General features: G+C 69.5%; 50 protein-coding genes (2 of these 50 running past the window's edge). 29 read left to right on the top strand and 21 right to left on the bottom strand.

The annotated features are described in order from the left end of the window. Together ACZ5KV_RS08065 and ACZ5KV_RS08060 are read left to right on the top strand one after the other, a co-directional pair. Positions 1–721 carry the 3' portion of a DUF116 domain-containing protein gene (locus ACZ5KV_RS08065; RefSeq protein ID WP_464238791.1) on the top strand. The gene continues 176 nt to the left of window position 1, outside the view, so only the last 721 of its 897 coding nucleotides appear in the window; the start codon falls outside the window, past its left edge; it ends in the stop codon at positions 719–721. Positions 722–724: 3 nt separating this feature from the next. Next, positions 725–2,137, top strand: coding sequence for an RsmB/NOP family class I SAM-dependent RNA methyltransferase (locus tag ACZ5KV_RS08060; RefSeq protein ID WP_464238790.1), 1,413 nt, complete (start codon positions 725–727; stop codon positions 2,135–2,137). Between the two features lie 386 nt (positions 2,138–2,523). Here ACZ5KV_RS08060 and ACZ5KV_RS08055 read toward each other — a convergent pair whose 3' ends face one another. The 3 genes from ACZ5KV_RS08055 to ACZ5KV_RS08045 are packed head-to-tail and all read right to left on the bottom strand — an operon-like array spanning position 2,524 to position 5,003. Further along, entirely contained in the window at positions 2,524–2,928 is a 405-nt protein-coding gene (locus ACZ5KV_RS08055; RefSeq protein ID WP_464238789.1) for a DnaJ family domain-containing protein, read from the bottom strand. A 57-nt stretch (positions 2,929–2,985) separates the two neighbouring features. Continuing rightward, the gene (gene rfaE1 / locus ACZ5KV_RS08050) at positions 2,986–4,011 is read right to left on the bottom strand and encodes a D-glycero-beta-D-manno-heptose-7-phosphate kinase (protein ID WP_464238788.1); all 1,026 of its coding nucleotides are present in this window, start codon (positions 4,009–4,011) and stop codon (positions 2,986–2,988) included. A 41-nt stretch (positions 4,012–4,052) separates the two neighbouring features. Further along, a complete protein-coding gene (locus ACZ5KV_RS08045; RefSeq protein WP_464238787.1) occupies positions 4,053–5,003 on the bottom strand; it encodes a ParB/RepB/Spo0J family partition protein in 951 nt (316 codons plus the stop codon). Positions 5,004–5,089: 86 nt separating this feature from the next. On the opposite strand from ACZ5KV_RS08045, the gene ACZ5KV_RS08040 reads away from it, so the two are divergent. After that, positions 5,090–5,500 carry a hypothetical protein gene (locus ACZ5KV_RS08040; RefSeq protein ID WP_464238786.1) on the top strand — a complete coding sequence of 137 codons (411 nt, stop codon included), beginning with the start codon at positions 5,090–5,092 and terminating at the stop codon, positions 5,498–5,500. Positions 5,501–6,006: 506 nt separating this feature from the next. Here ACZ5KV_RS08040 and ACZ5KV_RS08035 read toward each other — a convergent pair. The 10 genes from ACZ5KV_RS08035 to queA all read right to left on the bottom strand — a co-directional run bounded on the left by ACZ5KV_RS08035 (position 6,007) and on the right by queA (position 15,905). Further along, positions 6,007–6,774, bottom strand: a complete 768-nt coding sequence (locus ACZ5KV_RS08035) for a ParA family protein (protein WP_464238785.1) — start codon at positions 6,772–6,774, stop codon at positions 6,007–6,009. A 359-nt stretch (positions 6,775–7,133) separates the two neighbouring features. Continuing rightward, on the bottom strand, positions 7,134–8,141 hold the full coding sequence (locus ACZ5KV_RS08030) for an NAD-dependent epimerase (protein ID WP_464238784.1): 1,008 nt from the start codon (positions 8,139–8,141) through the stop codon (positions 7,134–7,136). A gap of 53 nt (positions 8,142–8,194) precedes the next feature. Further along, complete coding sequence (locus ACZ5KV_RS08025; RefSeq protein WP_464238783.1) at positions 8,195–8,995, bottom strand: slipin family protein; 801 nt, start codon at positions 8,993–8,995, stop codon at positions 8,195–8,197. Positions 8,996–9,234: 239 nt separating this feature from the next. Further along, positions 9,235–10,476 carry an NfeD family protein gene (locus ACZ5KV_RS08020; protein WP_464238782.1) on the bottom strand — a complete coding sequence of 414 codons (1,242 nt, stop codon included), beginning with the start codon at positions 10,474–10,476 and terminating at the stop codon, positions 9,235–9,237. 621 nt (positions 10,477–11,097) lie between these two features. Beyond that, positions 11,098–11,931: a shikimate dehydrogenase gene (gene aroE / locus ACZ5KV_RS08015; protein ID WP_464238781.1), complete on the bottom strand. Its 834-nt coding sequence runs from the start codon at positions 11,929–11,931 to the stop codon at positions 11,098–11,100. Positions 11,932–12,148: 217 nt separating this feature from the next. After that, positions 12,149–12,697 (bottom strand): 2-oxoacid:acceptor oxidoreductase family protein, encoded by a 549-nt coding sequence (locus ACZ5KV_RS08010; protein WP_464238780.1) that lies wholly within the window; start codon positions 12,695–12,697, stop codon positions 12,149–12,151. Further along, positions 12,698–13,465, bottom strand: a complete 768-nt coding sequence (locus ACZ5KV_RS08005; protein WP_464238779.1) for a thiamine pyrophosphate-dependent enzyme — start codon at positions 13,463–13,465, stop codon at positions 12,698–12,700. 2 nt (positions 13,466–13,467) lie between these two features. Continuing rightward, entirely contained in the window at positions 13,468–14,523 is a 1,056-nt protein-coding gene (locus ACZ5KV_RS08000) for a 3-methyl-2-oxobutanoate dehydrogenase subunit VorB (RefSeq protein ID WP_464238778.1), read from the bottom strand. 3 nt (positions 14,524–14,526) lie between these two features. Next, positions 14,527–14,751, bottom strand: coding sequence for a 4Fe-4S binding protein (locus ACZ5KV_RS07995; protein WP_464238777.1), 225 nt, complete (start codon positions 14,749–14,751; stop codon positions 14,527–14,529). 56 nt (positions 14,752–14,807) lie between these two features. Continuing rightward, positions 14,808–15,905 carry a tRNA preQ1(34) S-adenosylmethionine ribosyltransferase-isomerase QueA gene (gene queA / locus ACZ5KV_RS07990; RefSeq protein ID WP_464241821.1) on the bottom strand — a complete coding sequence of 366 codons (1,098 nt, stop codon included), beginning with the start codon at positions 15,903–15,905 and terminating at the stop codon, positions 14,808–14,810. A 197-nt stretch (positions 15,906–16,102) separates the two neighbouring features. Here queA and ACZ5KV_RS07985 point away from each other — a divergent pair, with 197 nt between their 5' ends. From ACZ5KV_RS07985 to ACZ5KV_RS07960, 6 genes are all read left to right on the top strand, one after another. After that, on the top strand, positions 16,103–16,630 hold the full coding sequence (locus ACZ5KV_RS07985) for a hypothetical protein (protein ID WP_464238776.1): 528 nt from the start codon (positions 16,103–16,105) through the stop codon (positions 16,628–16,630). A gap of 21 nt (positions 16,631–16,651) precedes the next feature. Beyond that, positions 16,652–17,875 (top strand): bifunctional phosphopantothenoylcysteine decarboxylase/phosphopantothenate--cysteine ligase CoaBC, encoded by a 1,224-nt coding sequence (gene coaBC, locus ACZ5KV_RS07980; RefSeq protein ID WP_464238775.1) that lies wholly within the window; start codon positions 16,652–16,654, stop codon positions 17,873–17,875. Continuing rightward, on the top strand, positions 17,851–18,615 hold the full coding sequence (locus ACZ5KV_RS07975; RefSeq protein ID WP_464238774.1) for a hypothetical protein: 765 nt from the start codon (positions 17,851–17,853) through the stop codon (positions 18,613–18,615). The genes coaBC and ACZ5KV_RS07975 overlap by 25 nt, the downstream gene beginning before the upstream one ends. 338 nt (positions 18,616–18,953) lie before the next feature. Then, positions 18,954–19,454, top strand: coding sequence for an Lrp/AsnC family transcriptional regulator (locus ACZ5KV_RS07970; protein WP_464238773.1), 501 nt, complete (start codon positions 18,954–18,956; stop codon positions 19,452–19,454). A 66-nt stretch (positions 19,455–19,520) separates the two neighbouring features. Further along, positions 19,521–20,624: an alanine dehydrogenase gene (gene ald, locus ACZ5KV_RS07965; protein WP_464238772.1), complete on the top strand. Its 1,104-nt coding sequence runs from the start codon at positions 19,521–19,523 to the stop codon at positions 20,622–20,624. Between the two features lie 404 nt (positions 20,625–21,028). After that, positions 21,029–21,703, top strand: coding sequence for a hypothetical protein (locus ACZ5KV_RS07960; protein WP_464238771.1), 675 nt, complete (start codon positions 21,029–21,031; stop codon positions 21,701–21,703). Positions 21,704–21,816: 113 nt separating this feature from the next. Here the strand turns inward: ACZ5KV_RS07960 and ACZ5KV_RS07955 are convergent, their stop codons facing one another. Next, on the bottom strand, positions 21,817–23,520 hold the full coding sequence (locus ACZ5KV_RS07955; protein WP_464238770.1) for a LysM peptidoglycan-binding domain-containing protein: 1,704 nt from the start codon (positions 23,518–23,520) through the stop codon (positions 21,817–21,819). Between the two features lie 173 nt (positions 23,521–23,693). Here ACZ5KV_RS07955 and ACZ5KV_RS07950 point away from each other — a divergent pair, with 173 nt between their 5' ends. The 10 genes from ACZ5KV_RS07950 (at position 23,694) to ACZ5KV_RS07905 (ending at position 33,795) form a co-directional block, all read left to right on the top strand. Next, positions 23,694–24,467 carry a TrmH family RNA methyltransferase gene (locus ACZ5KV_RS07950; protein ID WP_464238769.1) on the top strand — a complete coding sequence of 258 codons (774 nt, stop codon included), beginning with the start codon at positions 23,694–23,696 and terminating at the stop codon, positions 24,465–24,467. Between the two features lie 213 nt (positions 24,468–24,680). Then, a complete protein-coding gene (locus ACZ5KV_RS07945; RefSeq protein ID WP_464238768.1) occupies positions 24,681–25,355 on the top strand; it encodes a COG3650 family protein in 675 nt (224 codons plus the stop codon). Next, entirely contained in the window at positions 25,352–26,839 is a 1,488-nt protein-coding gene (locus ACZ5KV_RS07940) for an MltF family protein (protein WP_464238767.1), read from the top strand. Before ACZ5KV_RS07945 ends, ACZ5KV_RS07940 begins: the two co-directional genes overlap by 4 nt. A 353-nt stretch (positions 26,840–27,192) precedes the next feature. Next, positions 27,193–27,561 (top strand): FmdB family zinc ribbon protein, encoded by a 369-nt coding sequence (locus ACZ5KV_RS07935; RefSeq protein WP_464238766.1) that lies wholly within the window; start codon positions 27,193–27,195, stop codon positions 27,559–27,561. An 83-nt stretch (positions 27,562–27,644) separates the two neighbouring features. Next, a complete protein-coding gene (gene purB / locus ACZ5KV_RS07930) occupies positions 27,645–28,943 on the top strand; it encodes an adenylosuccinate lyase (protein ID WP_464238765.1) in 1,299 nt (432 codons plus the stop codon). A gap of 1 nt (position 28,944) precedes the next feature. After that, entirely contained in the window at positions 28,945–29,505 is a 561-nt protein-coding gene (pyrE, locus tag ACZ5KV_RS07925) for an orotate phosphoribosyltransferase (protein WP_464238764.1), read from the top strand. Next, entirely contained in the window at positions 29,489–30,103 is a 615-nt protein-coding gene (locus ACZ5KV_RS07920) for a hypothetical protein (protein WP_464238763.1), read from the top strand. Before pyrE ends, ACZ5KV_RS07920 begins: the two co-directional genes overlap by 17 nt. A gap of 7 nt (positions 30,104–30,110) precedes the next feature. Then, positions 30,111–31,382, top strand: coding sequence for a L,D-transpeptidase family protein (locus ACZ5KV_RS07915; RefSeq protein WP_464238762.1), 1,272 nt, complete (start codon positions 30,111–30,113; stop codon positions 31,380–31,382). Then, the gene (locus tag ACZ5KV_RS07910; RefSeq protein WP_464238761.1) at positions 31,383–32,093 is read left to right on the top strand and encodes a hypothetical protein; all 711 of its coding nucleotides are present in this window, start codon (positions 31,383–31,385) and stop codon (positions 32,091–32,093) included. Continuing rightward, on the top strand, positions 32,059–33,795 hold the full coding sequence (locus ACZ5KV_RS07905) for a M14/M99 family metallopeptidase (RefSeq protein ID WP_464238760.1): 1,737 nt from the start codon (positions 32,059–32,061) through the stop codon (positions 33,793–33,795). Before ACZ5KV_RS07910 ends, ACZ5KV_RS07905 begins: the two co-directional genes overlap by 35 nt. Before the next feature lie 256 nt (positions 33,796–34,051). Here ACZ5KV_RS07905 and sfsA read toward each other — a convergent pair whose 3' ends face one another. Continuing rightward, entirely contained in the window at positions 34,052–34,762 is a 711-nt protein-coding gene (gene sfsA / locus ACZ5KV_RS07900; RefSeq protein WP_464238759.1) for a DNA/RNA nuclease SfsA, read from the bottom strand. Next, the gene (locus tag ACZ5KV_RS07895; RefSeq protein ID WP_464238758.1) at positions 34,759–35,931 is read right to left on the bottom strand and encodes a sensor histidine kinase; all 1,173 of its coding nucleotides are present in this window, start codon (positions 35,929–35,931) and stop codon (positions 34,759–34,761) included. Before ACZ5KV_RS07895 ends, sfsA begins: the two co-directional genes overlap by 4 nt. A gap of 194 nt (positions 35,932–36,125) precedes the next feature. On the opposite strand from ACZ5KV_RS07895, the gene ACZ5KV_RS07890 reads away from it, so the two are divergent. The 5 genes from ACZ5KV_RS07890 to ACZ5KV_RS07870 all read left to right on the top strand — a co-directional run bounded on the left by ACZ5KV_RS07890 (position 36,126) and on the right by ACZ5KV_RS07870 (position 43,042). Then, positions 36,126–37,298 carry a pyridoxal phosphate-dependent aminotransferase gene (locus tag ACZ5KV_RS07890; RefSeq protein WP_464238757.1) on the top strand — a complete coding sequence of 391 codons (1,173 nt, stop codon included), beginning with the start codon at positions 36,126–36,128 and terminating at the stop codon, positions 37,296–37,298. Positions 37,299–37,322: 24 nt separating this feature from the next. Next, a complete protein-coding gene (locus ACZ5KV_RS07885; protein ID WP_464238756.1) occupies positions 37,323–38,804 on the top strand; it encodes a sensor histidine kinase in 1,482 nt (493 codons plus the stop codon). Beyond that, the gene (locus tag ACZ5KV_RS07880; RefSeq protein ID WP_464238755.1) at positions 38,779–40,143 is read left to right on the top strand and encodes a sigma-54-dependent transcriptional regulator; all 1,365 of its coding nucleotides are present in this window, start codon (positions 38,779–38,781) and stop codon (positions 40,141–40,143) included. Before ACZ5KV_RS07885 ends, ACZ5KV_RS07880 begins: the two co-directional genes overlap by 26 nt. A gap of 119 nt (positions 40,144–40,262) precedes the next feature. Beyond that, positions 40,263–41,885: a DUF342 domain-containing protein gene (locus ACZ5KV_RS07875; RefSeq protein WP_464238754.1), complete on the top strand. Its 1,623-nt coding sequence runs from the start codon at positions 40,263–40,265 to the stop codon at positions 41,883–41,885. A 20-nt stretch (positions 41,886–41,905) separates the two neighbouring features. Beyond that, complete coding sequence (locus ACZ5KV_RS07870) at positions 41,906–43,042, top strand: HD domain-containing phosphohydrolase (RefSeq protein ID WP_464238753.1); 1,137 nt, start codon at positions 41,906–41,908, stop codon at positions 43,040–43,042. A 76-nt stretch (positions 43,043–43,118) separates the two neighbouring features. Here ACZ5KV_RS07870 and ACZ5KV_RS07865 read toward each other — a convergent pair whose 3' ends face one another. Continuing rightward, positions 43,119–44,960 (bottom strand): lysophospholipid acyltransferase family protein, encoded by a 1,842-nt coding sequence (locus ACZ5KV_RS07865; RefSeq protein ID WP_464238752.1) that lies wholly within the window; start codon positions 44,958–44,960, stop codon positions 43,119–43,121. A 186-nt stretch (positions 44,961–45,146) separates the two neighbouring features. Beyond that, complete coding sequence (locus ACZ5KV_RS07860; RefSeq protein WP_464238751.1) at positions 45,147–47,603, bottom strand: glycosyltransferase; 2,457 nt, start codon at positions 47,601–47,603, stop codon at positions 45,147–45,149. 225 nt (positions 47,604–47,828) lie between these two features. Between ACZ5KV_RS07860 and ACZ5KV_RS07855 the strand changes: the two genes are divergently transcribed. Beyond that, positions 47,829–50,240: a Lon protease family protein gene (locus ACZ5KV_RS07855; protein WP_464238750.1), complete on the top strand. Its 2,412-nt coding sequence runs from the start codon at positions 47,829–47,831 to the stop codon at positions 50,238–50,240. A 228-nt stretch (positions 50,241–50,468) separates the two neighbouring features. On the opposite strand, the gene hflX is transcribed toward ACZ5KV_RS07855, so the two are convergent. The 3 genes from hflX to ACZ5KV_RS07840 all read right to left on the bottom strand — a co-directional run bounded on the left by hflX (position 50,469) and on the right by ACZ5KV_RS07840 (position 53,595). Beyond that, a complete protein-coding gene (gene hflX, locus ACZ5KV_RS07850; RefSeq protein ID WP_464238749.1) occupies positions 50,469–52,061 on the bottom strand; it encodes a GTPase HflX in 1,593 nt (530 codons plus the stop codon). Positions 52,062–52,212: 151 nt separating this feature from the next. Then, positions 52,213–52,812 carry an IMP cyclohydrolase gene (locus ACZ5KV_RS07845; protein ID WP_464238748.1) on the bottom strand — a complete coding sequence of 200 codons (600 nt, stop codon included), beginning with the start codon at positions 52,810–52,812 and terminating at the stop codon, positions 52,213–52,215. 219 nt (positions 52,813–53,031) lie between these two features. Next, positions 53,032–53,595: a tetratricopeptide repeat protein gene (locus tag ACZ5KV_RS07840; protein WP_464238747.1), complete on the bottom strand. Its 564-nt coding sequence runs from the start codon at positions 53,593–53,595 to the stop codon at positions 53,032–53,034. A 499-nt stretch (positions 53,596–54,094) separates the two neighbouring features. Here ACZ5KV_RS07840 and flgB point away from each other — a divergent pair, with 499 nt between their 5' ends. The 4 genes in view from flgB to fliF are tightly spaced (at most 43 nt apart) and all read left to right on the top strand, a layout consistent with a single transcriptional unit that may run on beyond the window. Continuing rightward, positions 54,095–54,505, top strand: coding sequence for a flagellar basal body rod protein FlgB (gene flgB / locus ACZ5KV_RS07835; protein WP_464241785.1), 411 nt, complete (start codon positions 54,095–54,097; stop codon positions 54,503–54,505). Further along, a complete protein-coding gene (gene flgC / locus ACZ5KV_RS07830) occupies positions 54,506–54,943 on the top strand; it encodes a flagellar basal body rod protein FlgC (protein ID WP_464241784.1) in 438 nt (145 codons plus the stop codon). Between the two features lie 26 nt (positions 54,944–54,969). Next, positions 54,970–55,362 (top strand): flagellar hook-basal body complex protein FliE, encoded by a 393-nt coding sequence (gene fliE / locus ACZ5KV_RS07825; protein ID WP_464241783.1) that lies wholly within the window; start codon positions 54,970–54,972, stop codon positions 55,360–55,362. Between the two features lie 43 nt (positions 55,363–55,405). Then, positions 55,406–56,557 carry the 5' portion of a flagellar basal-body MS-ring/collar protein FliF gene (gene fliF / locus ACZ5KV_RS07820; RefSeq protein ID WP_464241782.1) on the top strand. 465 nt of this gene lie beyond the right edge of the window, so 1,152 of the gene's 1,617 nt are visible here — the first part of the coding sequence; the start codon lies at positions 55,406–55,408; its stop codon lies off the right edge, out of view.

The following is a 56,557-nucleotide window of genomic DNA, read 5'->3' as shown; positions in this document are numbered from 1 at the left end:
GCCGTGGGTTTTCGGGCTGCTGGTGGCGGCGGCCATCGCCGTGGTCGGCTGGGCCAGCCTGGGGCTGGTGCTCAATATCCTGCTCGGTCGCAGCCTGCCCTTTTCGCGCCGCCTGCGCGGGCTGACCATCAAGCTCTTTCTGCCGCTCATGGTCCTGCTCGGCCGGGCCTTGCGCATCTCCAAAGAGCGCGTGCGCTCGTCGTTCATCAAGGTCAACAACGAGCTGGTGCAGCACGAGGCCGGGCGCTACGCCCCCGAGGACGTTCTGCTGCTCATGCCCCACTGCATCCAGAACTCGCGCTGCGACGTGCGCCTGACCTACGACATCGACAACTGCAAGCGCTGCGGCAAATGCCCCATCCGCGACTTGCTGGCCCTGACCGAGCACTACGGCGTGCATCTGGCCATCGCCACCGGCGGCACCATCGCCCGGCGCATCGTGGTCCAGCTCCGGCCCCGGCTCATCGTCGCCGTGGCCTGCGAGCGCGACCTGTCCAGCGGCATTCAGGATACCTATCCCCTGCCCGTGTTCGGCGTGCTCAACGAACGCCCCCACGGCCCCTGCCTGGACACCGGCGTGTCCCTGGAGCTGGTCGAGCGCGCCCTGCAACGCTTCCTGGCCGATCCGCCCGCCCCGCGCACCCTGCCCATGGCCAGCCGCCCCGGCGTGGGCAAGGGCCCCGGCCCCCAGGCCCGCCCCGGCGCGGGCGAAGGCGCCTGAGCCTTGGCGCCTTCCGCCCCCCGCTCCGGCCCGCGCCGCTCCCGGCCCCGTGCCGTTGCCCCTGCCCTGCCCCCGGCGCGCCGGGCCGCCCTGCTGGCTCTGGAACGCTGCCTGCGCGGGCAGGACATCCAGGCCGCCCTGGACGGCGCCCTGGCCGAGGTTTTCGCCCCGGGCAAGGACGCACGTCCCGGCAACCCCGCCGCAGCCCTGGACGCCGCCCTGGCCACGGAACTGGCCTACGGCACCCTGCGCCGCAAGCCGACCCTGGATTTCATCCTGGCCACCCTGCTGCGCGACCCGGGCGCCCTGCCCGCGCCCATGCGCCTGCTCCTCGCCGTGGCGGCCTATGAAATTCTTTTCCTGGACAAAATCCCGGCCTATGCCTCCACCCACTGGGCCACCGAGCAGGTCAAGACGGCCATCAATCCCCGGCTGGGCAAGGTCTGCAACGCCGTGCTGCGCCGCGTGGCCGACCTCGGGCCCGGCTGGCGGGACGAGGCCTTCCTGCGCCAGCCGCCCCTGGCCCACGAGGCCGCGCCCCGCAAGGCCGGGCAGGCCGATGGGCCCCTCTTCCTGGCCCGGCGTTTCGGTGTGCCCCGCTGGATGGCCGCGCTGTGGCTGGACACCCGGGGCCCGGACCACACCCGGGCCCTGCTCGCCGCCACCTGCGAGGCTCCGCCCCTGGGCCTGCGCCTGCGGCCCCAGGTGCCCGGCGCCATGGAGCGCCACGCCCAGCTCGCCGCCCTGCCCTCCTGCGTGGGCGCGACCGCCACGGGCGTGGCCCTGGCCGCCCCGCCGCCCGACCTCGCCGAGCTGCTTGCCGACGGCCTGGCCGTGCGCCAGAGCCTCGCCGGGCAGGCCGCCCTCGAAGCCCTGGGTGCCGCCTCCTGGCCCCGCCCCGTGTGGGACGCCTGTTGCGGCCGGGGCGGCAAGTCCCTGCTGCTCGCCGACGCCGCCCCGGGCACGGTTCTGGCCAGCGATCCGAGCGCCCGCCGCCTTGCGGGCCTCAACGCCGAACGCCGCCGCCTGGGCGTGCCCGACGTCGCGCCCTTCCGGGCCCGGGCCGAGGCCTTCAGCCCCCGCCACCCCCTGCGTGCCATCCTCCTGGACGCACCCTGCTCCGGCCTGGGCGTCCTCAGCCGCCGCCCCGACACGCTCCTGCGCCGCACCCCGCAGGACGTGGCCGACTTCGCCCGGGTTCAGGCCCGGCTGCTGCGTCATGCCGCCACCTGCCTTGCCCCCGGCGGCCTGCTGGCCTACGTCACCTGCACCCTCACTCCCGCCGAAAACGAAGGCCAAGTGGACGCCTTCCTGACCGACCACCCCCGTTTCCACCTGAAGGCCATTCATACCACCCCCCATGACTCGCCCCTGGGCGAATTCTTTTTCGCCAGTCTGCTCGAATACCTGGGCTGAGTGAGCCCCTGCACTGCTGTGTTTTTCCGGGGGCTCCGCCCCCGGCCCCCGCGAGGGGTCGGGGACCCCTCGACCCCGCACGCCGTCCCGGAATGGCGCGGCGAAGTGTCGCCGCATCATTCCGGGACGGGGCGCGATGGGCGTGGTGAAGGCAGGAAGTCTTGCGGTTGGGGACGGGAGAACGGTTTGGGAAATTGCTTGTCGGCTTTGATGGGGCCTGGGTTGCGAGGGGGGACGAGGAGATCCAGTGTGCGAGCTGAATTGGGGGAGGAGGCCGACAGGGCTCGGGGCGGCGTCGGCTGGGGCACTGGCGTCGGCGCTGCGGCTCGGGGCGGGAGCGCGGAAACGGCTTGACAGTTTGTGCGCCTTTTCCTTTCCGGGCCCTTCTAGCCTGCCTTCAGCCCCAGACGGTCCAGGATGCGGCGGCGGTAGCCGGGCAGGGAATCCAGGAGGAGTTCGAGGCGCCCGCTGCGGTCCAGGCGGGTGGTCAGGGCGTGCAGGCGGCTGTAGGGTTCCAGGGGCGTGTCTGCGTCGGGGCTGTGCTCAAGGCGGGCGATGGCCGCGCGGGCGGCGGCTGGCGAGGTCGTGGTCGTGCCCGGGGTCAGGTGCCCGGAGTTTTTGAGGATTTTATAGGCCATGCGCAGTTCGGGTGGCAGGTGGGAGTCGTCTTCCAGAGGCAGAGGCTGCCCTTTGCCGGGCAGGTGGTCGAAGGCGCCCTCCTCGTAGGCGGCTTGGATTCTGTTTTCGGCCACCAGAGCGATGGCGCCGAGAATATCGGTGGAAGGCGGCATGGTCGTTTTTTGCTTATGAGCCCTTGTGGTGTCTTGGTTGCCAGATGTCCACCCGGGTCATTCCCCAGGGCCGAACCAGCGCTCGATTGGGATGGCGCCTTCGGCGCGCAGGTTGTGCTCCACCTGTTCCAGGGTCGCCGCCGCGGTGCCGACCTCGCCGACGACGATGCCTGCGGCGACGTTGGCCACGGCGCAGGCCTGGGCGAGGTCCAGTCCGGCTGCGGTGCCCAGGGCCAGCGCGGCGATAACCGTATCGCCCGCGCCGGTCACGTCGAACACCTTGCGCGCGGCCGTGGGGATGTGCAGCACGGAATCGGGGCTCTCGAAGAGGGCCATGCCTTCGGCGCCCAGGGTGACGAGCAGGTTGGCGCAGCCGAGCTTGCGGAAGATGCGCGCCCCGGCCCGCAGGACGGAGGTGCGGTCGTCCACGGCCAGCCCCGCGCCTTCGGCGGCTTCCTTGGTGTTGGGGGTCAGGATGTCCACGCCCTTGTAAAGGTCGAAATTGCGGACCTTGGGGTCCACGTAGACCTTGGGCCGGGCGGGCAGTCCGGCCAGCAGGGCGTGCAGGCGGTCCATGAACCGCGCGGTGACGAGGCCCTTGCCGTAGTCGGACACGACGATGACGCCGCAGGCGGGCGCCTCGGCGCGCAGGGCTTCGAACACGCGGTCTTCGGTCTCCTGGGTCAGTTCGTGGGTGCGCTCGTAGTCCACACGCACGACCTGCTGGTTCTGGGCCACGATGCGCGTCTTGCGGATGGTCGGCCGTCCGGAGTCGGGCACGGTGTGCGCGGCGACGCCGCTGTCGTGCAGCAGGCAGGCCATGAGCTTGCCGTCGGCATCGTCACCGCAGACGCCCACCACCACGGCCTGCCCGCCGAGGCTGACCACGTTGCGGGCCACGTTGCCCGCGCCGCCCAGCAAATGGCGTTCCTCGCGCACGTGGACCACGGGCACCGGCGCCTCGGGCGAGATGCGCCCCACGGAGCCGATGACGTAATGGTCCAGAACCAGATCGCCCACGATGAGCACGCGCGCGCCGCGCAGGCGGGGCAGGTTGGCCAGCAGTTCACCCTTGTCGAGCATGGGGCTCCCTTGGCGCCGGTCTGGGCGCCGCGTTGCCGGGGTTATTCGTCGGCGTCCGCGCGGGTGGTGGCGGATTCGACCAGCGGCACGCCGATGGTCCGCAGGATGCCGTTCAACTCGTCGAGGCTGGAGTAGTGCAGCACGAGTTGGCCTTTGTCCAGCCCGCCGCGCAGGGCCACGGGCACGGCCATGACGGCCTCGATGTCTTCCATGGCTTCGCGCAGGGCCTCGGGCAGGGCCGAGGCGGCGCCTTTGCGCGCCCGGGCCGGGCCGGAGGCGGCGGGACGGGCGCTGCCTTCCTCGCCGGGCAGAACGCCGGTGCGCTTCCAGTAGGCGGCCATGGCCTCGGCCTCGCGCACGGACAGGGCGCGCTCGACGATGCGCTGGCGCATGGCCTCCTGGTCGTCGGAGCCGGTAAGCACCAGCAGGGCCCGGCCGTGCCCGGCGGTCATGGCTCCGGTGCGGATGTCGCGCTGGATGGCGTCGGGGAGTTGGGTCAGGCGCAGCATGTTGGCAATGGCCGGGCGGCTCTTGCCGACCTTTTCGGCCATTTGTTCCTGGGTCAGGCCGAATTCCTCCTGGAGGCGTTGCAGGCCCAGGGCCTCTTCGATGGGATTGAGGTCCTCGCGCTGGAGGTTTTCGATGAGCGCGATGGCCAGGCTTTCCTCGTCGGTCATGGTGCGTACGATAGCGGGCAGCTCGGCCAGCTCGGCGAGCTGCGAGGCGCGCCAGCGGCGTTCGCCGGCCACCAGCTCGTAGAGGTGGTCCGGGTCGTCCACAGGGCGGATCAGGATGGGTTGGAGCACACCGTTGGTGCGGATGGACTCGGCCAGTTCCGCCAGGGCGGCCTCGTCGAAGTCGCGCCGGGGTTGTTTGGGGTTGGGGCGAATTCTGCCCGCCGGAACCTGGACGATTTCCGGGGCGCCAAGGCCCTCGCCGAAACCCTGCAACAGGGCGTCCAGTCCTCGACCCAATCCGCGCTTGGCCGACATGTCTACTCTCCTTGACAATCGTTCACATTCAACTACGTAGTTCGCAGCCGCCCGGCTCGCCGGGCCACCCCACCAGGAGGAATCCCGTGTCCGAACGCCCGTATGCCATTTTGCACGACGACCAGGGCCAGCCCTTTGGCGTCTTCATTTCCGCCGCCTTGTGGGCCGAGGTCCAGGCCGAGATTCTGCCCGTGCTCCAGCGCGCCGCCGGGCAGCCGGACGAGCAGCCCGAGGAGGCCTTCCCCGAGCCCATGAAGGACTGGGACGACCTGCTCGCCTACTGGGACCTGCCCTACCCGCTGGACCGCGCCGTGACCTGCGGCCACTGCGGCGCCCAGAGCGCCGACTGGCAGGCTGACGAGCCGCGCCTGTTCCGCCTCAAGGCCTGCAACATCGGCGGGCTGGTCAGCTTCGAGTGCCAAGCGTGCCGCGCCCGGGTCACCAAGCGCCATTTCAAGGACGGCGTCAAGGTCCAGACCGCTCCCTTCGCAAAATAGCGGCGGCGGAGCGGTTCGCCGTGCCGTGCCGTGCCTGCCGCAGTTTTGCGGCGTCGTGCGCCCGGACCCGGTGGGCCGCGTGGCGCCGTCCGGGCCGTCGACCGCGCCCGGGGGCGGGCTTCGCGGAGCCAGTGGGGCCGGGATCGGGCATTGCTGTCAGGGCGTTACGCCCCTCTGGCCGCTCTGGTCCTGAACAGTTGCTCCTCTCTCACTACGCGCTGTGCCTTGCCTGCACGGACCGCTTCTTCCGGCTGACTGCTCCGGGGCCCTTCGCGGTGCCCGGATGCGGCGTTGCGTCAGGCCGGGCCGCAGGCTCACGGTTGCCTGAGGCGTTCCGTTTGGCCGCGCTCTTCAGGGCGTTGCCCTGGGTACCCGGTCGTTCCCCGGTCGAGCCCGCGGCGAGGTTGGTCGAAGCCGTTGCGCTTGCGCTCTCACGCTGTTTTTCGCCTTTCGGGATTCCGCCCTGCCCTGCTGCGTGTGAAGGCTGCAAGCCGCTCCGCATTCTTCTAGTGCGCCTGTCTGCCGACCACTTCCTGCGCCAGTTGCAGGTACGCCATGGCACCCTTGGAGTGGATGTCGTAGCTGATGACCGGCTTGCCGAAGCTCGGCGCTTCGGACAGGCGCACGTTACGCGGCACGATGGTCTGCAACAGGTAGTCCGGGAACGTCTTGCGGATTTCGTTCTTGACCTGGTGCGAGAGGCGGTTGCGCAGGTCGTACATGGTCAGCAGCACACCGAGCAGACGGATGTCCGGGTTCAGGCGTTTGCGCACGAGGCTGTAGGTCTGCACCAGCTTGGCGATGCCCTCCAGGGCGAAATATTCGCATTGCAGCGGAATGAGCACCTCGCGCGCGGCGCACAGGGCGTTCAGGGTAATCAGCCCCAAGGACGGTGGGCAGTCGAGGATGATAAAATCGTAGTCGTCGGCCAGCGGCTCCACGACCTGCCGCAGGAAATATTCGCGGCGCGGCTGGTTCACGAGGTCCAACTCGGCGGCAACGAGATCCTGGTGCGCCGGAAGGACGGAGAGGAATGGGATGCTCGTCTTGTAGATGGCGCTGCGGGCCTGGGCCGGATCGCCGAGCACGGTGTAGAGGTTTTCTTTGACCTGCTCGGGGTAGACACCAAAGCCGCTGGAGGCGTTGGCCTGCGGGTCGCAGTCCACCACGAGGACGTTTTTTTCCATGACGGCCAAGCTGGCGGCGAGGTTCACCGCCGTGGTTGTCTTGCCCACGCCACCTTTCTGATTGGCTACGACGATGATACGCGACACGGTGGACCTCTCCTGGCCGGAGTGTTTCATGTGAAACATGGAGGCCGGTTCGACGGTGCTTACCGGCTTGTCGGCGCGCTGCCCGTCTTCTGCGCCCTGTGCGGGCGGCCCGGGCGGGTGACAAGGCCGGTTCTGCTGTCGTCTGCCTCGGCGCGACCCGCTCATGTGGGAGGTTCGTTCGGGCGGCGTTCCGACGGCACGGTGACTTGGATCGTCCGTGCCACTTCCGCGAAGGCCTCCCCCTTCGAGGTCAGTCGCGCCCTGCGGTCTGCTGCGCCTGGGCCGATTTGCTGTGCGCAGAAAGGCACAGAGCGCCTGGAGCCTGGGCGACTGTCGGCGCCCAGGCTCCAGAGCGGGACTCAAACCTTGTAGTAATCCCGGTACCAAGCGATGAACTGTTTGATGCCGTATTCGATGCTCGTGGCCGGCTTGAAGCCCACGTCGGCGATGAGGTCGTCCACATCGGCGTAGGTGGCCGGAACGTCGCCGGGCTGCATGTCCATGTAATTCCTGACGGCGGTCATGCCCAGTTCCTTCTCGACGGTTTCGATGAAGGTGCCCAGCTCGACCCAGTTGTTGTTGCCGATGTTGTAGATTTTGTAGGGCGCGCAGGAGGAGCTGGGGTCTGGCGTGGCGCCGGTCCAGGTCGGGTTTGGGGTCGCTGTGTGCTTGATGACCCGGACCACGCCTTCGATGATGTCGTCGATATAGGTGAAGTCGCGGCGCATCTTGCCGTGGTTGAAGACGTTGATGGGCTTGCCCTCGAGAATGGCCTTGGTGAACAGGAACAGGGCCATGTCGGGGCGGCCCCAGGGGCCGTAGACCGTGAAAAAGCGCAGGCCCGTGCAGGGCAGTTTGTAGAGATAGGCGTAGGAGTGGGCCATCAGCTCGTTGCTCTTCTTGGTGGCGGCGTAGAGGCTGATGGGGTGGTCCACGTTATGATGCACCGAGAAGGGCATGGTCGTGTTCAGCCCGTAGACGGAGCTGGACGAGGCGAACACGCAATGCTCGACTTTCGTATGGCGGCAGCCTTCGAGAATGTTCAGGAAGCCGGTGGAGTTGGAATCGATGTACGACCGCGGGTTGATGATGCTGTAGCGCACGCCAGCCTGGGCCGCCAGGTTCATGACGTGGGTGAAGCCCTCTTTGCGGAACAGGGCTTCCATGGGCTCGGCGTCCTGGAGGTTGATGTTGGCGTGGGTGAAGGCCTTGTGGTCCAGCAGTTGGGCCAGCCGGGCTTTTTTGAGGTCCACGCTGTAGTAGTCGTTCAGGTTGTCCAGCCCGACCACGGTGTGGCCCTCGCCAAGCAGCCGCAGGCTGAGATGGTAGCCGATGAAACCAGCCGCACCGGTGACAAGAATTTTCATACGTCCAGTCCTGGATTGAGTGAAGGTCGGGGCGGCACTCCGCCCCGGCCAGGTTACGCGTCTTCTGATGTTTCACGGGAAACAGGGGCGGCCTGGGGGGCTCCCTGCCGCACGCCACTCTTCCAGTGGAACTGGAAAAAATCAAGAGGAATGGGCAGGACCGTGGAGGCCTTGGCTTCGGAGGTCATCTCGCGCATAGTCTGTAAGTACCTGAGTTGCATGGCTTCCGGATGCTTGCTGATGATGGCGGCAGCCTCGGAAAGTTTTGTCGCGGCCTGATACTCGCCCTCGGCGTTGATGACCTTGGCGCGTCGTTCGCGCTCGGCTTCGGCCTGTTTGGCCATGGCACGTTGCATTTCCTGGGGCAGGTCCACGTACTTCAGCTCCACGGTGCTGACCTTGATGCCCCAAGGATCGGTCTGCTGATCCAGGATTTCCTGGATCTGGAGGTTGATCTTGTCGCGGTGGGCCAGGATGTCGTCCAGTTCCACCCCGCCGCAGACGCTACGCAAGGTGGTCTGCGCCAGTTGCGAGGTGGCGAACATATAGTCCTCGATCTCCACGATGGCCCGTACGGGATCGACCACCCGGAAGTAGACCACGGCATTGACTTTGATGCTCACGTTGTCGCGGGTGATGACATCCTGGCTGGGCACGTCCAGGGTCACGATGCGCAGGCTGACCTTGGTCATGCGGTCGATGACCGGGATAAGGATGATGAGCCCCGGGCCTTTGGCCTGGATGATGCGCCCAAGGCGGAAGATGACACCGCGCTCGTACTCGTTGAGCACACGCAGAGCGGCGCCGAGAAACAGGACGATGATGACCAGTGCCGGGAGCCAGGTGAAGAACATGGCAGCCTCGCTGTTGTTAGATGGTTGTATTTGATCGTCTGGTGTTCCGCCGTGCCGCGTGCGGCTTCGCCTGTGCCTGCGGGCTTTGCTGCCCTGCTCCCCTTCGGTGCGCGGCAAGAGTCCGTTGGTTTGCCTGTGGCCGGCACCTCCTCGGGAAGGCGCCCGGTGCAGCCGCAAGCGTCACGGCGGTCCCGCCGCGTCGGTCGCCCGCGTTCCGTGGGAGGGTCGCCTGGGGCAGGCTATTGGGAGGGGCTGCTCTCCCGGGCGTCCTGGTTTTCCGGGGCCACGGTCAGGGTCAGGCCCCGGGCCGCCACGACCCTGACCCGATCGCCCACGGCCAGGGCCTGCTCCCCGGAAGACACGGCCTTCCATGATTCACCGCGCACGAATACCTGCCCTTCCTGCCTATCCCATTTTGTAATACGCCCGGTCAGACCGATCATCGCATCCAGGCCGTGCATGCCACGCCGCCGCTGAGCGCGGGTAATGAGCACCAGGCACAGGCTCATGATGGCCGCAACGGCGGTGACGGTGACGATGATCGTCGCCAGGGGCACCCCTTCCAGCCCCGGCGTGGGCGTGATGAGGATAAGCGACCCCAGGAACAGGGCCACCAGCCCGGCGATGGACAACATACCGAAACTGGTGACGAAAATTTCCAGGACGAACAGGACCACGGCGAAAAGAATGAGCAGGATGCCCGCGGTGCTTGTCGGCAGGATGGACAATGCGTACAGCGCCAGCAAAAGGCTCAGCCCGCCGAGGACGCCGGGCAGAATGGCTCCGGGCGTGGTGAATTCGAAAAACAGCCCTGCAATACCGCCGAGCAGCAGCAGGTAGGCGATCTGCGGGTCGAGCAGCCAGGAGAGCATCCGGTGGCGCAGCCCGGGGTCGTAGCTGTCCAGGCGGACGCCCTGCGGGTCGAAGCGCAGCGTGCCCCCGGGTGCGGGGATGCCGCGCACGGCCAATTGCGCCAGCATGTCCCGGGGTGAATCGGCGAGCATCTCCACCACGCCGGTCATCACGGCCTCTTGGGCCGTGACGCTCACCGCCGCGTCCACGGCGTCCTGGTACCACGCGGAGTTGCGTCCGCGCGATTCCGCCAGCCCGCGCACGTAGCTCATGAGGTCGTTCTTGATCTTTTCGGCCATGGTCGGGTCCACATCCTTGCCGCCCATCTCCACCGGACTGGCCGCGCCGATGGTCGTTTGCGGGCTCATGGCCGCCACATGCGCCGCCGCCACCAGGAAAACCCCCGCCGACGTGGCCCGGGCGCCATTCGGGCCGACCCACAGCAGCACGGGAATTCGTGCCCCGAGGATGGAGCTGACCATGGCGCGCATGGAGGTCACCAGGCCGCCCGGGGTGTCCAGCTCCAGCAGCAGGGCCTGGTAGCCGCCCTCCTCCGCCCGGGCCAGAGCGTGGCTCAGCAGTTGTTCCGTGGCCGGGGTGATGGGCCCGCGCACCGCGGCATGCAGCACCGGGAACGCCGCGAGGCGCTCGGCCGTGTCTGGCGCGGTTGCCGCCGGAGGCGCCGGGGATGCGCCGGGCGCAGCGGGTGCGGGGACGGCCGTCAGGGCCGCACCGGCGTGAGAAAACAGGGCCACGGCGAGCAATACCGCAGCCAGGAGAAGCCGGTGCCCCGGCCCGCCACGGGCGCGACGCCAGGGCGTGTTCCACGGGAAACAGCGGGCCCGCGGGCCTGAAGATGGAGTATCCATGGCTGTTGCATAGCAGAGAAAAAGCTTGCACGGCAAGGTGAAACGGACCCGCCCCGTCCGGCTTCGCCCTGGAGTGCTCCCGGCGTCCAGGCGTTTCGGGCGGGGCGTTCGACGTGATGGCCGACGATGCGGCGATTCTCCCGGTGTCCGGCGCGTTTGAACAGGCGGTCGGATTTTCAACCGGCGGGGAGCGCCGATCCCGCGAGTTGTGCCCGCCGGGCCTGTCGGCTCCCCGCCCTTCGCGGCGCTTCGGCACGGTTCCCGGATCGCGCGAGGCGCAGGAGCCGGTACGCGAAGGGCCTGGAGGCGGCGGCCGCGTGCCGCGCGTCGCCGCAGGCGCACCCTCCGGCGCCGCCCGGGCGCGCCTGCCGTGGCCGCCGCCTATTTCCGGCCCAGCAGTTCGCTTATCAGGGTGCGGGCGGCGGGCAGGTCGAAGGTCTTGCCGGTCCAGAGGCGGAACTGCTCGCTGCCCTGATGCAGGAACATCTCCATGCCGCCGATGATCCGGGCGGCCATGGCGCAGGCCCGGGCCAGGAACACGGTCTGGCGGGGATTGTAGACCAGATCGTAGGCGATCTGCCCCGGGGTGAAGAGCGCGGTGGCGGGCCAGGGCGACTGGCCCTGGTCCACGCCGCGCATGCCCAGGGGGGTGGTGTTGACCACGAGTTCGGCGCGCGGCGCGCTGGCGCGCTGCTCCCAGGGGGTGGCCTGGGCGCCGAATGCGGCGGCCAGGGCCTGGGCCTTGGGCAGGGAGCGCGCGGTGACGAGAACGCGGGGCACGCCCAGCTCGGCCAGCCCGGCGAGCACGGCCCGGGCCGCGCCCCCGGCGCCGAGCACGAGGGCGGACTCCGGCGCGGCGTTCAGGGCCCGCAGCGGCGCCAGGAATCCGGGCACGTCCGTGTTGTCGCCCAGCAGGCGCCCGCCGTCGCGGTACACGGTGTTCACGGCCCCGGCGCGCCGGGCACGCGGGGAAATGTCGTCCAGGAACTCCATGACCGCGACCTTATGCGGGATGGTCACGGACAGCCCGGTCCAAAAACCGTCGCGCATTCCGTCCATGAAGGCGGGCAGACCGGCAGGTTCCAGGGGGCAGGCCCGGTACTCCCCGGGCAGGCCCGCGCGGGCCAGGGCCCAGTTGTGCAGGGCCGGGCTCAGGGTGTGGCCCAGGGGATGGCCGATGATGCCGTACTGCGGGGTGGCGGTCTTCGGGGTCATGATTGCTCCGTTCCGAGGAGGTGGCAGATCCATGAGCGCATGTCGGGAAAGGCCCGGGAGGCGTGGAATTGCTGGGAAAGGGCCATTCTCGGACCACTAGCACGGGGTCGCGGGCCCTGTCCACCCCGGGCGGGCGGCGGGGCGGCGGACGCAGGCGGAACAAAAAAGGCGGCGGACCCGGAGGTCCGCCGCCCGAAAGGCCGGTGCCGCGTGCGGGTCAGGCCTTGGCGGCGATATCCGCCCCGGCCTGGATGGCCTCGGCGTTCTTGGGGATGAGCTTGGCGTAGCGCGAGGAGATGACGCTGGGCAGGGCGTCCTGCACGGCGGCGATGGGCATGACGCCCGTGGCCTGTACATAGGCGCCCAGGGCGACCATGTTGGCCATGCGCGTGTTGCCCAGGCCGTCGGCCACCGCGTTGCAGGGCACGAATACGCTGCGCACGCGCTTCGTCTCGGCCAGGGCCGGGTCGATGAGCGAGGAGTTGACGATCTGCACGCCGCCGTCCTCCAGCCGGGGCTGGAATTTGTCCAGGGACGGGCGGTTCATGAGGATGAGCGACTTGGGCGTGCGGATGATGGGCGAGCCGATGTCCTCGGAGGAGACGACCACGGTGCAGTTGGCCGTGCCGCCGCGCATCTCGGGCCCGTAGACCGGGATATAGGTCACGTTCAGGCCCTGGTGCATGCCCGCGTAGGCCAGCAGGTTGCCGATGAGCATCACGCCCTGGCCGCCGAAGCCGGCCATGATAACGTCCTGGTAGAGCATCTACTTGTCCTCCCCGCCGCCGGTGCGGTCCACGATGTTGCCCAGGGGGAAGTAGGGGATCAGTTCCTCGGTCACGCGCTTGTTGGCGTCCACCGGGCTCATCTTCCAGTTGGTCGGGCAGGTGGCCAGGAACTCCACGAAGCTGAAGCCCAGGCCCTGTTCCTGGCACTCGAAGGCCTTGCGCACGGCTTTCTTGGCCCGGGCGATGTTCTTGATGGTGTTCACGGCCACGCGTTCGCAGAAGACCACGCCGCCGAGCATGCCGATGATCTCGGCCATCTTGATGGGCAGGCCTTCGCGCTCGGCGCAGCGCCCGCCGGGGCAGGTGGTGGTGGCCTGGCCGATCATGGTCGTGGGCGCCATCTGGCCGCCGGTCATGCCGTAGACGGTGTTGTTGACGAAGATCACGGTGATGCGCTCGCCGCGGTTGGCGGCGTGCATGATCTCGGCCATGCCGATGGAGGCCAGGTCGCCGTCGCCCTGATAGGTGAACACGGTCTTGTCCGGCCGGGCGCGCTTGACGCCGGTGGCCACCGCCGGGGCGCGGCCGTGGGGCGACTCCACGGCGTCCACGTTCAGGTAGTTGTACAGGAACACGGAGCAGCCGATGGAGCCCACGGCGATGGTCTTCCCGGCCAGGTCCATCTCGTCGATGACCTCGGCCACGATGCGGTGGGCGGTGCCGTGCTGGCAGCCGGGGCAATAGTGGGTCGGCCGGTCGATGATCACGTCCGGCGTCTTGAAGACGAGTTTTTCAGCGGCTTGCATGGCTAGCCCTCCAGGCTCTTGAGGATCGGCCCTTCCAGATCGTCGGGGTTGGGCAGCTCTCCGGGCATGACGCCGAAGAAGTCCGAATCGGCCTTGGTGCGAATGGCCAGGCGCACGTCGTCGACCATCTGCCCGCAGTTGTGCTCGATGGTCAGGAAGCGCTTGCCCTGGTCCGCCAGGGCCGCGAGGGTCGCGTCGGGGAAGGGGTACAGCGTGATGGGCCGCAAGAGGCCGACCTTGAGCCCCCGGGCGCGCAGCTTGCGCACGGTCGACTTGGCGATGCGCCCGATGGAGCCGTAGGCGCAGACGATCAGTTCGGCGTCCGCGGTCTGGAACTCCTCGCAGCGCACCTCGGCGCGCATGGCGGCGTACTTGGCCATGAGATGGCGGTTCTGCCCGGCCAGGGCGCCCTCGTCCAGGAACAGCGACTTGATGAGCCGCTTGTCGCGCCCCGCGTTGCCGTCCAGGTGCCACGAGGCCGAGGCGTCGTCGTATTCCACGCTGTCGCGGCGGGCGATGGGCTCCTTCATCTGGCCCAGGATGGCGTCGCCCAGGATGAGCACCGGGTTGCGGTACTTGAAGGCCAGGGCGAAGGCCTCGATGGTCAGGTCGTAGGCTTCCTGGCAGGTGGCCGGAGCCAGGACCAGCAGGCGGTAGTCGCCGTGGCCGCCGCCGCGCGTGGACTGGTAGTAGTCGCCCTGGGCCGGGCCGATGTCGCCCAGGCCCGGGCCGCCGCGGTTCATGTTCACCACCACGGCGGGCAGCTCGCTGCCGGCCATGTAGGAGATGGCCTCCTGCTTGAGGGACATGCCGGGGCTGGACGAGGAGGTCATGCAGCGCACGCCCGTGGACGCGGCGCCGAGAAGCATGTTGGCCGCGGCGACCTCGCTCTCGGCCTGCACGAACTCGCCCCCGGCCTCGGGCAGCGCCTTGGACAGGAACTCGGGGATGTCGTTCTGCGGGGTGATGGGATAGCCGAAGAAGCAGCGGCAGCCCGCGTCCAGCGCGCCCTGGGCAATGGCTTCGTTGCCCTTGATGAAGACTCTTTCAGGAGCCATGGTTCACTCCTTTGCGGCTTTGGCTGTCTTGTACACGGTAATGCACATGTCGGGACACATCCTGGCGCACGAGGCGCATCCCGTGCACGAGTCCATGTCCTTGACCTCGATCACCTTGTAGCCCTGGGCGTTGAAGCGCTCGGACTGCACGATGATCTCCACGGGACAGACCGTGGTGCACAGCAGGCACCCCTTGCAGCGGTCTTCCCGGACCTCGATTCGTGACATCGTGGAGACTCCTTTGAAGGTGGCCTTGGCCCCGCGCCGTTCCGCCGACGGGGGCTCTAGAGAATGAGCATTGCGTCTCCGTAGGAGAAAAAGCGCAAGCCGTTGTCCAGGGCATGCCGGTAGGCCCGCAGGATGGGGCCCCGCCCGGCGAGAGCCGAAACCATAATAAGCAGCGAGGACTCTGGCAAATGGAAATTGGTCAGCAGATGGTCCACCGTCGTGAACGCATATCCCGGGGTGATGTAGATGTCCGTCCAGCCCGTATAGGGCGCGATGGAGCCCGTGGCGCGGTGGGCGCCCTCCAGGGCGCGCACCGACGTGGTGCCCACGGCCACCACGGGGCGGCCCTCGCGCCGGGCCCGGGCCACGGCCGCGGCTGTTTCCTGTGAAACCTCGACGTACTCGCGGTGCATGACGTGCTCGCGGATATCCGCGCAGCGCACGGGGCTGAAGGTGCCGTAGCCCACGTAGAGCGTGACCTCGGCCCAGCCGACGCCCCGCGCGGCCAGGGCCGCGCGCACCTCGGGGGTGAAGTGCAGCCCGGCCGTGGGCGCGGCCACGGAGCCGAGCTTGGTTTCGGCGGCGTAGACCGTCTGGTAGCGTTTGGCGTCCTCGGGGGTGTCGGGGCGGCGGATGTAGGGCGGCAGGGGGTAGTGCCCCAGGCGCAGGAACAGCCCGGCCAGATCGCCGCGCCAGCGCAGACGCACCCGGGCCCGGCCGAACTCGCCGCGCTCCAGCACGTCCAGCGCGAAATGCTCGTCGAAGCGCACGATCTCGCCCGGGCGCGGGCCCTTGGAGGCCCGCAGCAGCCCTTCGGCCTGGGCCGCGAAGCCTCCCCGCCCGTCCTCGCGGGCGGCCTCCAGGAGCAGGGGCAGCGGCGTGAGCAGCAGGAACTCCACCCGCCCGCCCGAGGGCTTGTGCCCGAACACGCGCGCCGGGAGCACCCGCGAGTTGTTGGCCACCAGCAGCGCCCCCTCGGGCACACGCCCGACGATGGACGCGAAGGTGTCGATGGCCATGGCTCCGGAGGCACGGTCGAGCACCAGCAGGCGCGAGGCGTCGCGCCGGGGGCTGGGCGCCTGGGCGATGCGCTCCTCGGGCAGGTCGTAGGTGTAGGAACTGAGGCGGAAATCCTCGGGAATATCGTCGTGCATGCGGGTGGACATAGGCTCCGGTTTGCCGGGCCGCCGGGCGCGCGGAGGCGGTCGCCGCCGCCGGTCGCGGGGGGGCCGGGTTGCGTTGAACTTTGCGCGGGTCTCGGGTAGGGTGTCTGCGCCGGTGCCGTGGCGCACCGTCCTGCGCGGCCGCCGGGCGCGCGGCCGCCCCCCCCCGGACCCCCAAAGGAGGAGACATGCATAGGATACTTCTGACCGTCCTGGCAATCATCGCCCTGCTGGGCGCCACCGGCTGCCAGTCCGTACTCAGCGACCACAGCGAGGGCAAATCCCAGACCGCCAGCCGCCCCGCCCCGACCACCAACCCCGTGGGCTCCTACCAGGAGTTCGACGATGTGCTCATCCCCAACGAGCTGAGCCTGCAGGGCAAGTCCTCCTTCGTCTTCGAGACCCCGCAGTTCAAGACCGGCATCGTGGTCTACAAGGGCCGGGTGGACGCCGTGTCCCTGGCGAACTTCTTCGAGAAGGAGCTGCCCAAGGACAACTGGCGCCTGCGCAGCAAGATGAAGTACAACCGGACCATCATGGTCTTCGAGAAGCCCGACCGCGACTGCGTGATCAACATCCTCGACGACACCTTCAGCACCACGCTGGAGATCATGATCGCCCCGCGCATGGACGCCGCGGCCAGCAGCTCGCAGCCCGCCTTCGGCGCCCCGGCCCCCACCCAGACCTCGCCCTTCGAGGAGACGCTGCCCCAGTAACCGGGACGGCACGGACACGCCATGCAGTCGCATCTCGCATTCACGGGCTACCTGGGCCGCCGTCTGCACCTGGGCGTATGCGGCAGCGTGGCGGCCTACAAGGCCTTGGAACTTCTGCGCCTGCTTACGGGCACGGGGCTCGGCGTCGGCGCCACGCTGACGGCCAGCGCCGAGCGTTTCGTCTCGCGCCTGGGCTTCGAGGCGCTGGGTGCCGCCCCGGTCTACGGGCCCATGTTCGACCCCGCCCAGGGGCCCTTTGCCCACCTGGAGCCCGGCCAGAGCGCCGACGCCATGCTCGTCGCCCCGGCCACGGCCAACACCCTGGCCCGGCTGGCCCACGGGCTGGCCGACGACCAGTTGTCCTGCCAGGCCCTGGCCTTCCCGGGGCCGCTGGTGATCGCCCCGGCCATGAACCCCCGGCTGTGGAACGCCCCGGCCACCCGCGCCAACTGCGACCTGCTCCGGGAGCGCGGCGCGGTCTTCGCCGGGCCCGCCTGCGGCGAAATGGCCTGCGGCGAGGAGGGCCGGGGGCGCTTCGCACCCCTGGAGGAAATCTTCGCCCTGGCCCTGCGCGCGGTCACGAAGCAGGATCTCGCGGGCATCGACGTGCTGCTGACCCTGGGGCCGACCCGCGAGTATTTCGACTGCGTGCGCTACTGGAGCAACCCCAGCACCGGGACCATGGGCGCGGCCCTGGCCGTGGCGGCGTGGCTGCGCGGGGCGCGGGTGCGTGCCGTGTGCGGGCCGGTCGGCCTGTGGCTGCCGCCCGGCATCGAGCGTGTGGACGTGACCTCGGCCCTGGAAATGCATCAGGCGGCCATGGATCTCTTTCCCGTCGCGCACTGGGCCTGCTGCACCGCCGCCGTTGCCGATTTCCGCCCCGAGCCGTTCGGCCCGGGCAAGTTCAAAAAGGAATCCGGCGGGCTGGCCGTGGCCTTCGCGCCGAATCCGGACATCCTGGCAGCCATGGGCCGCGCGCGCACGAAGGGCCAGCGCCTGTGCGGCTTCGCCGCCGAGGCCGCCGATGCGCAGGCCATGGAGGCCCAGGCCCGGGGCAAGCTCCAGCGCAAGAATCTGGACCTGATCATCGCCAACGACGTGACCGCGCCCGGCTGCGGCTTTGCCGCGCCGACCAACGGCGTTCTGGCCCTGGACGCCCAGGGCCGGACCGAGCGCTGGCCCGTGCTGCCCAAGACCGAGGTGGCCTGGAGGATTTGGGATTGGATGCTCGCGCTCTCGTCCTGAGCGAGGACCTGCGCATCTGGCACGACCTGGGCCTGCATCACGTTCTGTGCACGCAGGACGTTGCCGCCCTGCGCCCCGCGCCAGCCGCGTTCGCCACGCCAGGGCCCGCCCGGCCCGTCCAGGCTCCGGCCCCTGCGGCGCGCTCCGCGTCCGGCGGGCCTCCTCCCCGTCCGCGCGCGGCCGGTGCCCCCGAAGCCCCGCGCGGCGCCGGGGCCGCCAAGCCGCAGCCCCCGCGCGGCGCCCAGGCCCCTGAAGCCGCCGTCCCTCCCCCACCCCCTTCGGCGGTCCCGGGCGGTCCCCTGGCCGTCTTCCCCTGGGAGCAGTTCCGCCCCAAGCTCGCCGCGCCCAGCCGTACCGTCTGGACCTATTGGGAGCTTGCCGTCGATTTCGGCCCCCGGCCCGACCCGGCGCGCCGCGAACTGTTCCGCAATATCATCAAGGCCCTGCACTGGCCGCCCAACAGCGTGGCCTTCTGGCCTCTTTCCTTCGAGCACCAGGGCCAGCTTCTGGCCAACAAGGGCTCCTTCCTGCGCGGCGTGGGCGAAACCGGGGCGGGCACCATCGTCTGCTTCGGCCCGCGCGCGTTCGAGGTGCTCTTCCCCCGCCAGCGCTACGCCCCCGGCACCCACCGCCTGGACGCGCGCACCGTCCTGGCCCTGCCCGGCCCGGAGGAGCTGCTCGGCGGCGACGCCCAGGCCAAGCGCCTGGCCTGGGACACCCTGCGCGCCCTGCGCTTCTGAGGCCGGGCGGTCGGCACCCGGCCTGCGCGCGCCGGGGGCGTCACGGTGCAATGTCCTCGCCGTCACGGCGCCTGTCGGCGCGTTGCCCGATCCCGGTCTTTTCGCCCATCCTCATGCGATTTTTCCTCCTTCGCCCTCCCCGCCTTCCTTTCGCCCCGCTCCTGGTTGCGGGCGCGGCGGGGGTGCGGCATACTCGGGCGGGCTGACCGCCGCGCCAGGGGCAGCCGAAAGGAAGGGGCAAATGTGCCCGATAGATTTTGTGGTTTGTCGAATTGACAGGGGTTGAATTTTCTGTTTAGAAAATTCTCGGCGATCGATTTTTTCAGGAGCCTTTTGCGATGGCCAGGGACGAAAAGTTCACTTTGGAGCGGCAGGACCGCAGATTGCTGGCCGTGCTGGCCGAGGATGGCCAGCTTTCGGCGGGCAAGGTGTCCGAGCGGCTGGGGGTCACGAGCCCCACGGTGCGCTCGCGGATGAAGAACCTTATGGCGGCGGGCGTGCTGCGCGTCGCCGGGCTGGTGGACCCGTTCCGCATCAAGGGGCTGGAGGTCGCCTTCGTGGGCATCACGGTGGAGACGCACAGCAAGATGGACGACATGCTCCAGAAGGTGTCGGCCCTGGACAAGGTGAACTGGGCGGCCGTGGTCACGGGGCGCTACGACATCATGGTCGAAGTCCTGCTGCCCGAAGGCACCGACGATCTCTACACGTTCATCAACGATGAGCTTTCGGCCATCGGCGGGGTGGCGGCCAGCGAGTCCTTCATGGTCATGAAGGCCAAGCGCAAGTGGGTGCCCCTGCCCCGGGCGGTGCGCCGAAGGTTTTTCGGGCAGGACTAGACCGGGCCTGCACGGCCACCGCGCGGCGCGGCGGCAAACCACAATCCTTTCTGCGAGGTGGATCCCATGATCATTGGTGTTCCCAAAGAAATCAAGACGTTGGAGAACCGGGTCTCCATGACTCCGGGCGGCGTGGAAACCCTGGTCCGGCGCGGGCACACCGTGCTGGTGGAAGCAGGCGCGGGCCTGGGCAGCGGCCTGGCCGACGCCGAGTACGAGGCGGCCGGCGCCTCCCTGGTTTCCCGCGAGGCGGCCTGGGGCGCGCAGATGGTCGTGAAGGTCAAGGAGCCGGTGGCCGAGGAGTACGGCTTCTTGCGCAACGACCTGCTGCTGTTCACCTACCTGCACCTGGCCGCCGAGGAGAAGCTGACCAAGGCCCTGCTGGACGCGGGCACGACCTCCATCGCCTACGAGACCGTGCAGTTGCCTGACGGCTCCCTGCCGTTGCTGACGCCCATGTCCGAAGTGGCCGGGCGCATGGCCGCGCAGGTCGGCGCGCACTACCTGGAGAAATCCCAGGGCGGGCGCGGCATTCTGCTGGGCGGCGTGCCCGGCGTGACCCCCGGCTCCGTGGTCATCCTCGGTGCGGGCGTGGTCGGCGCCAACGCGGCCAAGATGGCCCTGGGCCTGGGCGCCCAGGTCACGGTCATCGACATCAACCACAAGCGCCTGACCTACATGGACGACGTGTTCGGCGGGCGGCTGGTCACCGTGTCCTCCACCGAGCCGAACATCCGCAAGGCCGTGCAGTTCGCCGACCTGCTCATCGGCTGCGTGCTCATCCCCGGCGCCAAGGCGCCCAAGCTGGTCACCGCCGACATGATCAAGACCATGAAGGACGGCTCGGTCGTCGTGGACGTGGCCATCGACCAAGGCGGCTGCATCGAGACCATCAAGCCCACCACCCACAAGGACCCGACCTATCTCGTGGGCAACGTGGTCCACTACGGCGTGACCAACATGCCCGGCGCGGTGCCGCGTACCTCGACCTTCGCCCTGGCCAACCAGACCCTGCCCTACGCCATCAAGCTGGCCGACAAGGGCTTCGACGCCCTGCGCGCCGACAATGCCCTGCTGCTGGGCCTGAACACCCACAAGGGCACCCTGACCTGCCCCGCCGTGGGCGAAGCCTTCGGCATCGACGCAATCACCCCGGCTCAGGCGCTGTAGTCCCCCCCCCTCTTACAGGGCCAAAGCCACAGGCCCCCCGGCATCTGCCGGGGGGCTCTTTTTGTGCATGAAAGGGATCGCGAGGAACGATGTCGCATGTTTCCTTTTTGTATTACAAAATGTATGTATTTTGAAAACATATTCTTTCTTGACGTGTTGACGTGCATTCTTCGGCGGATCGATCCGCAGACAGGCGGGCGTCCTCGCGCGTCCTTCGGCCGTCCCGCGCGCCGTCCGGTTCGTTTGCCCGCAGGGCCCGCCCGAAATGCCATTCGCGTGGCTTTTGTCACACCGCCGTAACCTGGGTATGCCATGCAACGCGGTGTCCCTACCGCCACCCTTCCCCGCGAGGTCCCATGCCGCGTCGCGTTTTCCTATCCGTTCCGCGCCTGCTGGCGGCCGTCATGGCGTTGCTGTTTTTCACCGTGGGCGCCCGGGCCGTCGTCGAGGCGCCGCTGCGGCTGGTCTATGCCGAAACCAGCACCGCCGGGCAGGCTTCCAAAGAATACCTGCTTGAGCCCGGCCCCGGCGGCGGCTGGCGCATCAGCTTGCACGAGCGGGGCGTGAACCGGGTCATCGTCTGCGACGCGGACCTGGGCACCGTGCGCGAGGAATACCACGACCCAGCCAGCGGCGACGCGCTGGCCATGGAGCGCCGGGGCGACGCCCTGCGCCTGACGGGCACCCTGGGGGGCCGCGCGGTGGACCGCTCCTTCCCCCTGGAGGCGCCCTGGTACGGCTCGGTGCTCCTGCTGCGGGCTTTCGTGCTCTCGGGCGAGCCCGAGGTGCTCTTCCACGTCAGCAAGCCCGAAGACGAGCAGGTGGTGCTGCTGAAGGCCATCCGCCAGGGCGTCGAGGTTATCGACGTGGGCGGCGCGGCGGTGCGGGCCGTGCGCGTGAAGTACACGGTGCCCGGGGTGCGCGGGCTGTTCTGGAGCTCGCTCTACTGGTACCGCGCCAGCGACGGGCTGCTGGTCAGGACCGAGGAGACGCGCGGGGGCCCGGGCACGCCCACGGTCCATGCCGAGCTGCTGGCGGCCACGGGCCTCGACGGCGCGCCCCTGACCGCGTGGCGCTAGCCGGGAGACGGCCCGCCCACGCAAGCCCCCTGCCCCGCCCGCGCGGCAAAGCGAAAGCCCGGGCGACGGAATCCTCCGTCGCCCGGGCTTTCGCGTGCCGTCCGGCCCGAGGGCTACTGGTAGAGCTTCAGGCTGTCCCCGGGGTAGATGCGCGGGGAGGACAGGTTGTTCCAGGTCAGGATGGAGTCGGTGCTGACCCCGAAGCGCTTGGCGATGGAATACAGGGTGTCGCCGGACTGGACCTTGTAGGAGATCGCGGACTTGGCCCGCGCGGCTTCCTTGCGCGACTGCTTGGCGGCCAGCAGGCCCTGGTCGGGGATGTACAGGCGCTGGCCGACCTTGAGGGTGGTCCTGGTGGTGATGCCGTTGGCGGCGGCGAGGTTCGCGGGGGTGGTGTTGTATTTCTTGGCCACGGCCCACAGCGAGTCGCCGGGCTGGATCACGTAGTTGGAGCGCGACTGGGCCAGTTGGCGCACGGATTTCTTGCCCGTGGAGCCTTTTTCGGCGCTGGGGCCCTGCTTCTTCATCCGCTCGGCGGTCATGCCCGCCTCGCCCTTGCCGGGCACCTTGAGCACCTGGCCCGGGCGGATGAGATTCGAGTTCACGCTGTTGTAGTTCTTGAGCACGGAGACGGGCACGCCGAAGCGGTTGGAGATGCGGTACCAGGAGTCGCCGCTTTTGACCTTGTAGAAGGTGTAGTAGCCGCCGAACTCCTTGAAGCTCTTGCCCGAGGCCCAGGCCACGGCCTGGGGCACCAGCGCCTCGTCGGGCAGGTAGACGGTGGAATGCTTGTCGGGGTGGCTGCCCGCTTCGAGGAAGGCCGGGTTGTGGACCTTGAACTCATCCCAGGACATGCCCAGGTGCTTGGCCAGGGCGCGCAGGTCGGTCTTGGGCGGGATCTGCACCGAGGCCACGGTGTCCGGTCCGGTCCAGTCGGGCTTCTCGAAACCCAGGGCCTCGAGGTTGCGCACGATCTTGATGACGGCCATGAGCTTGGGCACGTAGTGGCGGGTTTCCTGGGGCAGGTAGTAGAGCCGCCGCCCGGCCTTGGTGCGGTCCTGCTTCATCTGCGACAGTTCGAAAAAGTCGGTGCAGCCGCTGCGCGCGATGGCCTTGGCCACGCGGCCCTCGCCCGCGTTGTAGGCCGCCAGGGCCAGATACCAGTCGCCGAAGTCGCCGTAGAGCTTGGTCAGGTAGTCGGCGGCGGCGTGGGTGGCCTTGTAGGGGTCGTTGCGCTCGTCCAGCCACCAGCCCACGTGCAGGCCGTACTTCTTGCCCGTGAAGGGCATGAACTGCCACAGGCCCTGGGCCCCGGCGCGGGAGCGCACGGCGGTGTTGTAGCCGCTTTCCACGAAGGGCAGGTAGACCAGCTCGTGGGGCAGCCCGCGCTCGGCGAACACGCGGCGCACGTAAGGCAGATAGCGCTCCGAGCGCTTGAGCCAGGCCTCGAAATGCTTGCGGCCCTTGTGGGTGAAATAGGTGAAATAGGCCCGGACCTCTTCGGTGTCGCGCTCGTCCAGTTCGAAGGCGGTGTCCGCGTCGCTTTCCAGGGCTTGGCGCTCCTGGAGGGTCAGTTCGGTGCCGTCGGGTTCGTCGAGGGCCTGGTCGTCGGCGAGGGGGTCGAGTCTGCCATCCGGGGAAAGTTCGGCGGCGGTGCCGTCGTCCTGGGCGTCTTCCCGGGTGGCGGCGTTTCCCGCGGGCGGGGCGGAGAGGTCCGCGTCCGCCACCGGTTTCTTCACGGCGCATCCGGGCAGGGCCGCCAGGAGCAGCACCGCGAACAGTACGGGCGCGATTGCGCGGACCAGGGGTTTGTGCATACGCTTTGCTTTCCGTTCTCTTGAGGTTGGCCGGGTGAAAACGGGCAGTCCCGGAAAGATTCTAGAAAAGGTCTAAAGAATTTTGACGCCCGTCAAGAAAATTATGGACAACGACCCGCCTCCATGGGCAGGGTCTGCCTTGGTCAACCGCCTCGTCCACAAAGGAAAAGAGCATGAAAACTATCCAGGAACCGGGCCAGGACAGCGTCGTCCCCGGCCGCAAGCCCGTCTTGGAACTTCTGGATGCCGCACCCGGGAGGGTGGATACCGTCTTTCTCCAGAAGGGGGCCCGCGGTCCTGAAATTTCACAAATCGTGGAAATTTGCAAGCATGCCCGGGTGCGCTTCCGGTTGGTGGAGCGCAGCGAGCTGGAGCGTCTGTTTTCGGGCAACACCCAGGGCGTGGCGGCCCGGGTGCGCGAGGCGGACTATGCGGACTTCACGACGTTGCTGCGCGCGGGGCGCGAGGCGCCCCTGCCCGTGCTCCTGGCGCTGGACCAGGTGCAGGACCCCGGCAACGTCGGCGCCCTGGCGCGCACGCTTTACGCCCTGGGCGGGGTCGGGCTGGTCGTGCCCCGGGACCGTACGGCCTTCCTGGGCGGGGCGGCGGCCAAGGCCAGCGCCGGCGCCCTGGCCCGGCTGCCCGTGGCCCGCGAGGTCAACCTCGCCCGTGCCCTGGACCAGGCTCTGGACCAGGGCTGGGAGGTCTGCGCCACGGTGGCCGGGCCCGAAGCCGTGTCCCTGTACGACGCGCCTCTGCGGACCCCGGCGGTGCTCGTGCTCGGCAACGAGGAAAAGGGCGTGCGCCCCGGCGTGCTCAAGCGCGCCACCCTGCGCGTGACCATCCCCATGGCCCGGCCCTTCGATTCCCTGAACGTGGCCCAGGCCGGGGCCATGGTCCTGGGCGAGTTCGCCCGCAGGCGCCTGGGGCAGGGCCGGAAGGATTGAAGCCCGGTGCAGGCCCCGCCGGGGCACCGGAATAAATGGCTTAACCACACGCTCTGATAACCTGTCTCGCCCGAGGGTCTTCCCGGCCCTCGGGCGTTGCCGTTTCGGTCGCATCTGGCCGCGTTCGGCCCCGGCGCAGGCGCGAACGCGTGTTGCCGCGCCCGGCGCCCCGGGGTAGAATAGGGCAGACCCTGAACGAACGAGGAGGGCCCGATGCACCCTGGCCGCGACGCGAGACGGACCCTGGCCGCCCTGGTGACCCTGGCGGCGCTGCTCCCGGCGCTGGCGGGCTGCGCCCGGGTTCCCCAGCTCCCGCCCGGCGAGATGCCGCGTACGGCGCTCTGGACCTGCGACCCCGGCCCGGCGGAGCTGACCACCACCTTCGACGACGACGGCGGCATGGTCATGGAGGGGCCGGGCGGCGCCACGGCGTTTCGCGTGGCCATCTCGGCCTCGGGCGCGCGCTACGTGGCCCCGGGGCGCCAGTTCTGGATCAAGGGCTCCCAGGCATACTACGATGCGGCCGGTGCCGAGGCCCTGTGCCGCGAGGACCCCCGCCGCTCCTGGCGCGAGGACGCCCGGCGGCGCGGGGCCACGTTGCGCGCGACGGGCAACGAACCGGGCTGGACCCTGGAGATCGGCCCCGAGCGGCTGTATCTGGCGGACGATTACGGCCGGACGCGGCTCGCCTTCCCCGCCGCCGCCCCCGAGGTGCGGGGGGGCGGCGCCGAGCGCGTCTGGCGCGCCCGGGCCGCGGGGCACAGCCTGGAGGTGCGCGTCCTGGCCGGGCCCTGCGTGGACGACATGAGCGGCGAGGCCTTCGACTTTACCGTGGAGTTGACCCTGGACGGCACCCCGCGGCGCGGCTGCGCCGAGGCGGTGCGGTGAGGCGCCTGGCGGCCCGGGGGTGGCCGTTTTTCGTCCTTGGGGCCCTGGCCGCGCTGTTGCTGGCCCTGGTGCTGCGGCCGCAGTGGTTCGGCCCGGACCGGCACATCGAGGACGGCGCCCTGCTCGACCGGCGCCTGGGCCCCCTGGCCCGGCCCTGGACGGGCGACCTGCCGGACATCCGCGCCGGGCGGCGCTTCCTGCGCGTGCTGGTCAGCTACGCGCACCCCGAGTTCTACGTGGACGGCGGCGACCTGCGCGGCCTGGAATACGAAATGATGCGCGCCTTCGAGGAGCACCTCAACGCGGGGGCGGCCCGGGCGGCCCGGGCGCAGGACAAGCTGGCCCTGGTCTTCGTGCCCGGGGAGCGCGGGGAGCTGCTGGCCGCCCTGGGCGGCGGGCTGGGCGACGTGGTGGCCGCCGGGCTGATCGTGCCCGGGGAGCCCGAGCCGGGATTGGCCTACTCCCGGCCCTACATGACCGGGGTCGCCCTGGTGGTGGTCGAGGGGCCGGGCGCCGCGCCCCTGGCGGGGCTGGACGATTTGGCCGGGCGGACGGTGTACGTGGAGGCGGGCGGCCCGGGGCACGACGCCGTGGCCGACCTGGGCCGGGCCCTGGAGGCCCGGGGGCTGGCCGGAGTGCGTGTGCGCCGCGCCGAGGACTACATGCGCGCGGGCGACGTGCTGGAACTGGTCCAGGCCGGGGTGTGGCCCCGGGCGGTGGTCGAGCTGCATCTGGCGCGGGTCTGGGCCGAGGCCCTGCCCGGGCTGCGCGTGCGCGAGGATCTGGCCGTGCGCGACGGCCTGGCCCTGGGCTGGGCCGTGCGCGCGGGCAGCCCGGAGCTGCTGCGCGCCCTGGACGCCTTCGCGGCCACGGTGCGCCAGGGGTCCTTCCTGGGCAATGTGCTCCAGCGCCGCTACCTGGCCCCCGAGGCCCTGCCCGGCGCGCCGCCCGGGCAGGAGGATATGGGCCGCCTGCGCGAAATGGAGCCGTACCTGCGTGGCGCCGCCGAGCGCTACGGGTTCGACTGGCTGCGCCTGGCCGCCCTGGCCTACCAGGAATCGCGCCTGGACCAGGGCAAGGTCAGCCCGGCGGGGGCCGTGGGCGTGATGCAGCTTTTGCCCGCCACGGCCCGGGCCGCCGGGGACGGGGCGGACATCGCCACCCCCGAGGGCAACATTCTCGCCGGGGCGGCCTATCTGGCCCACCTGCGCGACGAGGTCTTCGCCCAGGCCGGGCTCGAGCCCGCCGCGCGCATGAATTTCGCCCTGGCGGCCTACAACGCGGGGCCCACGCGCATCCAGCAACTGCGCCGCGAGGCCCCGGACCACGGCCTGGACCCCGACCGCTGGTTCGGCGCCGTGGAGCATCTGGCCGCCCGGAGCATCGGCCGCGAGACGGTCGAATACGTCCTGGGCGTGAACAAGAATTATTTCATCCTGGCCGGGTTGGCCGGATACATGGCCCGCCAGGAGGAGCGCCGCTAGGCCGGGCTTTACAAGCGCGCTGTTTGCGGCTAGACAGACTCTTTTGGCCCGTTTCGCCAAACACCCATCTTTTCGGAGGTACGCATAATGGCCCACAAGAAGCACGAGCGCAAGAAAGAGCTGGACCGCCGCCGCAAGCGCAGGAAGGAAGCCCGCAAGGAGCGCATCCGCGAAGCCAAGGCCGGCGCGGGCAGATAGGGTATTCCCGGCCCGAGCCGGGACGGCCCGCCCGGGGCGCAGGGCGGGCCGCCGCCGCGCAAGCCGCGGCCCACATGGACCCGCGCCAGTTGACAGCCTTGTGCGACATGCTTATCCGACAGCCCGGAAAACTTGCCGCAGAAGGGGTGATATCAATGCCTATCTACGAGTACCGCTGCAACGAATGCGAACAGATTTTCGAGGAGTGGCAGCGCGACCACGCCGAGCACACCGTGCCCTGCCCGGTGTGCGGCTGTGAATCCCAGCGCATCATCTCCAACACGTCCTTCGTGCTCAAAGGCACGGGCTGGTACGTGACCGACTACGCCAACGGCCGCTCCAGCCACGGCAGCGCCAAGGCCGACACCGAGGGCGGCAACGGCAACGGCGCGGCGGCGAAGGCGGACGCGCCGGGAGTGGCGGACAAGCCCGCCAAGACCGCCAAGGCCGACAGCGCCCCCGCCTCGCCCCCCAAGGCGCAGGCCAAAGTCGCCAAGTCGGATGGAGCAGCCGCGCAGCCGTAGCGGCAACAGGCAGCCACGGCTGCCTTTTTTTTGGACACCGGCCCCCCCGGTCCACCCCAACCGCAGCCCTGGATACAATCCCCATGATCGACCGCTACACCCGCCCCGAAATGGGCAGCCTGTGGACCCTGGAAAACCGTTTCCGGGTCTGGCTGGAAGTGGAACTGGCCGTCTGCGAGGCCTGGACACGCCTGGGCGTCATCCCCGCCGCCGAAATGGCCGAGATCCGCGCCAAGGCCGATTTCGACCTGCCGCGCATCCTGGAGATCGAGGAGCGCACCCGCCACGACGTGATCGCCTTCCTCACGGCGGTGGAGGAGAAGGTCGGCCCCGCCGCGCGCTTCATCCACCTGGGATGCACGTCCTCGGACATCGTGGACACCGCCAACGGCGTGCTGCTCGACCGCGCCGCGCGCATCATCGCCCGCAGCCTGGACGAACTGCTGGAAACGCTCAAGGAAATGGCCCACCGCCACAAGGGCCTGCTGTGCATGGGCCGCACCCACGGCATCCACGCCGAGCCCACCAGCTACGGCCTGAAGCTGGCCGGGTTCTACGCCGAGATGAGCCGCCACAAGGAGCGCTTCGCCGCCGCCCGGCAGGGCGTGCGCGTGGGCAAGATTTCCGGCGCCGTGGGCACCTACGCCCACCTGAACCCCGAGGTCGAGCGCCTGGCCTGCGAAATCCTGGGCCTGGAGGTGGACCCCATCTCGACCCAGATCATCCAGCGCGACCGCCACGCGGCCTTCTTCACCGCCCTGGCCGTGCTGGCCGGAGGCGTGGAGCGGCTGTGCGTCGAGCTGCGCCACCTGCAGCGCACCGAGGTGCTGGAGGTGGAGGAAGGCTTCGCCGAGGGCCAGAAGGGCTCCAGCGCCATGCCCCACAAGCGCAACCCCATCTCCGCCGAGAATCTGACGGGCCTGTCGCGCCTGTTGCGCACCAATGCCGTGGCGGCCATGGAGAACCAGGCCCTGTGGCACGAGCGCGACATCAGCCACAGCTCCGTGGAGCGCGTGATCATGCCCGACAGCACCATCCTGGCCGACTACGTGCTTTCGCGGCTGAATGGCGTCCTGCGGCGGTTGCGGGTCATCCCGGCCAACATCGAGCGCAACCTCAAGGGCTCCTGCGGGCTGTTCTACTCCCAGCGGGTGCTCATGGCCCTGCTGGAGGAAACCGACCTCGGCCGCCAGCAGGCCTACGAGATGGTTCAGCGCGTGGCCATGCGCTGCTGGGAGCAGGGGCTGCAATTCCCCGAGCAGGCCCGGGCCGACGCGGACATCGCACGGCTGCTGCCCGCAGGGAAACTGGACGAGGTCTTCGACTCCGGGTATTACCTGCGACACGAGGACATGATCTTCAACCGCGTCTTCGGGAGCTGAAATGCAGGACCTGCGCCGCGACCTGGCCCGGCTGCTCAAGGGAAAATCCTACCGGGAAGGCGACTTCACCCTGACCTCGGGCCGTAAGAGCGACTACTACTTCGACTGCAAACAGACGGCCCTGCACCCCGAGGGAGCCTGGCTGCTGGGGCGGTTGTTTCTTGAACTTCTGCAGGACTATGCTATCAAAGGCGTAGGGGGCATGACCCTGGGCGCGGACCCGTTGGTCAGCGCCGTGACGGTGGTCTCGCATATCGAGGGCCGGCCCCTGCCCGGGTTCATCGTGCGCAAGCAGCCCAAGGGCCACGGCACCAACCAGTACCTTGAAGGCATGGCCAACTTCGCCCCCGGCGACAAGGTCGTGCTGCTGGAGGACGTGGTGACCACCGGCGGGACGCTGCTCACGGCCCTGGAGCGCGTGCGCGCCGAGGGGCTGGACGTGGTCGGCGTGCTGTGCGTGCTCGACCGCGAGGAAGGCGGGCGCGACAACCTGGCCCGGGCCGGGTATAAGTTGACCTCCATCTTCACCAGGAGTGAATTGCTCCATGCGGCGGCCCAGTAGCATCCTTTTCGTTCTGGCCCTGGCCCTGGCCCTGGCGGCCCCGGGCTGCCAGAGCACCCCGCGCGAGGCGGCCACCCTGCTGTGGCCGGACATGACCGACCCCTATGTGCAGACCACCCGGCGCTGGACGCGTTCGGGTGCGGCCTACGACGGGGTGAACCTGGCGTTCTCCGCCGCGGCGACCCTCAAGTCCGCCGACTGGCGCAGAGCCTTTGCCGACAAGTACGCCGAGTTGTACGGCCAGACCGGCGACGAAGCCGCCCGGACCCTGGCCGACCAGCACGCCGCCGCCGGGCGGGGGCTGGAAATCGTTCTGGCCCTGGCCGCGCCCGCCGGCGGCGCAGACAAGCTCTCCCTGCGGGGCGAACGCTTCAAGGTGTTTGCCCTTTCCGGAGAAAACACGTTATACCCCCAGGAAATCAGGCCCATGGAGAGGGACTTCTGGCCGCAGGAAAAGCTGGCCGCGTTCTTCCCGTACGCCACGCCCTGGCGCAGCTTCTACACGCTGCGCTTCCAGGACGTGCCTCCCGGGCCCTTGGCGCTGATCATTGCCGGCCCCGCCGGGCGTGTCGAACTCACCTGGGCGACATTCAAGTAGGAGCGTTGTGAGAAGGGTCCGAATCCTCGCTGCTCTGTGCGCCTGCCTGTTCTGGGCGGGCCCGGCCATCGGTCAGGGGTGGAAGGCGAACATCGTCGATCACTCCAGCCTGCCACCCAAGTTCGTGGTGGTGGACAAGGCGGCCCAGAAACTGCACCTCTACGGGCGGCAAAGCCCGTTGGCGGAGCTCTTGAGCTTTCCCTGCACCACGGGGCAGGGCAGCGGAGACAAGCAGTCCATGGGCGACCTGCGCACCCCCGAGGGCGTGTACTTCGTCGATGAGCGCATGGCCCGGCCCCTGGACTGGACGCTCTACGGCAACCTGGCCTACCCGCTGAACTACCCGAACCCGGTGGACCGCCTCAAGGGCAAGACCGGGTACGGCATCTGGATCCACGGCCGGGGCAAGAACCTCGTTCCGCGCGACACGCGCGGCTGCGTGGCCATGAATACTCCGGACCTCAAGGCCCTTGGCCAGACCATGCCCCCCGGTACCCCGGTGGTCATCTCCAGCGAGATGGAGATCCGCCGCACGGACGCGGACCCCGCCGCCACGCGCGACATGGAAGAGGCCGTGGCCCTTGTGGAGAAATGGGCCCGGGCCTGGGAGACGGGTTCCGAGGACTTTTTCGGATTCTACGACCCCAAGTCCTACACCGAGGAGGGCGAGGGCGACTTTTCGCGCTTCGTGGCCCAGAAGCGCAGCCTGTTCGAGCGCTATCCGTGGATTCGCGTCATGGCCCACGATGTGCGCGCCCTGGCCGGGCCGGACTACGTGGTCACCTATTTCCGGCAGTACTACCGCTCCCCGGTCCTGGTGTCCGAGGGCATCAGCCGCCTGTATTGGATGCGCGGGCCCAAGGGCGCGCTGCGCATCGTGGGCCGCGAATGGGAGCGCACCGGCGTGACCCTGGACGACGCCTTCCTGGCCCGCTCCAAGGCCGAGATCGCCCCGATCCTCGACAAGTGGCGCAAGGCCTGGGAACGCGCGGACGTGAAGGGCTACATGAACTGCTTCGCGCCCGGCGCCGTCCAGGGCGACCGCGTGGGGGAACAGGCCATCCGCGAGCACAAGGAACAGATCTGGCCCGTGGCCCCGCCCCGGCGCGTGGTCTTCGGTTCCCAGCGCTACGCCCTGGTGCCCGAGGGCGTGGAAGTGACCTTCGGGCAGACCTACGCGGCCCAGAACGGCTACGAGGACAAGGGGACCAAGACCCTGCTCATGGTGCCCAAAGGCGCCGGATGGAAGATTCTTCGTGAAGACTGGAGGCCCCTGTAGATGAGCTCCAAGGCCAAGTACAACGTCCTGATGATGCGCGACAACACGCCCGTGCGCCGCTATCGGGTTTCCCCGCTCTGGCTCAAGCTGGCGCTGTATTTCCTGCTGGTGCTGCTGGCCGTCGCCGGCGCGGGCGGGTACTTCGGCCTGACCTTCTGGAAGGAGAACCGGGTCCTGCGCGAGGACCAGGCCGCCTCCCAGCGTGAATTGCGCGAATTGCACATCGAGCTGGAGCGGTTGAAGAACATCGAGCAGATTCTCAAGTCGAACGCGGCCAAGGAACCCTCGGACCAGGCCACCCCCGACACCGCCAAGACGCCCCCGGCCCCGCCCCAGCCCCCGGTGGACCTTTCGCGTATCTTCACCCGCACCGACATGCAGCAGGTGCGCGTGGACAACATGCAGGCGCGCATCAACGGCGAACGGCATATCCAGGTGGTCTTCAATCTGAACAACCTCCAGACCGAGGACGCCATCGCGGGCAGCGCCTCCCTGGCCGTGGTCACCAACGACGGCAAGGACAAGCAGCCCCAGCTCAACCAGAGCGACCTGGTCTTCCAGATCCAGCGCTTCAAGCAGATTGCCACCTCCTTCGGGCTGCCCGCCGGGCTGACCCGGGGCGAGGTCTTCGGCCTGCGCCTGGTCATCAAGAACAACGAAGGGCAGGTCATCTTCAGTGATATCTATCCCCTGGCGCGGATTCTGTCTTAGCCTGCTGGCGGCCCTGGCGCTGGCGACATCGGCCGGGCCCGCGCGGGCGACCGGCCTGCCCGAGCGGTTCACGCTGTTCGCGGGCACCCAGTATCCCCTGGAAGTCTACCACCTGCGAGGCGCCGAGCCCGGGCCCACGGTCATGGTCCAGGGCGGCATTCAGGGCGACGAGGTCTCCGGCTATCTGGCCGCGCAGATTCTTACCCGGGCCAAGGTCCGCAAGGGCGGGCTCATCGTCATCCCCCGGGCCAACGTGCCCACGGTGCTGGCCAAGAAACGCCAGATCAACGTGGACCTCAACCGCCGCTTCGACCAGGACTACAACGACTTCTTCGAGGACCGGCTGGCCCGGGCCATCCGCTTTCTGCTGCGCCGTTCCGACGCCTTCATCCACCTGCACGAGGGCTCGGGCTTCTACCATCCGACCTACGTGGACGGACTGCGCAACCCCGGGCGCTACGGGCAATCCATCATCATCGACACGCCGTTGTACGCCGGACGCATCAATCTGGCCCAGGTGGCCACCTCGGTGCTCGACCAGCTCAACACCTCCATCGTCCCGGCCTGGCAGTTCCGGCTGTTCAACACCGACACGTTCTCCACGCGCACTACGCACCCCGAGCAGCGCAAATCGCTGACCTACCACGCCCTGTCCGAGGCGGGCATCCCGGCCCTGGCCATCGAGGTCAGCAAGAACATCAGCCAACTCGGCTGGAAGGTCCGCCAGCAGGTGCGCGCCACCTGCCTGACCCTGGCCCAGTACGGCGTGCTCGTGGACGAGCCACAGTTCAGCGAGGCGGAGGTCGAGCGCGCGGGAGCGCTGTCGGTGGTGGTCAACGGTCAGCACCTGGGCCTGAACGGCGAGAGCGTCGTGGCCCTGGGCCCGGGCAGCCGCATCGAGGCCCGCGCCGAACGCGGCGGATCGCCCTGCGAAGCCGTGCCCGCCGTGGTCGCCCCCGACCGGCCCGAGCAGAACCTCGTCGGCGCGCCGCGTCTGGCCCTGACCCCCATCCCCCGGCTGGACGTGCTGGCCGACGGCGCGCGCGTGGGCAGCGTACGCGTGGACTGGCAGGAAGGCCGGGGCCCCCGGGCCACGGGCGGCGTGCTTTTCGCCTGCTGGATCAACGGGGAACTGCGCTTTGCGCCGGAAGGCGGCACCCTGGACGCCCTGGAGGGCGATCAACTGGTGCTGGACGGCGTCTGGGGCACCACGAGCCCGGAAACGGAAATCCTGAACCTCAAGGGCTACGTCAGCCAGCCCTGGGGCAACGACGGCCAGGACGCCGGGCAGGAAATCATCCTCGACACGGGCACCTTCATCGGCCGCTACCTGGAAAAATCCGGGGGCGGCGGCATGCTCTGCCGGGTGGTCCGCGAAACGCCCGGCATGCGGCGCTCGGAGTTCGCCCTGCGCGTCCTGCCCCGGGAAATCCACGCCCTGCGCCTGGAAGGGCCGTCGGGCGAGATCGTGGTCCCCTGGCTGGCCGGAAGCAGCGCGACCCTGCCGCTGGGCCGCTACCGCCTGCTCGATGTCTGGAGCAACGGCCCGCGCGAAAAAATCCTGGCCACCACCAGCGATAACCTGGCCCCGTGGGGCAGCGGGTTCGAGCTGGGCCCCGGAGAAAGCCTGCACCTGACCATGCGCCAGGCCACCACCTTCATGCCCCTGGGCAGCATGACCCTGACCGCCGGAACCCTGTAGCCGCCCGGCGCCTCGCCTGGTGCGGGGGCGGAAGCCTGGGGACGGGGCGCGTCTCCTTCGGGTTGATGAGCCTCCGGCGGCTTAAGGGCTGTCGCCCTTAAGAATCCCATTCAGGGGGCGTGGCGGCGCGCCGCCGCGCCCTCCCAATGCGGGATTCTCAAGGGGCGTGCCCCTTGAGCCGCCGGAGGCTGATCAATCCCCGGAAGTATGCACCGTCCCCAGGTTTCCGCCCCGCGCCGGGTGAGGAGCCCGGGGCCTAACGCGGTGCCAGGGGCAGGGGCGGGCCGAGGTCGATGCCCTGGGTGGTGACCACGCCCCGGTGGGCCCAGATTTCCACGCCCGCGTCCACGGCCTGCCAGAACAGGGCGGCGTAGTCGGGGTCGACGTAGTCCGCCGGGCCGAAGCAGGCGCCGTCGGCGCGCTGCACCAGGCAGAACAGGGCGACGCGCACGCCTTGGGCCGCCAGGGCCATCAGTTCGCGCATGTGTTTTTGTCCGCGTGTGGTGGGTGCGTCGGGAAAGGCCGCCACTCCGTCCTCGACCAGGGTCACGTTCTTGGCTTCCACGTAGAGGGTGCCTGCCGGGCCGTCCAGGCGCGCGTCCAGGCGCGATTCGCCGACCACGGCCTCGGGGCGCAGGCTGGTGTAGCCCCGGGTGGCCGCGAGGCGTCCGGCCAGGTGTGCCGCGCGCAGCAGGCGGTTGGGCGTCAGGGTGTTCACGCCCACGCGGATGCCGTGGAGGTCGATGGTCTCCAGGGTCCATTTGAGCTTGCGCGCGGCGCCGGGGGCCGGGGAGAGCAGGGTGGGCGCGCCGGGGCGCAGCAGCCCGAGCATGGAGCCGGAGTTGTTGGTGTGCGCCCAGACGGCGGCGCCTTCCGGGCCCCGGGTTTCCACGCTGAAGCGCTTGACCCGGCGCACGAAGGCCGCCTCGATGCAGCCGGGCGGGAAGGGCAGCAGGGGGCCGCTCACGCCGGGGGCGGCCCGCCGGGGTCCAGGGTCTCCGGCAGTTGCACGTGGAACACCGTGCCCTGGCCCGGCTCGGAGCTGAAGTCCACCTCGCCGCGCAGGCAGTTTTCCGTGAGCAGCCGCACGCCGTAGGTGCCCAGGCCGCGCCCGGGGCCCTTGGTGGAGAAGAAGCGCTGGAAGACCTGGCCCTGGACCTCGGCGGGCATCACCGACTCGTTGCTCACGAAAAAGCGGACCCCGGCGCCTCGGGATTCGTGACCCAGCGTCACCGTGCCGCCCCGGGGCGAGGCCTCCACGGCGTTCTTGAGCAGGTTTTCGAGCACGCGCAGCAGGATGCCCTTGTCGGTGCGCAGGCGGGCATTCGGGCCCGGCGCGCAGGCCAGGCGCACTCCGGCGGCCTGGGCCTGGGGCGTGAACAGCCGCGCCAGGGTCGAGCAGAGCGCTGCGGGGTCCACGTCCTCGGGGTGCAGTTCCAGTTCGGCCCTTTCCGCGTCCAGGAGCATGCGGTAGGAGCGGATTTCGTGCTCCAGGTGCCCGGCGCGTTCGAGAACCATGCCCGCCAGCTCGTGCTGGTCGCCGCGCAGCTCGTCGTGCAGCATCCCGGCGGCGCCGACCACGCCGTTCAGCGCATTGAGGGCATCGTGCAGGAACAGGCTTTCCATGATCTTGCTGGTGTGCCGGTCGCGCACGTCCTGGAGGTAGAGCAGGAAGAAGGGGCGCCCGCCGAAGTCCATGGCCACGGCGCGGGTGGCGATGGTCACGGCTGCCAGCCGGCCGTCCCGGCGGCGCAGCACGCGGCCTTCGTCCTCGGCCATCGTACCCGCCGCCGCCCCGCGCAGGGTCCGGAGCACGCCGCACTGCCCGCAGGCCCAGGTCGCGCCGCAGCCGTCGGCGGCCTCGGCGGCGTGCACGCAGCCGAACAGCTCGCCGGGGCGCAGGCCCAGCGCCTGGACCATGGGCAGGGGCGCGCCCCGCTTCCCGGCGTATTCCAGCAGGGCGGCGTTGGCGTGGAGCACCTGGCGCCGCGAGTCGAGCAGCAGGACCATGGCCGGAACGGTTTCCAGCAGGGTCATGTCGCAATGGGCCTCGAGGTGGGCCCGCAGGCGCAGGAGCTCGTCGCCGGGCGTGCGCGCGGAAAACGGGGACAGCGGCAGGGGTGCGGGCTGGAACATGACGACCGGGCCGGTTGAGGTGGCTGGCGGAAACGGTACGGCAAAGCGGGGGGGAACTCAATAGTTCCCGCGGCCCCGCCCGGCGGCCATTTACCTTCGGCGGGAATTGCCCTAAGAGGGACGCATCGGACGGCGGGCGGGCAATGCGCGCCCCGGGCCGCGTTCACCCATCCCCACCCTTTTCGAGAGCGGACATGCAGATCGCCAAGAAACTCCAGCAAGTGAAGCCGTCGGCAACCCTGGCCATCTCGGCCAAGGCCATGGACCTGCGCGCCCAGGGCCGCAGCATCGTCAGCCTCTCCGTGGGCGAGCCGGACTTCGGCACCCCGGCGCATATCCGCGAGGCCGCCAAGGCCGCCCTGGACGAGGGCTTCACCCGCTACACCCAGGTGCCCGGCATCCCCGAGCTGCGCGAGGCCGTGGCCGGCTATTTCAACTCCTATTACGGCACCGCCGCCGCCATGGAGCACACCATGGTCAGCAACGGCGGCAAGCAGGCGCTGTTCAACGTCATGCAGGCCATGCTCGACCCCGGGGACGAGGTGCTCATCCCCGGGCCCTACTGGGTGAGCTACCCGGCCATGGTCCAACTGGCCGGGGCCGAGCCCGTGGTGGTGCCCGCCGGGGCGGAAGAGGGCTTCAAGATCACCCCCGGGGCCCTGGACGCCGCCTGGACCCCGCGCACGCGCATGCTGCTGCTCAACTCGCCTTCCAACCCCACGGGCGTGCACTACACCGCCGCCGAGCTGACGGCCCTGGCCGAGTGGGCCGTGGGCCGCGATGTGTTCATTCTGGCCGACGAAATCTACGACCGGCTGGTCTACGCCCCGGCCCGGCCCGTGAGCCTGGCGCCCTTCTGGGAGCGCCACCCCGAGCATGTGGCCGTGGTCAACGGCCTGTCCAAGAGCTTCGCCATGACCGGCTGGCGCGTGGGCTTCGTCCTGGCCCACCCGGACCTCATCAAGGCCATGACCAAGATTCAGGGCCAGAGCACGTCCAACATCTGCTCCATCGCCCAAAAGGCCGCCGTGGCCGCCCTCACCGGGCCCACGGATTTCATGAACACCATGTGCGAAGCCTTTGCGCGCCGCCGCGAGCTGGCCCATTCCATGGTGTCGTCCTGGCCCGGGGTGGTCTGCCCGCGGCCCGACGGGGCGTTCTACGTGTTCCCCGACGTGAGCGCGCTGTATACCCGGCGCATGCCCGACTCCACGGCCATGTGCACCGTGCTGCTGGAGGAGGCCGGGGTTGCCGCCGTGCCCGGCGCGGCCTTCGGCGACGACCGCTGCGTGCGTTTCTCCTACGCCGTGGACGACAGGACCCTGGTCGAGGCTCTGGACAAGGTCGCCGGGGTCATCGTGCCCTAGGCCGCCGGGAGGCCAGCGCAGCCCATGAAACCCCTCTCGCCTTTCGCGCCCTTCGCGCCGGATGCCGCCCGCCCCTTCAAGCTGGCGCGCTTCCTTTCGTGGGGCTCGCTGGTGCTCATCATGGCCACCAGCATCCTGATGTCGGCGGTGCTGGCCAATTCCGCGCGCGAAACGCTGCTGGCCAAGCAGCGCGAGTTCGCCCTGCTGCTGGCCGAGAACCTGAATCACCAGATCTTCCAGCGCTACACCGTGCCCACCCTGCTGCGTTTCGGGCGCATCGAGTTGCAGCAGGACGAGCAGTACCAGCAGCTCGACATGGTCATCCGCGAGACCATCCACGGCCAGCATGTCATGGAGCTGCGCATCTACGACCTGGACGGGGTCGTGTCCTATTCCACCAACGCCACCCAGGCCGGGGCGAGGGACCTGGCCAGCGGCGCGGTGAAGCGGGCCACCCAGGCCTTCGCCCACAACTTCGAGATCGTGACCAACGTTTCGCCCTGGTGGGCCATGCTGCGCTTCGACCTGGAACCCGAGAGCGTGGTCATGCGCACGGTCTATCCCCTGAAGACCGAACGCAGCCTGTATCCCGGCGGGCCCAGCGGCCAGCCCATGGGCATCCTGGAATTCTCCCAGGACATTACCGACGACTACCGCGCGGCCATCAATTTCCAGTGGGTCATCATCGCCATCTCCTTCACCTCGTCGTTTTTCCTGTTTCTGCTGCTTTTGCTGTTCATCCGCCGGGCCGACGCCATGAACCTGCAACGCATGGAGCGCACCCAGAAGCTGGAGCGCGAGCTGCTCCAGGCCGAGCGGCTGGCCAGCATGGGCCGCGTGGTGGCGGGCATCGCCCACGAGATCCGCAACCCGCTGGGCATCATCCAGTCCAGCGCCGAGATGCTGCTCAAGAAGGCCCGGGCCGAGAACAGCCCCCGGGTGACCCTGCTCCAGGTCATGTTCGACGAGATCCGCCGCCTGTCGCAGACGGTCACCGACTTCCTGGATTACGCCCGGCCCAAGAAGCCCCGCCGCGAGGACGTGGACCTGGCGCTGCTGCTGGACCAGGCCTGCACTTTCCTGGAGCACGAGTTCACCGGCAAGGGCGTGACCCTGGCCCGCGACTACCCCGAGGCCCTGCGCGTCACCGGCGACAAGGACCTGCTCTACCGCGCCATGTACAACATCATGGTCAACGCCATGCAGGCCATGGAGGGCGGCGGCGTGCTGACCATCCGGGGCGGCGTCGAGGACGGCGCGGTGGCCCTGCGCTTCATGGACACGGGGCCGGGCTTCAGCCAGGAGGTGGCCGCCCGGCTGGCGGACCCGTTCTTCACCACCAAGGACAGCGGCACCGGCCTGGGTCTGGCCATCGTGGCCAACATTCTGACCAGCCACGGGGCGGGGCTCGACTTCGCCAATGCCCCGGGGGGCGGCGCGCAGGTCACCATCACCTTCCCCGCCGACGAGGAGGCAGCCCATGCCGAGCAACATCCTGGTTCTTGACGACGAGCGCAACTACCTGCTCATCCTCGACGCCCTGCTGACCGACGCCGGGTATTCCGTCACCGCGCTGCACGACCCCGAACTGGGTCTGGCCTACCTTGAGGAGTCCGAGGTGGACGTGGTCGTCACGGACATGAAAATGCCCAAGCTCACGGGGCAGGACGTGCTGGAGCACGTCCACGCCAACTACCCGCACATCCCGGTGCTGATCATGACCGCCTTCGGCAGCATCGAGTCCGCCGTGGAGGCCATGCGCCTGGGCGCCTTCGACTACGTGACCAAGCCGTTCTCCAACGAGCAGTTGCTGCTGTCCCTGTCCAAGGCCGTGGAAATGGCCCGCATGCGCCGCCAGTACCGCCTGCTGCGCGAGAATTTGGAGGACCGCTACGGCCTGCACAACATCATCGGCCGCTCCAAAGCCATGCGCTCGGTGCTGGAGATGGTCGACAAGGCGGCGCCCAGCCGCTCCACGGTGCTCATCCAGGGCGAGTCGGGCACGGGCAAGGAGCTGGTGGCCCGGGCCATCCATTTCGCCTCGCCGCGCAAGGACGCCCCCTTCGTGTCCGTGAACTGCATGGCCCTGAACCCCGGGGTGCTGGAGTCCGAACTGTTCGGCCACGAGAAGGGCTCCTTCACCGGGGCCGTGGCCAGCCGCCGGGGCCGCTTCGAGTTGGCCTCGGGGGGCACCCTGTTCCTGGACGAGATCGGCGAACTGGGCCCGGACCTCCAGGTCAAGCTGCTGCGCGTGCTCCAGGAGCGGCGCTTCGAGCGCGTGGGCGGCACCAAGGAGATCGAGGTCGACATCCGCATCGTGGCGGCGACCAATGTGGACCTGCGCGCCGCCGTGGACCGGGGCGACTTCCGCGAGGACCTGTTCTACCGCCTGAACGTGGTGGCCATCCAGATGCCGCCCCTGCGCGAGCGCCGCGAGGACATTCCCATGCTCGCGGCCCACTTCCTGGAAAAGTACGTGCGCGAGAACCAGAGCCGCGTCACCGGCTTCTCCCCCGAGGCCCTGGACTACCTGAACGCCTACGACTGGCCGGGCAACGTCCGCCAGCTCCAGAACGTCATCGAGCGCTGCACCGTGCTCGCGGCGGGCACGACCATCGGCGTGGACGACCTGCCCCCCGAAGTGCGCGACGAGGACGCGCAGTTCAAGTCCGCGGTGGACCTGCTGCCCGCGCGGCTGAACCTGGCCGACACCCTGGAGAAGATCGAGGCCGCCCTGCTGCGCCGCGCCCTGGCGCGCAACGACTTCGTCAAGGTCAAGGCCGCCGAGGCCCTGGGCATCTCCAAGTCCCTGTTGCAGTACAAGCTCAAGAAATACGACCTGTAGGGACACTCTGCGCGCATTGGCCGTTGCTGGCGGGTCCGGGCTTGTGATAGGCTGACGGATACCGTCCGTTGTCACCGGCCGCCGGGGCCGGGAGCCCGGCGGCCACCACGGGAACGCGCATGGACAACACCCTGCTCCCGCATCTGCTGCGCACGGAATACGATCTCGCCCGGCCCGTGCCTCCGGGCACGGTCTTCGGCACCCTGGCGCCCGAGGAGGAGATGCGCGCCGCCGAGGGGCTGGGCGAATTGCCCTATCCGCCCGTGTCCACCCATCACGAGGGCCTGGCCTTCGATGCCGCCCGGGGCGAGCTGCGCGCCAAGGTCTGGGGCAAGGTCTTCCTTGCCGAAGACGGCATCCGCTTCGCGCCGACCTGGAACATCTCCGAAGACCGCATGCTCCTGACCCTGGAGGTCGACGCCCAGGATTGCCTGGGCCAGGAGGTCACGGAAGAGCGCCTGCGCGAGAGCCTGCCGCCGCTGCTGGCGAATCTCGACCTGGACCCCCAGCCCCTGCGCGAGGCCCTGGAGCAGTCGCGCAAGGCCGGGGGGTTCGTGTTCGTGGCCTTGCTGCGAGGCCTGTTCCCCGAGCCCGGCATCGACGGGCGCCTGAACCTGCTGCTGCGCCAGGAGCAGCGCGTGGGCACCCTGCGCGAGGACGGCTCCATGGACTACCGCGAGCGCGGCGGCCTGCGCTTCGTGAACCAGGGCGACGCGCTGGCCGAGCTGCATCCGCCCGTGCCGGGCACCCCGGGGTTCGACATTCTGGGCGAGGCCGTGCCGCCCCGCGAGCCCAGGGAGGCCAAGGTCCGCATCGGCAAGAACGTGGAGGCCGCCCAGGGCAGGGACGGCGTGACCCTGTTCACCGCCGCCATCAAGGGTATCTTCCATTTCCGCAACGACACTCTGGAAGTCTCCGAACTGCTGGAGATCAACGGCGACGTGGATCTGGCCACTGGCAACATCCGCGCCCGCCAGGGCGGGGTGCACGTCAAGGGCGCCGTGCGTAGCGGCTGCGTCATCGAGGCCCAGGGCGACGTGATCGTCGAGGGGCTCATCGAGGATGCGGACATCACGGCGGGCGGGCTGGTGGTCTCGGGCGGGGTGCTCATGAGCGGGCGCAACCGCATCGTCGCCGCAGGAAACGTGGCCGCCAAGTTTTTCCAGAATGCCGAGGTCCAGGCCGGGGGCGATGTCGTCGCGCAACTGGAAATCACCCACAGCAAGATCGTCGCCGGCGGCGACGTGAGCGTGGTCGGCGCCCGGGGCATCATCCGCGGCGGGCACATCATCAGCGGCGGCAACATCACGGCCCATATCCTCGGCAACGAGGCCCGCGGCGCGACCATCGTGGAAATCCGCCCGGCCAACCGCGAGGAACAGGAGCTTATCGACCAGCGCGCCGGGCTGACCGAGGAACTGGAGCGCATGGACACGGCCCTGGGCTCCGAGGAGCCCATGACGGCGCTCATGGCCGCCCCGGAGGAGGACCGGCGCATCCTGGTCGAACTGATCAAGGCCCGGGGTCGGCTTCAGGGCGAAATCCGGGCTCTGGACGTGCAGATCCTGGAGGCGCGCCACGTTTTGCGCGAGCGGCTGGCCGCGCTGCGCGTGCAGGCCCTGCGGCGGGTCTTCAGCGGGGTGGAGGTGGTCATCATGGGCAAGCGCCTGAGCGTGACCGCCGACATGGAGGCCTCGCGCTTCCGACGCGACGCCGACTCGCGCAAGATCATCATCGACTAGGTGCCGGGAGCAGCCAGACCATGAGCCAAGCCATCCTCCTGTTCATCGACCACGACCCCGCCGCCTCGGCGCCCCTGGCCCAGGGCCTGCCCGAGGGCGTGCGCCTGGCCCACTGCACGGGGTACGATCAGGCCCGGCGCCTGCTGCAAGGCAAGCACGGGGTGGCCGTGGTGGTGCTGGAACTCGGCCTGGACGGCGCCGACGCCTTCGCCCTGCTTGAGGAGATGCAGCAGCATTCCCCGAGCACCGTCCGCATGGTGCTCACGGCCAGCGGCGTCCTGGCCGACGCCGTGGCGGCCATCAACCGCGGCCGCGTCTGGCGCTACGTGGCCCGGCCCTGCCCGCTCAAGGAGCTTGCGGGCCATCTGGCCGAGGCCCTGCGCGCCCACGCCGCCGACGTGCAGGAGCGCAAGGGCGCGCGCCAGCGCCTGCTGGGCGGGGTCAAGATCCTGGTGGACATCATGGAATTGGTCACTCCCGAGGCACTGGACTATTCGCGGCGCATCCGCGAGCGCGTGCTGGCCACGGGGCGGCTGCTCGGCGTGCAGCCCATGTCGCGCCTGGAGCTGGCCGTGACCCTCTCCCACGTGGGCTGCCTGGCCCTGCCCGGGGAGATCGTGACCAAGATGAACACCGGCCAGCCCCTGAGCCCCGAGGAGCAGCAGATTTTCGGCATGCATCCGAGCATCGCCGCCAACCTGCTGAACAACATCGACACCCTGGTGCCCGTGGCGCGCATCATCCGCCACCAGAGCGCCCCCCTGCATGACGGCCAGCCCCTCGAGTCGCGCATCATCAAAATCGCCCTGGACGTGGACCGGCTGGAAAACCGGGGCGCCGACGCGGTGAAGATTCTGGAATCCATGCGCGGCAAGGCCAAGGCCTACGACCAGACCGTGGTGGACGCCATGCTGCGCGTGACGCGCAAGGCCGAGCCCGTGCCCGTGCGCAAGGTGGGGCTGGCCGAACTGCGCGAGGGCATGGTCATGGCCGAGGATCTGGTGAACGCCGAGGGCGTGAAGCTCCTGCTGCGCGGGCAGCGCCTCAGCGCGGCTTCCCTGGCGCGGCTGGCGGCCTTCCCCAAGGCTTTGGGCCTGCGCGAGCCGATCCTGGTTCTGGCGCCCAAGGGGCAGGACAAGGGCGCCGCGCGCGCCTGAGGCCTGCGGCCGCGACGCACAAGGGCCCGGCCTCCCAGGAGGCCGGGCCCTTTGCGTGCGAAATGCTTATCAGCCTTTACCGGCCGTGGGTTGACAGGAACATGGCCGCCTCGTCGCGGCCCATGAAACGCTCCAGGGTCTTGGCCGGGGTGTGCGCCAGGTCCACGAGCATCAGCCCGTCGATGGCGTCGCCGAAGTCGGGGTCGCGGTTGAAGGTCAGCACCGTGCCGCCGAGCTTGAGATACTGGCGCAGCAGCACGGGGATGCCCTTGCCGTCGGCCTCGATGTCGCTGATGGCCGAGGCCAGGTCCTCGATGTCGGGGCAGACGGTGTTGATGGTCGCAAAGCCCAGGCCGCCGGGGCGCCGGGCGCGCAGGCGCGGGGGCGTCCGGGGGCGGATGAGCTTGTGCAGCCCGCCCTCGGGGGCGTGGTTGGCGCGCAGGAAGCGCATCATCAGCAGCTTGGAGTAGGGGTGGTAGTCGTTGGAGATGGACACCGGGCCGAAGAGCAGGCGGTAGCGCCGCTCGCGGCAGACAAACGCGGCGATGCCCTTCCACAGCAGCAGCAGCGGATTGTAGTTCTTGCGGTACCCGGCGACCACGAAGGCCCGGCCCAGCTCCAGGGCCGGGCTGATGCGCTCCAGGAAGCGCTGGTCGTAGTCGAACAGGGAATGGGTGTACAGCCCGGCGGGCCCGTAGCCCCCGGCGATGACATCGGCCCGGCCCAGGCGGTAGGCGCCGACGATCTCCCGTTCGGCGCGGTTCCAGAGCACGAGGTGGTGGTAGTAGTCGTCGTAACGGTCCAGGTCGCGGGCGCGGCCCGTGCCCTCGCCCACCTCGCGGAAGGCGATTTCGCGCAGGCGTCCCAGCTCGGGCAGCACCGTGGGCAGGTAGCGGCCCTGGGCGCAGACGATGACGTAGTCGCCCTGCTCCAGCAGCACGTTGGGCGCGGGCTGGGCGGCGATCTCCCGGGCCAGGGCCGCGCGGTCGCAGGGCGGGGCCACGGGCTCCATGGCCGGAGCGGGCAGGGCCCTGGGCAGGGGCGGGGCCGCCGGGCGCGGGGCCAGGGCGCGCAGGGCGCCCGCGGGCCCCTGGTCGCGGCGGCAGCGGTGGCCGAGCACGTAGGTCCGCAGGCGCAGGTACTGGGTCAGTTGTTCATCGGAGGCGAAGCGGGCCATCTTCTGGGCAGGCACCGGGCGGCCCACGCCCAGGCGCACGGTCCGGCTGCGCTTGTTGAGCAGCTCGCGCGGGAGCATGGCCGTGCGCAGGCGCGGGTGGATCAGGCCCATGAGGTGGAACAGCGGGCCGTTGGCGCCGTCGAAGTACACGGGCACGGCCGGGGCGCCGGAAATACGGATGATGCGGCCCACGGTGGGGCTCCAGTCGGGGTCGGTCACGGCGCGCTTGCGCAGTTGCAGCGAGGCGACCTCGCCCGCCGGGAACACGGCCAGCAGCCCGCCGCCGCGCGCCCAGCGGATGGCCTCCTTGAGGGGCCCGACGTTGCGCCGGGCGGCCTGGCGGGAGCCGAAGGGGTCCACGGCGATGAGGTGCCCGCGCAGTTCGGGCACCAGGGAGAGCAGCGAGTTGGCCATGATCTTCACGTCGGGCCGCACGCGCAGCAGCGCCTGGAGCAGCACCACGCCCTCGATGGCCCCGAAGGGATGGTTGGCCACCACCACCGCCGGGCCCGTGGCCGGGATGCGCGCCAGGTCGGCCTCGGGCACGTCCACGGCGACGCCCAGCAGGTCGAGCACACGGCCGGGGAAGCCCTCGGCCTCGCGCCCGCCGATGCGCGCGTACAGCGAGTTGAGGGTCGGCAGGCAGAGCACCTTTTCCAGCGGCTTGCCGACCAGCGCCTTGAAGGGCTGGTTCAGGGGCAGATCCAAAGCGAAGGGAGCCAGGGCCTGGGCGTGCTGCATGGATGTTCTCCTGGTGGATGGTTGCGGCCCGGGAGCGGGCGCAGGGGCGCCCATCCCGCCGCCAAGGGTTGGGGCACGCTAGCGGGCCCGCGTGGTGCCCGTGTGGCGGGCAGGTTTCTTTTTGGCGACGGAGGCCGAAGGGGCGCCCGGGGCCGCGGCGAAGCGGACGCCGGGCCCCGGCCGGGGCTAGGACAGGGCGGTTTCGGCGTAGGCCGCCCACTGGGCCAGGAAGGCCTTGTCCAGGGAGCGGTGGCGCACGGACTCGCGCGCGGCGCGGCCCATGGCGGGCAGGCGCGCGGGGTCGTCGGCCAGGGTGGTCAGGGCGCGCAGGAAGTGGCGCGGGTCGCCGCCGGGCACCACCAGCCCCGTGCGCCCGGGCTGCACATGGTCCTGCGGGCCGCCCTGGTCGGTGACCACCACGGGCAACCCCGAGGCCAGGGCCTCCAGCACGGCCGTGCCGCAGGTGTCGCGTACCGAGGGGAAGACGAACACGTCGGAGGAGGCATAGGCAGTGGCCAGTTCCTCGCCGTAGAGCGGGCCGGTGAAGGTCGCGGGGTAGCCCGTCAGTTCGGCGCGCATTTCCTCCAGGTACGGCCCGCCGCCGACCACCACCAGGTGCGCCCCGCCGCGCCGGGCGCACAGCTCGCGGAAGACTCCGGCCAGCATGGGCAGGTTCTTCTCGCGGCTCACGCGGCCCACGAAGAGCAGCTTCAGGGCTTCGTCGGCCACGCCGAAGCCCTTGCGCAGAAAGCCGTTGCGCCGCTCGGGGCGGAACAGGGCCACGTCCACCCCCCGGGGCGCCACGCGGATGCGCGCGCGGTCCACCCCGCGGGCGGCCAGCCCGGCGGCCACCTGGGCCGAGGGCGCGTCCACCATGTCGCACTGGCCCATGAACCACGACAGGTAGCGCCAAGCGCCTTCCTCCATGGCCGCGTCGCCCGTGAGGGCGCCCGCGTAGGCCGGGAAGTCGGTGTGGTAGGTGGCGTGCAGGGGCAGGCCGAGCACGCGGGCCACGGCCAGCCCGGCCAGCCCCACGGGGCCCGGGGTGGCGGCGTGGATGTGCGTCGCGCCGTGCCGGTAGCACCAGTCGATCATCTTGAGCAGCGGCGGATAGTTGAGCACCAGGCCCGGGTAGTCGGGCAGCTCGAAGGAGCCGATGGGCGCGAAGTTGCACAGCCCGGGGGCGGCTTCGCCCTCGGCCTGCGGGCGGCAGGTGACCACCGTCAGCGCCCGGCCGTGGGCCCGGGCGGAGTCGAGCTGCCGGGCCAGGCTGGCCGAGGTGCCGTTCAACTCGCCGAAGGTGTCGGTGAAATGGGCCACCAGCAGCGGGGCCGACGGCGTCTCGCGGCCCTTGCGCGCGGCGAATCGCTCGCGCACCGTGCGGCAGAAGCGGCGGTCCTTGGTGAACAGCGAGTAGGCCACCACGTAGGGCGCCAGCAGGGTGTACGAGGCGCCCGCCGAGCCCAGGGCCTTGAACACGTCGAAGAGGTTGCCGTCGGCCACGCTGCGCAGGATGGTGTCCGCAAAATGGGTCAGCACCTTTTCCGAGGCGCGGTCCACGAATTCGAACCAGGCCCGTTCGGCCTCCCAGGGCTTGTCGCGCCCGCCCTGGAGCCCGGCGGTCAGGGCCGGGTTGGCGCTGATGAGGTCCAGGACCTCCTTTTGGACCACATGGGGCAGGGCCGTGGGCCGCGAGCGGCGCAGGGAGGCCGCGCGCAGCCCGCCCACCAGGCTGTGCCATCGGGCCACCAGCCCGTTGCCGGGGGCGGGCTCCTCCAGGGTCAGGGCGCGGTCCACATGGCGCAGCACCAGGTCGCGCGAAAGGAAGCGCGCCAGCCCCAAGCGGTCGCGGTAGAACTGGTAGGCGATGGAATAGAGATTGTGGGCCATGGTGGCCGGGGTGGCCGCCACCTGCACGGGCCGGGCCGCCCCGGCCTCCACCCCCGCCAGGAAGCCCGCCACGTCGGCCGGGTCGCTCACGTCGAGGACCATGGTGTGGCTGCGGGCGATGTTCAGCCCGGAGTGGTCGTCGCTGCCGCTGGTCAGGTTCTTGCGCCAGGGCTCGGCCATGCGCGGGGCCAGGCCGTGGCGTTCGGCCAGGTAGTCCATGTCGTCCGGGGTCAGCCCGGCCAGGATGGCGCGCAGCACCTCGTTCTGCGACTGGTCGCGCGAGCCGTTCAGCTCGAAGTTGCGGAACAGCAGCAGCATTTTTTCGAAGCTGTCCGGCGTCAGGCGCAGGTTCATGTCGAACATGGGGTGGGCCAGGGCGTGGGGCACGGCCTGGGCCAGCAGGTAGTCCACCAGCTCGTACACGTTGTCGCGCACGCGGGTGATGTCGTCGTGCTGGGCCTCGGTGAGGTTCCAGGCCAGCACGTGCAGCTTGCAGCCGTTGTCGGGCAGGTAGGTGGTGATCTCCTCGCTCAGGAAGGTGCCGGGCAGGTGGGCGATGTCCAGGCTGCCGCCCAGGGTGTTGTGGTCGGTGACGGTCACCAGGTCCATGCCCCGGCGCCGGGCGGTTTCGTAGAGCCGCAGGGGCTCGGTGTAGCTCTCGGCGGCGCCGATCTTGCGCAACACCCATTCCGACGGGCGCTTGGAGTGTTTGGAGTGGACGTGCAGATCGGCGCGCAGAAAGGGCCTGTCCATGGCGGCAACCTCCGACGGGGTTGGCGCCCGCCCGTGCGGGCGCGTTGGCCTGGGGATACATCCGGCCCGTTGCCGTGGCGTGACGGTCGTGTGCCGACTTGGCGCCAGGCCGGGCGTGCTCCGGGCCTTGGCCGCCGCGGCGCTCCCCGGCGGTGGTGACAAGCGTCGCCCGAGGCATTACAAGGAGGGTTCGACGTTTCCAAACAGGCCCAACAAGGATCCCCAATGCCCAAGAGCAAGCCCCTGCCCGCGTCCCGGCTGCGCGCCCGGTTCGCGCCCGAGCGCATTCCCTATGCCGACAGCACGAGGATTCCGCCCTCCAGCCGCGTGCGTCCGCCCCAGCCCCGGGCCCTGCAGGCCCTGGAAATGGGCCTGACCGTGGACGACCCGGGCTTCAACGTTTTCGTGGCCGGCGAGCCCAACCTGGGCCGCACCTACATGGCCATGGATTTCCTGCGCCCGCGCGCGGCGAAAATGCCCGAGCCCGGCGACCTGATCTACGTGCACAACTTTCTGGACCCCGACCGGCCCCGGCTGCTGCGTCTGCCCGCCGGGGGGGGCAAGACTCTGAAGAAGGAGCTTTCCAAGGCCCTGACCGCCTTGCGCAAGGACATTCCCGAGGCTCTGGAGAAGGAGGCCTTCATCAAGAAGCGCGAGACCCTGGTGCGCAGCTTCCAGGACAAGCGCGAAACCCTGCTGCGCGAGATGGAATCCACCGCCACCCGCGAGGGTTTCGACCTGGACGTGGACGAGCAGGGCGGCATGACCCTGTACCCCCTGGTGGAGGGCAAGGTCGTCTCCGAGCAGGACTACGACCGCCTGGACCCCGAGCTGCGCAAGGCCCTCAAGAAGCGCGGCGACGCCATCATGAGCGAGATGGGCCGCAACCTGCGACGCATGGGCAGGGAGGAGAGCGACTTCCGCGAGGACCAGCGGACTCTGGAGCGCACCGCGGTCAAGGAGGCCCTGGAGCGCCACCTGCGGCCCCTGCGCAGGAAATATGCGCGCAACAAGGACCTTGCCGCGCAGCTCAAGGCCATGTGGGACGACATCCTGGAGAGCATGGACCAGTTCCTGCCCCAGGAGACCGGGCCCCAGCCCGCCAGCGGCCCCCTGGCGGGCCTGGAGGCCGCCGCCGCCGAGGATTTCTTCACCCGCTACGACGTGAACCGCTTCGTGGACAACTGCGCCGCCAAGGGCGCGCCCATCGTCTTCGAGGACCACCCCACCCCGGCCAACCTCCTGGGCTCCATCGAGCGCGAGGCCGAGATGGGCGCCCTGTACACCGACTTCACGCTTATCAAGGCCGGAGCCCTGCACCGGGCCAACGGCGGCTTCCTGGTGCTGCGCATCGAGGACCTCTCCCAGAACCCCGACGCCTGGGAGGGCCTGCTGCGCGCCCTGCGCTCGGGCAAGTCGCGCATGGAGGACCACGGCGGCACCGAGGATCACGCCCGGGCCCGGACCATCCAGCCCGAGCCCGTGCCCCTGGAGGTGCGCGTCATCCTGGTCGGCACCGACGAGGCCTACGAGGCCCTGCTGGGCATCGACGACCGCTTCCCCAAGCTCTTCAAGCTCAAGGCCCACATGCAGGACACCGTGCCGCGCGACGCCTCCTCCGTGCGCCACTACCTGCACAGCCTGGGGCGGATCATCGACGAGGCCCGCCTGCCGCCCTTCGATCGCACGGCCCTGGCGGCCATGATCGACCACGCCTCGCACATGGCCGAGGACCAGCAGAAACTCTCCCTGCAACTGCCCGCGGCGCGCGAGGTGATGATCGAGGCCGCCGCCCTGGCCCGCCGGGCGCGGCGCAAGCGCGTGGAGGGCACGGACATCGCCGCCGCCCTGGGCAACCGCAAGTTCCGCGCCAACCTCTACGAGGAGGAGTTCCTGGCCGACTACGACCGCGAACTGATCAAGGTCTCCACCTCGGGCGCAGCCACGGGCCGGGTCAACGGCCTGTCCGTGACCATGTACGGCGACCATGAATTCGGCCTGCCGCACCAGATCGCCTGCACCGTGGGCGTGGGCCACGGCGGCATCATCGACCTGGAGCGCGAGGCCGAGTTGGGCGGGCCCATCCACACCAAGGCCATGATGATTCTCAAGAGCTACCTGCTGGGGCTCTTCGCCCAGGACAAGCCCCTGGTTCTCACGGGCAGCCTGTGCTTCGAGCAGTCCTACGCGGGCATCGAGGGCGACTCGGCCTCGGGCGCGGAGCTGGCGGCCTTGCTCTCGGCCCTGGGCGGGGTGCCCATCGACCTGTCCCTGGCGTTCACCGGCGCGGTGAGCCAGTCGGGCGAGATCATGGCCGTGGGCGGCGTGACGCCCAAGATCGAGGGTTTCTTTAAGGTCTGCTCGCGGCGCGGGCTCACGGGCCGCCAGGGCGTGATTATCCCCCGCGACAACGTGACCCATCTCATGCTCGGCGACGAGGTGGCCGAGGCCGTGGAGCAGGGCCGTTTCCACGTCCACTCCGTGACGAGCATCGAGCAGGCCATGGAACTGCTCACGGGCCTGCCCGCCGGGCGCCGCGTCCGGGGCGGGGCCTTCCCCGAGGGCAGCCTCTACCGTCGGGTGGACGAACGGCTGGGCGAACTGGCCCGGCTGGCCAAGGCCTTCGCCAAGAACTAGCGGCCCTCGCCGGGCAAGGGCTGAGGCCCGCAAGGCAAACCGCCGGAGCCGCGCATGGATGCGCGCGGTTCCGGCGGCTTCGTGTTTTCAGGGCCCGGGCGGTAAGCAATGCAGGGCAAGGCCCGGCAGGCTGCATCTGCTTTCGGGGAAGGGGAGAGGAAACCCCGGGAACCCAGGAATGACGCTGGCCGATAAGCAATCCGCCGCGCCAGGGGCACCCGGGCCGGGCTATTCCGCCAGGCCGTCGGGGTCGCAGGTCACGTCGGCCCAACCCGGGAAGGCCCGGGCCACGATGGCCGCCACCAGGGGCCGCAGGCTGGTCCGCTCGCGGGCGGTGACGGGGATGCCCTGGGGATAGGCGTTTTGCAGCGTCAGGGCCTGATCCGGGTCCAGGGTTTCCCATTTGTTCAGCGCTAGCAGGCGCGGCAGCTCGTGCAGGTCCATCTCGCGCAGGATGTCCTCCACGGCGCGGATATGCGCGTCCAGCTCGGGGTGCCCGGCGTCGGCCACGTGGATGAGCAGGTCGGCGGATTCCAGCTCCTCCAGGGTGGCCCGGAAGGCTTCGCGCAGTTCGGCGGGCAGGTGGCGGATGAAGCCCACGGTGTCGGTGAGGATCAACTCGTGGTCCTGGGGAAAGCGCAGGCGCCGGGAGGTGGGGTCCAGGGTGGCGAAGAGCTTGTCCTGGGCCAGCACGTCGGAGCGGGTCAGGGTGTTCAGCAGGGTGGATTTGCCCGCGTTGGTGTAGCCGACCAGGGCCACCACGGGCAGCCCGGCCTGGGCGCGGCGGGCGCGGGTGGCGCCCCGGCGGCGGCGCAGGTCGGCCAGCTCCTTCTTGATGCGCGTGATGCGCTCGCGCACCCGGCGGCGGTCGATTTCCAGCTTGGTTTCGCCGGGGCCGCGCCCGCCGATGCCGCCCATGAGCCGCGACAGGGCCCGGTTCTTCCCCGCCAGCCGGGGCAGGGTGTACTGAAGCTGGGCCATTTCCACCTGGAGGCGGCCCGAGCGCGTGGCGGCGTGCTGGGCGAAGATGTCCAGGATGAGCTGGGTGCGGTCCAGGATCTTGCGCTCGGTGATTTCGGCCAGGTTGCGCATCTGGGCCGGGGTCAGCTCCTGGTCGAAGACCACGATGCCCGCGTCGGCCTGCAGCGCCTGGACCTCCAGGTCCGCCAGCTTGCCCTTGCCCATGATGGTCCTGGGGTTGGCCTCGCGTACGCGCTGGACCATGGTCCCCGCCGTGGTCAGCCCGGCGGTGGCCGCCAGGGCCGTCAGCTCCTGAAGATGGACCTCCTGCACGGGCCGGGGCTCGGTGGAAACGCTGACCAGGATGGCCCGGGTGTCGTCGCCCGTGGCCGTGCCGTCGGCGGACAGGGCGCTGCCCGAGCGGGCCAGTTCATCTTCAATGGCCTCCACCTGGGCCGTGAAGTCCACGTCCAGGCGGTGCAGGGGCATGGGGCCAAGGACGGTGTAAGGCTCGGCTCCGGGCCCGGGCGGGTTCAGGTGGGCGCAGGTCACGTCTCCGGGCTGGCCGTGGGGCCCCACGGCCAGGACGAGCAGCCCGTCCAGGCGCAGGAAGACCATGTCCATCAGGTCTTCCTGGGACAGGGGCTCCCCGGCCAGATGGGTGTGCATCAGGCGCAGCCCGCGCAGGCGCCCGGCCCCGCGCCGCGAGCGGGACAGCTCGGGGATGTACAGGCCCTGGGCGTCGCCGACCAGGACCATCTCGGGCCGCCCCTGGCGGTCGACCAGCAGGCCGATCTGGCGGCCGGTGGCCGCACTGAGCATGGCCAGCTCGCGGGCCTGGTCCGGCCCCAGGCCGCCCACGGCGGGGTAGCGTCGGTCGGCCAGACGGGACAGGCTCTTGAGCTGGCTGGGCTTCAGGCCCTGGGTGTTACCCTGAACTTTCTGGGATATGGCGGTGTCTCCATGCCCGGGGGGCCGGGCGGCCCGCCCCGCGCGGGGGCGGGGTGCGGCCTCAGGCGTCCCTGCTGCCCAGGTATCCGGCGATCATGGCGTCGTATTCGCTGGTGCGGGCAAAGGTCTCGCAGGCCAGATCGCGGCGCAGGGGCAGGGGCGCGGCCATGTCGTTGGCGCGCAGGGCGTCCATGACGCGCTCGTAGTGCATTGCGCCGGGCACGACCAGCACGCTGTGGAAATTCTTGGCCGAGGCGCGCAGCATGCACGGCCCGCCGATGTCGATCTGCTCCACGGCGTCCTTGAGGCCCAGGCCCTGGGCGGCGGCGTGGGCGAAGTCGTACAGGTTCACGCAGACCAGGTCGAAGGGCGCGAGGTGCAGCCCGGCCAGGGTCCGCATGTGCTCGGGGTCGTCCTTGTCGGCCAGGATGCCGGCGTGGATGTGCGGGTGCAGGGTCTTGACCCGGCCGCCGAGAATCTCGGGAAAGCCCGTGACCTCGGACACCGAAGCCACGTCCAGGCCCGCGTCCAGCAGCTTGCGGCGGGTGCCGCCGGTGGAAAACAGGGCCACGCCCCCCTGGGCGAGGAAGGATGCGAAGTCCACGAGTCCGGTCTTGTCGGTCACGCTCAGGATGGCGCGCCGGATGGGCAGCAGGTCCATGCACACACCTCTCTTTTCAGCCGAGGTGTGCCAAAAAACCCGTGCTCTGGCAAGAAGTCAGGCGCCCCCGGCCCCCGCGCGGCGCGAGGGTCCTGGCACCCCAGCCCCGGCAGCTCTCGTCGGGGCTGGGGAACCAGGCTGGGGAGGGGAGATTATCGTGTCATCGTGGCGTGCCGAGCCCGGGGGGAGGGAGCCCTGGTCCGGTCCGGCCGCGCCGCGTCATGACCTGATCTGGTCCAGGAGTTCACGGGCCGCGGCGTTCTCCGGGTCGTGCTCCAGGATGCGGTCGAGCTGCTCCCGGGCCTCGTCGGCCTTGTCCAGGCAGACCAGGCAGCCCGCCAGGGAGTAGCGCACGTCATGCTTGAGGGGGTCGATGGAGAGGTAGTTCTCCATGTGCGGAACCACTTCCTCAAGCCGACCGAGGACGTGCCCGAGCTGGACCAGCATGTAGATGGCCACCATGTTCTCGGGGTTCAGGCCCAGGGCCTTGGAAAAATTGTCGAAGGCGGCGTCCTGGCGGTTCGTTTCCATCTCCACCAGGGCCATGCCCGCCAGGGCCTTGTCGCCCGGCTCGATGGACGCGGCCTTGGAGTAGAGCACGTGAGCCTTGTCCAGCTCGCCCTTCTGCACGGCGATGGTCGCCAGGCCGAGGTACGGGTCGGGGTGGATGCCGTTGGAGCTGGCGGCCTTGGTGTAGTACTGCTCGGCCTTCTCCAGGTCACCCATGAAGAGATAGCACTCCCCGAGTTCCTTGTTGATTTCGTAGTCCAGATGGTTGCTCATGACTTCCCCTCCACAGTGGGAAATTCCGGTAAACCGTGCCGTCCGCATTGCCCATGCAATGCTCGGGCCAGTGTTGCATTCCCAGCCCGCAGGCTCCCCGCCTCCGGGCGTCCATCCTCAAGCAAACGGCGTGCCAGAATGAACGGCAAGGGGCTTTTGTGTGGTCCCGGCCTGTCTGTCTCGCTCCATCAAAGGAACGCGCGAGGCTGCCCGTCGCCCGGCCCTGGGCCCCGGCCCGGGGCCGGAAAACCGACGGCGCGGGCCCCGCGCCGGGGGCGCCCCGCAGGCGGCGCACTGCGGCGAGGCTGTTTTGCCCGCCGTTTTTTTCTTGTCCTGCGGGCCTCTTGCGGCCTTGCCCTTCCGGCGGGCGGCAAAAAATGCCCGCTTGGCACAGCCGTTGCTCAATAGCGGGTGCCAGTCGCCCGGCCGGGCCCCGCAGCGGGGCGGCCCCGGAGCCCATGCGGACCCGGGGCGGGCCGGAAACACACGGAGGACGGGCATGAAAAGCTTATTCGACACCAACATCCACCTGACGGGCAAGGTGCTGGACCTGCGGCTCCAGCGTCAAAATGTCGTCATGAGCAACCTGGCCAACATCACCACGCCGAACTACAAGGCCAGGCGCCTGGAATTCGAGGCCGACCTCCAGGCCGCCCTGAACCGCGACGCGCGCGGCAAGATCACCCGCACCGACGAGGGGCACATGCCTTCGACCTTCGCGGCCGACGGCTTCCGGGGCGATCTCGTCAAGGGCTTCAAGCACCGCATCATCCACGGCGAAGACAACGTGGACCTGGACAAGGAGATGGCGGTGATGGCCAAGAACACCCTGATGTACAACGCGTTGGGCACCGTGATGCAAAAGCAGTTCGAGGGCCTGACCACCGTGATATCGGAAGGAGCCAAGTAAATGGACTTCATGACCGCACTCGACATCGGCGCATCGGGCCTGTCCGCCGAGCGGACGCATCTGAACATCATTTCCATGAACCTGGCCAACGCCAAGACCACGCGCACCGCCGAGGGCGGCGCCTACCGCCGCCGCACGGTGGTCAAGGCGGCCACCGACGTGGACTCGCCCTTTGCCAAGGCCATGCAGGACGCCCAGACCCGCGAGCTCAAGGGCGTGCGCGTGCTGGGCATCGCCCGCGACGAGCGCCCCGGCAAGCGCGTCTACGAGCCCGGCCACCCCGATGCGGACCAGGAAGGCTACGTGACCTACCCCGACATCAACGTCGTCGAGGAAATGACCAACATGCTCACGGCCACCCGGTCCTACGAGGCCAACGTCAGTTCCATCCAGTCCGTCAAGAGCATGTGGAACAAGGCCCTGGAAATCGGCCGCTAGCCCCAGCCTGACCAAGGAGACCCGCCATGGCCATTCGCAACATCGCCATGAACGCCTACCAGAGCGCCCAGATGACCCAGGTGGGCGGTGGCGCGCGCCGCGCCGGTTCCCTGAGCTCCGAGCAGTCGGCGTTCCTCAACGAGTTGACCGCCCAGAGCCAGAAGGCCTCCCAGGCCGAGCAGGCCCGCCTGGGCCAGAAGGCCTCGTTCGCCAACACGGTGCGCGAGTCCCTGACCAAGGTGAACGACCTGCAAAGCGAGAAATCCACCATGGTCGAGGAGTTCGCCTCGGGTGAGCGCCAGAACGTCCATGAGCTGATGATCAGCCTGCAAAAGGCGGGCGTGGCCATGCGCATGACCTCCGCCGTGCGCAACAAGGTCCTGGAAGCCTACAAGGAACTGTCGCGGATGCAGTTCTAGCCGCTGACGCCGCCAACCACCTGACACCCTCGGAGAAAGCAGCATGTCCCCCGCCGTGACGGACCTCCTCGGCAAGACCAGGGCCCTGTGGGCCAAGACCAATCTCTCCCAGCGCATCCTCATCGGCGGGCTTTCCGCCGCCGTGGTGCTGACGTTCTTCCTGCTCATCTACTGGCTGAACCGCCCGGACATGAAGGTGCTCTACTCGCGGCTGTACCCCGAGGACGCCGCCACCGTGGTCGGCCTGCTCCAGCAGGAAAAGGTCGCCTATACCCTGGAAGACAACGGCGCCACCATCCTCGTGCCCGCCGACAAGGTCTACGACCTGCGCCTGAAGATCGCGGGCGAGGGCAAGCTGCACGGCCAGGGCCTGGGTTTCGAGATTTTCGACGAGGTCAAGGTCGGCCAGACCGATTTCGTCCAGCACATCAACTACCAGCGCGCCCTGCAGGGCGAGCTGGCGCGCACCATCTCCGAGTTCCCCCAGGTGGAGCGCGCCCGGGTGCATCTGGTCATTCCGCACAAGAGCCTGTTCATCGAGGAGCAGGCCGCGCCTTCGGCCTCCGTGGTGCTCAAGATCAAGCAGGGCGAAAAGCTCGACGCCGCCAAGATCAAGGGCATCGTCAATCTCGTGGCGCTCTCCGTTGAAGGCATGTCGCCGGACAACATCACCGTGTCCGACACCGGCGGCGGCATCCTTTTCTCGCCCAAGGCCCTGGAGGAGCAGGGCGGCCTGAGCACCACGCAGATGGAAAAGAAGCTGAACATGGAGCAGAATCTGGAGCTGCGCATCGAGCAGATGCTCTCGCCGCTCTACGGCCCCGGCCGGGTCATCGCCAAGGTCAACGCCGACCTGGACTTCAGCCAGAAGACCATCCGCAGCGAGGAGTACGACCCCGACAGCCAGGTGGCCCGCTCGGACCAGCGCAGCGAGGAGACCCAGACCAGCCAGGCCAACGTGGAGGGCGGCACCCCCGAACCCAACTTCCGTGGCGACGGCCCGGCCGGGGCGCTCTCGCAACTCGACTCCAACCGCGAAACGCGGACCCTCAACTACGAAATCAACAAGGTCGAGAAGCATATCGTGGTGCCCATGGGCGAACTGAGCCGCTTGAGTGTGGCGGTCCTCGTCGATGGCACGTATACTGAGCAGGCGCCGGCGGACGGCCAGGGCGACCCCACCCAGGTCTTCACC

It is taken from the genome of Desulfocurvus thunnarius (genome assembly GCF_055390965.1).
The sequence above is the reverse complement of the archived record's forward strand: the minus strand, read 5'-3'. Positions and strand labels throughout refer to the sequence as shown.

Excerpts from the sequence above, each read along its gene's own strand:
- ACZ5KV_RS08055 (WP_464238789.1), bottom strand. The coding sequence starts at position 2,928 with ATGCCGCCTTCCACCGATATTCTCGGCGCCATCGCTCTGGTGGCCGAA.
- rfaE1 (WP_464238788.1), bottom strand. The coding sequence starts at position 4,011 with ATGCTCGACAAGGGTGAACTGCTGGCCAACCTGCCCCGCCTGCGCGGC.
- ACZ5KV_RS08045 (WP_464238787.1), bottom strand. The coding sequence starts at position 5,003 with ATGTCGGCCAAGCGCGGATTGGGTCGAGGACTGGACGCCCTGTTGCAG.
- ACZ5KV_RS08030 (WP_464238784.1), bottom strand. The coding sequence starts at position 8,141 with ATGAAAATTCTTGTCACCGGTGCGGCTGGTTTCATCGGCTACCATCTC.
- ACZ5KV_RS08025 (WP_464238783.1), bottom strand. The coding sequence starts at position 8,995 with ATGTTCTTCACCTGGCTCCCGGCACTGGTCATCATCGTCCTGTTTCTC.
- aroE (WP_464238781.1), bottom strand. The coding sequence starts at position 11,931 with ATGACCCCGAAGACCGCCACCCCGCAGTACGGCATCATCGGCCATCCC.
- ACZ5KV_RS08010 (WP_464238780.1), bottom strand. The coding sequence starts at position 12,697 with ATGCTCTACCAGGACGTTATCATGGCCGGCTTCGGCGGCCAGGGCGTG.
- ACZ5KV_RS08005 (WP_464238779.1), bottom strand. The coding sequence starts at position 13,465 with ATGCAAGCCGCTGAAAAACTCGTCTTCAAGACGCCGGACGTGATCATC.
- ACZ5KV_RS08000 (WP_464238778.1), bottom strand. The coding sequence starts at position 14,523 with ATGGCTCCTGAAAGAGTCTTCATCAAGGGCAACGAAGCCATTGCCCAG.
- ACZ5KV_RS07995 (WP_464238777.1), bottom strand. The coding sequence starts at position 14,751 with ATGTCACGAATCGAGGTCCGGGAAGACCGCTGCAAGGGGTGCCTGCTG.
- queA (WP_464241821.1), bottom strand. The coding sequence starts at position 15,905 with ATGCACGACGATATTCCCGAGGATTTCCGCCTCAGTTCCTACACCTAC.
- ACZ5KV_RS07985 (WP_464238776.1), top strand. The coding sequence starts at position 16,103 with ATGCATAGGATACTTCTGACCGTCCTGGCAATCATCGCCCTGCTGGGC.
- coaBC (WP_464238775.1), top strand. The coding sequence starts at position 16,652 with ATGCAGTCGCATCTCGCATTCACGGGCTACCTGGGCCGCCGTCTGCAC.
- ACZ5KV_RS07970 (WP_464238773.1), top strand. The coding sequence starts at position 18,954 with ATGGCCAGGGACGAAAAGTTCACTTTGGAGCGGCAGGACCGCAGATTG.
- ald (WP_464238772.1), top strand. The coding sequence starts at position 19,521 with ATGATCATTGGTGTTCCCAAAGAAATCAAGACGTTGGAGAACCGGGTC.
- ACZ5KV_RS07960 (WP_464238771.1), top strand. The coding sequence starts at position 21,029 with ATGGCGTTGCTGTTTTTCACCGTGGGCGCCCGGGCCGTCGTCGAGGCG.
- ACZ5KV_RS07955 (WP_464238770.1), bottom strand. The coding sequence starts at position 23,520 with ATGCACAAACCCCTGGTCCGCGCAATCGCGCCCGTACTGTTCGCGGTG.
- ACZ5KV_RS07950 (WP_464238769.1), top strand. The coding sequence starts at position 23,694 with ATGAAAACTATCCAGGAACCGGGCCAGGACAGCGTCGTCCCCGGCCGC.
- ACZ5KV_RS07945 (WP_464238768.1), top strand. The coding sequence starts at position 24,681 with ATGCACCCTGGCCGCGACGCGAGACGGACCCTGGCCGCCCTGGTGACC.
- ACZ5KV_RS07935 (WP_464238766.1), top strand. The coding sequence starts at position 27,193 with ATGCCTATCTACGAGTACCGCTGCAACGAATGCGAACAGATTTTCGAG.
- purB (WP_464238765.1), top strand. The coding sequence starts at position 27,645 with ATGATCGACCGCTACACCCGCCCCGAAATGGGCAGCCTGTGGACCCTG.
- pyrE (WP_464238764.1), top strand. The coding sequence starts at position 28,945 with ATGCAGGACCTGCGCCGCGACCTGGCCCGGCTGCTCAAGGGAAAATCC.
- ACZ5KV_RS07920 (WP_464238763.1), top strand. The coding sequence starts at position 29,489 with ATGCGGCGGCCCAGTAGCATCCTTTTCGTTCTGGCCCTGGCCCTGGCC.
- ACZ5KV_RS07910 (WP_464238761.1), top strand. The coding sequence starts at position 31,383 with ATGAGCTCCAAGGCCAAGTACAACGTCCTGATGATGCGCGACAACACG.
- ACZ5KV_RS07895 (WP_464238758.1), bottom strand. The coding sequence starts at position 35,931 with ATGTTCCAGCCCGCACCCCTGCCGCTGTCCCCGTTTTCCGCGCGCACG.
- ACZ5KV_RS07890 (WP_464238757.1), top strand. The coding sequence starts at position 36,126 with ATGCAGATCGCCAAGAAACTCCAGCAAGTGAAGCCGTCGGCAACCCTG.
- ACZ5KV_RS07885 (WP_464238756.1), top strand. The coding sequence starts at position 37,323 with ATGAAACCCCTCTCGCCTTTCGCGCCCTTCGCGCCGGATGCCGCCCGC.
- ACZ5KV_RS07880 (WP_464238755.1), top strand. The coding sequence starts at position 38,779 with ATGCCGAGCAACATCCTGGTTCTTGACGACGAGCGCAACTACCTGCTC.
- ACZ5KV_RS07875 (WP_464238754.1), top strand. The coding sequence starts at position 40,263 with ATGGACAACACCCTGCTCCCGCATCTGCTGCGCACGGAATACGATCTC.
- ACZ5KV_RS07870 (WP_464238753.1), top strand. The coding sequence starts at position 41,906 with ATGAGCCAAGCCATCCTCCTGTTCATCGACCACGACCCCGCCGCCTCG.
- ACZ5KV_RS07865 (WP_464238752.1), bottom strand. The coding sequence starts at position 44,960 with ATGCAGCACGCCCAGGCCCTGGCTCCCTTCGCTTTGGATCTGCCCCTG.
- ACZ5KV_RS07860 (WP_464238751.1), bottom strand. The coding sequence starts at position 47,603 with ATGGACAGGCCCTTTCTGCGCGCCGATCTGCACGTCCACTCCAAACAC.
- ACZ5KV_RS07855 (WP_464238750.1), top strand. The coding sequence starts at position 47,829 with ATGCCCAAGAGCAAGCCCCTGCCCGCGTCCCGGCTGCGCGCCCGGTTC.
- ACZ5KV_RS07845 (WP_464238748.1), bottom strand. The coding sequence starts at position 52,812 with ATGGACCTGCTGCCCATCCGGCGCGCCATCCTGAGCGTGACCGACAAG.
- ACZ5KV_RS07840 (WP_464238747.1), bottom strand. The coding sequence starts at position 53,595 with ATGAGCAACCATCTGGACTACGAAATCAACAAGGAACTCGGGGAGTGC.
- flgB (WP_464241785.1), top strand. The coding sequence starts at position 54,095 with ATGAAAAGCTTATTCGACACCAACATCCACCTGACGGGCAAGGTGCTG.
- flgC (WP_464241784.1), top strand. The coding sequence starts at position 54,506 with ATGGACTTCATGACCGCACTCGACATCGGCGCATCGGGCCTGTCCGCC.
- fliE (WP_464241783.1), top strand. The coding sequence starts at position 54,970 with ATGGCCATTCGCAACATCGCCATGAACGCCTACCAGAGCGCCCAGATG.